At 51.5% G+C, this 57,671-nt stretch carries 47 protein-coding genes, 1 tRNA gene and 2 riboswitches (1 of these 50 running past the window's edge); of the genes, 19 read left to right on the forward strand and 29 right to left on the reverse strand.

What is annotated here, in order from left to right; all coding sequences use genetic code 11:
* Nucleotides 1-1,062 (reverse strand): choice-of-anchor A family protein (locus tag AC3WT9_RS24055; RefSeq protein ID WP_492407983.1); only part of this gene is annotated, 1,062 nt, incomplete at its 3' end.
* Nucleotides 1,063-1,145: 83 nt separating this feature from the next.
* A riboswitch (cyclic di-GMP riboswitch) is annotated at nucleotides 1,146-1,235 on the reverse strand.
* Between the two features lie 623 nt (nucleotides 1,236-1,858).
* On the opposite strand from AC3WT9_RS24055, the gene AC3WT9_RS24060 reads away from it, so the two are divergent.
* Nucleotides 1,859-2,272 carry a YhjD family protein gene (locus AC3WT9_RS24060; RefSeq protein WP_341377148.1) on the forward strand — a complete coding sequence of 138 codons (414 nt, stop codon included), beginning with the start codon at nucleotides 1,859-1,861 and terminating at the stop codon, nucleotides 2,270-2,272.
* 331 nt (nucleotides 2,273-2,603) lie between these two features.
* Here AC3WT9_RS24060 and AC3WT9_RS24065 read toward each other — a convergent pair whose 3' ends face one another.
* Nucleotides 2,604-3,023, reverse strand: coding sequence for an ASCH domain-containing protein (locus AC3WT9_RS24065; RefSeq protein WP_341089492.1), 420 nt, complete (start codon nucleotides 3,021-3,023; stop codon nucleotides 2,604-2,606).
* A 952-nt stretch (nucleotides 3,024-3,975) separates the two neighbouring features.
* Here AC3WT9_RS24065 and AC3WT9_RS24070 point away from each other — a divergent pair.
* The 3 genes from AC3WT9_RS24070 to AC3WT9_RS24080 all read left to right on the forward strand — a co-directional run bounded on the left by AC3WT9_RS24070 (nucleotide 3,976) and on the right by AC3WT9_RS24080 (nucleotide 5,263).
* Nucleotides 3,976-4,263: a phosphatidylinositol kinase gene (locus AC3WT9_RS24070; protein ID WP_341089491.1), complete on the forward strand. Its 288-nt coding sequence runs from the start codon at nucleotides 3,976-3,978 to the stop codon at nucleotides 4,261-4,263.
* Nucleotides 4,264-4,494: 231 nt separating this feature from the next.
* Nucleotides 4,495-4,926, forward strand: a complete 432-nt coding sequence (locus tag AC3WT9_RS24075; protein WP_341089490.1) for a hypothetical protein — start codon at nucleotides 4,495-4,497, stop codon at nucleotides 4,924-4,926.
* 94 nt (nucleotides 4,927-5,020) lie between these two features.
* Nucleotides 5,021-5,263 carry a hypothetical protein gene (locus tag AC3WT9_RS24080; protein ID WP_341377144.1) on the forward strand — a complete coding sequence of 81 codons (243 nt, stop codon included), beginning with the start codon at nucleotides 5,021-5,023 and terminating at the stop codon, nucleotides 5,261-5,263.
* Between the two features lie 313 nt (nucleotides 5,264-5,576).
* Here AC3WT9_RS24080 and AC3WT9_RS24085 read toward each other — a convergent pair whose 3' ends face one another.
* Nucleotides 5,577-5,921 carry a hypothetical protein gene (locus tag AC3WT9_RS24085; RefSeq protein ID WP_341089488.1) on the reverse strand — a complete coding sequence of 115 codons (345 nt, stop codon included), beginning with the start codon at nucleotides 5,919-5,921 and terminating at the stop codon, nucleotides 5,577-5,579.
* A 123-nt stretch (nucleotides 5,922-6,044) separates the two neighbouring features.
* Here AC3WT9_RS24085 and AC3WT9_RS24090 point away from each other — a divergent pair, with 123 nt between their 5' ends.
* Nucleotides 6,045-6,689 carry a hypothetical protein gene (locus tag AC3WT9_RS24090; RefSeq protein WP_492407984.1) on the forward strand — a complete coding sequence of 215 codons (645 nt, stop codon included), beginning with the start codon at nucleotides 6,045-6,047 and terminating at the stop codon, nucleotides 6,687-6,689.
* Between the two features lie 605 nt (nucleotides 6,690-7,294).
* Here AC3WT9_RS24090 and AC3WT9_RS24095 read toward each other — a convergent pair.
* Both AC3WT9_RS24095 and AC3WT9_RS24100 read right to left on the reverse strand, forming a co-directional pair.
* Nucleotides 7,295-7,366: transfer RNA gene (locus AC3WT9_RS24095), tRNA-Thr, on the reverse strand.
* Nucleotides 7,367-7,446: 80 nt separating this feature from the next.
* Nucleotides 7,447-7,755, reverse strand: coding sequence for an MTH1187 family thiamine-binding protein (locus AC3WT9_RS24100; protein WP_341089485.1), 309 nt, complete (start codon nucleotides 7,753-7,755; stop codon nucleotides 7,447-7,449).
* Nucleotides 7,756-8,171: 416 nt separating this feature from the next.
* Nucleotides 8,172-8,402, forward strand: a riboswitch (cobalamin riboswitch).
* Between the two features lie 336 nt (nucleotides 8,403-8,738).
* On the opposite strand from AC3WT9_RS24100, the gene AC3WT9_RS24105 reads away from it, so the two are divergent.
* The 4 genes from AC3WT9_RS24105 (at nucleotide 8,739) to AC3WT9_RS24120 (ending at nucleotide 15,251) form a co-directional block, all read left to right on the forward strand.
* Nucleotides 8,739-10,724, forward strand: a complete 1,986-nt coding sequence (locus AC3WT9_RS24105) for an anaerobic ribonucleoside triphosphate reductase (RefSeq protein WP_341089484.1) — start codon at nucleotides 8,739-8,741, stop codon at nucleotides 10,722-10,724.
* Entirely contained in the window at nucleotides 10,721-11,236 is a 516-nt protein-coding gene (gene nrdG, locus AC3WT9_RS24110; RefSeq protein ID WP_341377142.1) for an anaerobic ribonucleoside-triphosphate reductase activating protein, read from the forward strand. Before AC3WT9_RS24105 ends, nrdG begins: the two co-directional genes overlap by 4 nt.
* Before the next feature lie 206 nt (nucleotides 11,237-11,442).
* The gene (locus tag AC3WT9_RS24115) at nucleotides 11,443-13,776 is read left to right on the forward strand and encodes a ribonucleoside-diphosphate reductase subunit alpha (protein ID WP_341089481.1); all 2,334 of its coding nucleotides are present in this window, start codon (nucleotides 11,443-11,445) and stop codon (nucleotides 13,774-13,776) included.
* Between the two features lie 443 nt (nucleotides 13,777-14,219).
* Nucleotides 14,220-15,251: a ribonucleotide-diphosphate reductase subunit beta gene (locus AC3WT9_RS24120; protein ID WP_038585280.1), complete on the forward strand. Its 1,032-nt coding sequence runs from the start codon at nucleotides 14,220-14,222 to the stop codon at nucleotides 15,249-15,251.
* A gap of 315 nt (nucleotides 15,252-15,566) precedes the next feature.
* Here the strand turns inward: AC3WT9_RS24120 and ssuE are convergent, their stop codons facing one another.
* Nucleotides 15,567-16,121: an NADPH-dependent FMN reductase gene (gene ssuE, locus AC3WT9_RS24125; protein WP_341089480.1), complete on the reverse strand. Its 555-nt coding sequence runs from the start codon at nucleotides 16,119-16,121 to the stop codon at nucleotides 15,567-15,569.
* A 406-nt stretch (nucleotides 16,122-16,527) separates the two neighbouring features.
* On the opposite strand from ssuE, the gene serS reads away from it, so the two are divergent.
* From serS to AC3WT9_RS24145, 4 genes are all read left to right on the forward strand, one after another.
* Nucleotides 16,528-17,820 carry a serine--tRNA ligase gene (gene serS, locus AC3WT9_RS24130; protein ID WP_341377141.1) on the forward strand — a complete coding sequence of 431 codons (1,293 nt, stop codon included), beginning with the start codon at nucleotides 16,528-16,530 and terminating at the stop codon, nucleotides 17,818-17,820.
* Nucleotides 17,821-18,175: 355 nt separating this feature from the next.
* Complete coding sequence (locus AC3WT9_RS24135; RefSeq protein WP_341377140.1) at nucleotides 18,176-25,315, forward strand: 5'-nucleotidase C-terminal domain-containing protein; 7,140 nt, start codon at nucleotides 18,176-18,178, stop codon at nucleotides 25,313-25,315.
* 198 nt (nucleotides 25,316-25,513) lie between these two features.
* Nucleotides 25,514-26,416 (forward strand): ArsR/SmtB family transcription factor, encoded by a 903-nt coding sequence (locus AC3WT9_RS24140; RefSeq protein ID WP_341377139.1) that lies wholly within the window; start codon nucleotides 25,514-25,516, stop codon nucleotides 26,414-26,416.
* Between the two features lie 56 nt (nucleotides 26,417-26,472).
* Nucleotides 26,473-27,747, forward strand: a complete 1,275-nt coding sequence (locus AC3WT9_RS24145; RefSeq protein ID WP_341377138.1) for an MFS transporter — start codon at nucleotides 26,473-26,475, stop codon at nucleotides 27,745-27,747.
* Nucleotides 27,748-27,867: 120 nt separating this feature from the next.
* Here AC3WT9_RS24145 and AC3WT9_RS24150 read toward each other — a convergent pair whose 3' ends face one another.
* The 11 genes from AC3WT9_RS24150 to AC3WT9_RS24200 form a co-directional block, all read right to left on the reverse strand.
* Nucleotides 27,868-28,506, reverse strand: coding sequence for a histidine phosphatase family protein (locus tag AC3WT9_RS24150; RefSeq protein WP_341089473.1), 639 nt, complete (start codon nucleotides 28,504-28,506; stop codon nucleotides 27,868-27,870).
* Nucleotides 28,507-28,562: 56 nt separating this feature from the next.
* Nucleotides 28,563-29,369, reverse strand: coding sequence for an AAC(3) family N-acetyltransferase (locus AC3WT9_RS24155; RefSeq protein WP_492407985.1), 807 nt, complete (start codon nucleotides 29,367-29,369; stop codon nucleotides 28,563-28,565).
* 23 nt (nucleotides 29,370-29,392) lie between these two features.
* Nucleotides 29,393-30,979: a response regulator gene (locus tag AC3WT9_RS24160; protein ID WP_341377136.1), complete on the reverse strand. Its 1,587-nt coding sequence runs from the start codon at nucleotides 30,977-30,979 to the stop codon at nucleotides 29,393-29,395.
* Complete coding sequence (locus AC3WT9_RS24165) at nucleotides 30,976-32,880, reverse strand: cache domain-containing sensor histidine kinase (RefSeq protein WP_341377135.1); 1,905 nt, start codon at nucleotides 32,878-32,880, stop codon at nucleotides 30,976-30,978. The genes AC3WT9_RS24160 and AC3WT9_RS24165 overlap by 4 nt, the downstream gene beginning before the upstream one ends.
* 88 nt (nucleotides 32,881-32,968) lie before the next feature.
* Complete coding sequence (locus AC3WT9_RS24170) at nucleotides 32,969-34,657, reverse strand: type 2 periplasmic-binding domain-containing protein (protein ID WP_341089470.1); 1,689 nt, start codon at nucleotides 34,655-34,657, stop codon at nucleotides 32,969-32,971.
* Nucleotides 34,658-34,771: 114 nt separating this feature from the next.
* Nucleotides 34,772-35,662 carry a carbohydrate ABC transporter permease gene (locus AC3WT9_RS24175; RefSeq protein WP_341089469.1) on the reverse strand — a complete coding sequence of 297 codons (891 nt, stop codon included), beginning with the start codon at nucleotides 35,660-35,662 and terminating at the stop codon, nucleotides 34,772-34,774.
* An 18-nt stretch (nucleotides 35,663-35,680) separates the two neighbouring features.
* Nucleotides 35,681-36,670 (reverse strand): ABC transporter permease, encoded by a 990-nt coding sequence (locus AC3WT9_RS24180; protein WP_341089467.1) that lies wholly within the window; start codon nucleotides 36,668-36,670, stop codon nucleotides 35,681-35,683.
* 198 nt (nucleotides 36,671-36,868) lie between these two features.
* Nucleotides 36,869-40,096, reverse strand: coding sequence for a cellobiose phosphorylase (locus AC3WT9_RS24185; RefSeq protein ID WP_341377133.1), 3,228 nt, complete (start codon nucleotides 40,094-40,096; stop codon nucleotides 36,869-36,871).
* Nucleotides 40,097-40,199: 103 nt separating this feature from the next.
* A complete protein-coding gene (locus AC3WT9_RS24190; RefSeq protein ID WP_341377132.1) occupies nucleotides 40,200-41,537 on the reverse strand; it encodes a glycoside hydrolase family 30 protein in 1,338 nt (445 codons plus the stop codon).
* A gap of 96 nt (nucleotides 41,538-41,633) precedes the next feature.
* Nucleotides 41,634-42,650: a LacI family DNA-binding transcriptional regulator gene (locus tag AC3WT9_RS24195; protein ID WP_341089464.1), complete on the reverse strand. Its 1,017-nt coding sequence runs from the start codon at nucleotides 42,648-42,650 to the stop codon at nucleotides 41,634-41,636.
* A gap of 53 nt (nucleotides 42,651-42,703) precedes the next feature.
* Nucleotides 42,704-43,186 (reverse strand): hypothetical protein, encoded by a 483-nt coding sequence (locus tag AC3WT9_RS24200; RefSeq protein ID WP_341089463.1) that lies wholly within the window; start codon nucleotides 43,184-43,186, stop codon nucleotides 42,704-42,706.
* A gap of 224 nt (nucleotides 43,187-43,410) precedes the next feature.
* Here AC3WT9_RS24200 and AC3WT9_RS24205 point away from each other — a divergent pair, with 224 nt between their 5' ends.
* Nucleotides 43,411-44,253, forward strand: a complete 843-nt coding sequence (locus AC3WT9_RS24205; protein ID WP_341377131.1) for an HNH endonuclease — start codon at nucleotides 43,411-43,413, stop codon at nucleotides 44,251-44,253.
* 221 nt (nucleotides 44,254-44,474) lie between these two features.
* Here the strand turns inward: AC3WT9_RS24205 and AC3WT9_RS24210 are convergent, their stop codons facing one another.
* Entirely contained in the window at nucleotides 44,475-44,669 is a 195-nt protein-coding gene (locus tag AC3WT9_RS24210) for a YwbE family protein (protein WP_038585239.1), read from the reverse strand.
* A 69-nt stretch (nucleotides 44,670-44,738) separates the two neighbouring features.
* Here AC3WT9_RS24210 and AC3WT9_RS24215 point away from each other — a divergent pair, with 69 nt between their 5' ends.
* The gene (locus AC3WT9_RS24215) at nucleotides 44,739-45,041 is read left to right on the forward strand and encodes a hypothetical protein (RefSeq protein WP_341089461.1); all 303 of its coding nucleotides are present in this window, start codon (nucleotides 44,739-44,741) and stop codon (nucleotides 45,039-45,041) included.
* Between the two features lie 25 nt (nucleotides 45,042-45,066).
* On the opposite strand, the gene sdaAA is transcribed toward AC3WT9_RS24215, so the two are convergent.
* From sdaAA to AC3WT9_RS24235, 4 genes are all read right to left on the reverse strand, one after another.
* Nucleotides 45,067-45,945 carry an L-serine ammonia-lyase, iron-sulfur-dependent, subunit alpha gene (gene sdaAA / locus AC3WT9_RS24220; RefSeq protein WP_341089460.1) on the reverse strand — a complete coding sequence of 293 codons (879 nt, stop codon included), beginning with the start codon at nucleotides 45,943-45,945 and terminating at the stop codon, nucleotides 45,067-45,069.
* Nucleotides 45,942-46,652 carry an L-serine ammonia-lyase, iron-sulfur-dependent subunit beta gene (gene sdaAB / locus AC3WT9_RS24225; RefSeq protein ID WP_340895185.1) on the reverse strand — a complete coding sequence of 237 codons (711 nt, stop codon included), beginning with the start codon at nucleotides 46,650-46,652 and terminating at the stop codon, nucleotides 45,942-45,944. Before sdaAB ends, sdaAA begins: the two co-directional genes overlap by 4 nt.
* A 110-nt stretch (nucleotides 46,653-46,762) precedes the next feature.
* Complete coding sequence (locus AC3WT9_RS24230) at nucleotides 46,763-47,212, reverse strand: GNAT family N-acetyltransferase (RefSeq protein ID WP_341089458.1); 450 nt, start codon at nucleotides 47,210-47,212, stop codon at nucleotides 46,763-46,765.
* A gap of 23 nt (nucleotides 47,213-47,235) precedes the next feature.
* Nucleotides 47,236-47,823, reverse strand: a complete 588-nt coding sequence (locus AC3WT9_RS24235; protein WP_341089456.1) for a DUF4269 domain-containing protein — start codon at nucleotides 47,821-47,823, stop codon at nucleotides 47,236-47,238.
* A gap of 171 nt (nucleotides 47,824-47,994) precedes the next feature.
* On the opposite strand from AC3WT9_RS24235, the gene AC3WT9_RS24240 reads away from it, so the two are divergent.
* Together AC3WT9_RS24240 and AC3WT9_RS24245 are read left to right on the forward strand one after the other, a co-directional pair.
* The gene (locus AC3WT9_RS24240; protein ID WP_341377130.1) at nucleotides 47,995-48,894 is read left to right on the forward strand and encodes an SDR family oxidoreductase; all 900 of its coding nucleotides are present in this window, start codon (nucleotides 47,995-47,997) and stop codon (nucleotides 48,892-48,894) included.
* A 66-nt stretch (nucleotides 48,895-48,960) separates the two neighbouring features.
* The gene (locus tag AC3WT9_RS24245) at nucleotides 48,961-49,416 is read left to right on the forward strand and encodes a hypothetical protein (protein ID WP_341377129.1); all 456 of its coding nucleotides are present in this window, start codon (nucleotides 48,961-48,963) and stop codon (nucleotides 49,414-49,416) included.
* 10 nt (nucleotides 49,417-49,426) lie between these two features.
* On the opposite strand, the gene AC3WT9_RS24250 is transcribed toward AC3WT9_RS24245, so the two are convergent.
* From AC3WT9_RS24250 to AC3WT9_RS24260, 3 genes are all read right to left on the reverse strand, one after another.
* On the reverse strand, nucleotides 49,427-51,178 hold the full coding sequence (locus tag AC3WT9_RS24250; RefSeq protein WP_341377128.1) for an NAD(P)H-hydrate dehydratase: 1,752 nt from the start codon (nucleotides 51,176-51,178) through the stop codon (nucleotides 49,427-49,429).
* Between the two features lie 109 nt (nucleotides 51,179-51,287).
* On the reverse strand, nucleotides 51,288-51,920 hold the full coding sequence (locus tag AC3WT9_RS24255) for an NAD(P)-dependent oxidoreductase (protein WP_341089451.1): 633 nt from the start codon (nucleotides 51,918-51,920) through the stop codon (nucleotides 51,288-51,290).
* 154 nt (nucleotides 51,921-52,074) lie between these two features.
* Entirely contained in the window at nucleotides 52,075-52,488 is a 414-nt protein-coding gene (locus tag AC3WT9_RS24260) for a GNAT family N-acetyltransferase (RefSeq protein WP_341089450.1), read from the reverse strand.
* 289 nt (nucleotides 52,489-52,777) lie between these two features.
* Between AC3WT9_RS24260 and AC3WT9_RS24265 the strand changes: the two genes are divergently transcribed.
* Nucleotides 52,778-53,065: a hypothetical protein gene (locus tag AC3WT9_RS24265; RefSeq protein WP_231578364.1), complete on the forward strand. Its 288-nt coding sequence runs from the start codon at nucleotides 52,778-52,780 to the stop codon at nucleotides 53,063-53,065.
* A gap of 158 nt (nucleotides 53,066-53,223) precedes the next feature.
* Here the strand turns inward: AC3WT9_RS24265 and AC3WT9_RS24270 are convergent, their stop codons facing one another.
* From AC3WT9_RS24270 to AC3WT9_RS24285, 4 genes are all read right to left on the reverse strand, one after another.
* A complete protein-coding gene (locus AC3WT9_RS24270; protein ID WP_341089447.1) occupies nucleotides 53,224-53,445 on the reverse strand; it encodes a YezD family protein in 222 nt (73 codons plus the stop codon).
* A gap of 104 nt (nucleotides 53,446-53,549) precedes the next feature.
* Nucleotides 53,550-54,413, reverse strand: a complete 864-nt coding sequence (gene cysW, locus AC3WT9_RS24275; protein WP_341377127.1) for a sulfate ABC transporter permease subunit CysW — start codon at nucleotides 54,411-54,413, stop codon at nucleotides 53,550-53,552.
* Between the two features lie 160 nt (nucleotides 54,414-54,573).
* Nucleotides 54,574-55,413, reverse strand: a complete 840-nt coding sequence (cysT, locus tag AC3WT9_RS24280; protein WP_341089445.1) for a sulfate ABC transporter permease subunit CysT — start codon at nucleotides 55,411-55,413, stop codon at nucleotides 54,574-54,576.
* 144 nt (nucleotides 55,414-55,557) lie between these two features.
* On the reverse strand, nucleotides 55,558-56,673 hold the full coding sequence (locus AC3WT9_RS24285) for a sulfate ABC transporter substrate-binding protein (RefSeq protein ID WP_341377125.1): 1,116 nt from the start codon (nucleotides 56,671-56,673) through the stop codon (nucleotides 55,558-55,560).
* A gap of 416 nt (nucleotides 56,674-57,089) precedes the next feature.
* Between AC3WT9_RS24285 and AC3WT9_RS24290 the strand changes: the two genes are divergently transcribed.
* A protein-coding gene (locus AC3WT9_RS24290; RefSeq protein ID WP_341377124.1) for an alpha/beta hydrolase crosses the window boundary here: on the forward strand, nucleotides 57,090-57,671 show its 5' portion. 1,743 nt of this gene lie beyond the right edge of the window; the window shows 582 of its 2,325 coding nt (coding positions 1-582); its start codon is at nucleotides 57,090-57,092; its stop codon lies off the right edge, out of view.

Genomic DNA, 57,671 nt, shown 5'->3' on the forward strand with positions numbered 1-57,671 from the left:
CGTAGGTGTCGCCGTCGGTGTCGCCGTTGGTGTCGGTGTCGGTGTTGGCGTCGCCGTCGGTGTCGCCGTTGGTGTCGGTGTTGGCGTCGCCGTCGGTGTCGCCGTTGGTGTCGGTGTCGGTGTTGGCGTCGCCGTCGGTGTCGCCGTCGGTGTCGCCGTTGGTGTCGGTGTCGGTGTTGGCGTCGCCGTCGGTGTCGCCGTTGGTGTCGGTGTCGGCCCGACTGGCGGCACCGTTCCCTCAAAGGTATGATGATGCATCTGAATATAACCGCTGAATCCTTTTGCAATAAGAGTACCATGCAGCTCAGCACGGCTGAACGCCACAAAGGCATGAGGCGCTAACATGGAGCCTTCAATGGTCGTGTTGCCATTAGCTACAGAAGAAGCTTCGTAGAAGTTGAACAACACATTATGAGATTTTCCGTTCCACATTTGAAAATCCGGAATGACGACCTTATTCCCGCTTACATTGATAATTACCGTGGCGTTTCCTGCAATATTGAACTGGAGACCGTTGGTAACCGCCAAATCCGCAGCAGTCAAATGAATGACATTAAAGGAATCCGGAGCGTTAATCGTCATTTTCCCTCCATCTCTGACAAAGGGCTGCGTTTGTTTCAGAGCAGCGAGTTCACTCGAACGCTGAATCAAAAATTGCTCCTCAGCTTGAAAATCGATCGGATGATCCTGCCGCTTACCTCCTTTAAGATCGGCTCCTGAACTTTTCATACTGCCTCCATACACAGAGGTGCCATAAACTGTTCCATTTGAAAAGTCGATGTCTTTGCCGGCGATAAGCACATCTCCGCCCACAGCATCCTTGGATACGCCATATCCCTGAAGAGTAATGTTCCCTGCAGCAGCGAGCCGTCCGTGGATCTGGTCATTGCTTTGTGCAAAATCTCCAAAGATAAAGGCGTTGAAATTCCCGGCGACTCCCAGCACCGGTGTTGGGGTGTACGGCATACTTGCCGCCGCTTCTGCATTGATCCCCGGATGAAGCATATTGCCGACGGTTAAAACCCCCGTCAGAATCAAGGCTAATGATTTTTTCCTCAACAATGATATGTACCTCCTATGTAACTATTCTATGAATGCACAGATTAGCCCGTAACAACAAAAAGACCGCCAAGAAGGGTTAGCTTCATGGCGGCCGGACGATCGTGGCACCTTTAGAGTGCTGTAGATTCCTGACTTTGCGTCCCGCTCTTTCGAACGGTTTGCGATTATACATGAGAAGTTGGTAACAGTTGTTTTCTATGTAGTCTATGACTTTTGTTACTTTCGGACTAGAATCAGTCTATCTCTTCACCCCTCCGTTTGTCAATCTATTCCTTATTTTTTTTGCTAGATTCTCTGAAAAAGTCCTCAATTCCGCAACACATAAGGGTTTCGTTGTATTCACCGATCACATAAAACAAATTTTCAATATTAAAAATTAGTATATTCGAACCATTTTTCAACTCATGTCGAAACAGCAAAAAAACTGTCGCCAGCTCTTGGCAGCAGTTTTTAGTCATTGTCAATTTACATAAGTCAGCGGGCAACGGCCGGACTTAGGATTTGTATATTTTATAACAGCTGAACCCAGCCGATCATGGACATCCATAGTGGAACACTTAAAAACAACCCGAACAACAACCCGCGGCGGAGACTTCCCTCATAATTCATCACAATTCTCCTTTTTAATGAGCTTTATTTTTCAATATTTATTATTTCAATTTTAATATAAAATAATTCTTATAATTATTTTGTGAATTATGTCACATTGTTTCAGTTGTTTAGAAATTCCATTGATTAATTTTCGAATAATCGGTTAAAATACGAATATACGTTCTTATTAGAGGTGATTGAATTTATGCATAGAGCGGAGAGTAACGATAATACACTGGTCAAATCCTATATATTGCTTCCGCTGATTTTATCAGCCTTTGAACGGGATTCAGCCATTATGTCGACACAACTGCGGACCCCCGCCCCATACATGGATGTTCTCCGTACTGCTGCGAATGCGGCTACTGCCGATCTGAGGGATGTGCGCGCCGAAATGAGGAAACGCGGAGTTAAAGTCTATGAACAGCAGCGGCTCCAGGTCGGCATCGAGGCCAAATTTATATGCCGGGGATATCATGAACGGATGCTGCTGCTGGATGACGTCATCGCTGCACAGGCCGCTATCCATATGCGCAAATACCTGGGACTCGATATCTCCGGCTACCACAGTTATGAGGAACAGTACAAAATCAAACCCGGTCCTCAAGCAAGCCTATAGACTTTGGAGCGTTGAAGAATAAAAACAGGCCTCGCCATGGGAGTCGGCAAGACCTGAATAAAGTACCTGCTATAAATTACATTAAAACCTTCCAATAGCCCAATGTGCCGAAAATAACTACCAGCGCCACGGGATATAGAATTCTCCGGCTTACCTTATCCTTAAACGTAAGAAATAAACATAACATGCAAAGCCACGCAATAAGAAGACTGCCCATTTCCTATGCATACGCTCCTTCCTGAACAACCTGATTGGCTCCGGCAGAGATAAAGATACACAAAGCCCTATATTTAAAAAGATACCCGGGCGGTATCCCTTTCATACTTGTATTTCACCGGACCGCCGGAACAGGATACTCCCAGAAGCCCAGTCGGCCCTTGGCCGGAATGTTCCCCTCCAGAGGAGTGACCCCCGTCAGTTCCCAGGCAAACCGTCCCTCCCTATAATCTCCAAAGATATATTCGCTGCCGTAGGGCCAGCCTTCTTCAGCCATACCAGCTGTAACTTCATAACAGTTTATCAGCGAACCTGTCGCTATAATCGCTCCGGCAGGCAAATTGTCAGCTGTAAGACCGTGACGGGCGAGCACCGATTGGAAAGGCTCCTGTAGGCATATTGCCTTATCAATCTTCAAACCGGCATGAATGGCGATTTCACCCCGGTAAGCCGTTCTCCAGGAACGGGTCTCGAATGATTTTTCACCAAGCGCAATGAGCGTCGCCCAAGGCTGCCGTATCGTCAGGCATCGCATAACATCCTGCCCCCTCTCTGCAACAAAGGAAAGACGCAGTCCACCGGAAATCCGGAAAACCGCGCCGCATTTAGTTTTTTGAGATGATGGCGAAGGGATCCCCCCCCCCCCCCCCGGCTTAAACATTGTGAGCGTAACCCACACCTATCTATAAGGTTCAATTAGGTTCTGTATGATCTTTGCGGCGCTTCACTACTCATTATAAGGTTCAATCAGGTTTTGTAAAGTTTCTCTCAACGGTAGAAGAAATGCCAGATGGATGGATGGCTATTCCAAGGTTAAGGCTCCGGCTTTGCTTCATGCTGCAACTTTTTCCAAATCAGCAAGTCTAAATAAAAAAAGTAAAGGATGGATTAACTTGAAGAAAACAATATTTTTGTTTTTTACTGTAATGTGTAACTTTTCAATCAGCGGTACAGCGAATGCTGCTAACCCCTAAAACTAAATGTAAACGGGGCGTTACAGGATGAGTTACCTTCTCCTTTCGTCAGGAAGAACGTGAGTTATGTTCCTATTCGCACTGCGCAGTCTTTGGGTTAGGTTTGCCCCGGGTTCAATTTTATTATTCCACTGTGTATCCGGAAGGCCCTATGACTAGTTTTATTTACACTGAAAATGACTATTCTAAGTGGTATTTCCTGCACAGCGATAGCGTTTATTATTACGAGTTGAAGAATGGATACATGAGCCTTGTTTGGGAAGGTCAAATGACGGCTAAGACTCCGGGAAACTCATCTAGTCCCTTGGCCAAATTTTTGGGTACAGGCATAGATACTCTACCCTAAACAATTGAGTGACATTATCGTTAATTTCAAAGAAGAAAATCAATGAGCATTCTCTCCTTAAGAATGTAATACATCAAATAATAATTAATGGGCATTCGCCGTCAACAATATAGGTTATAGTCCATAGACTGTTGTCAGGATGTATTTATCTGAGGAGGTATTATTTTATGGACGCAAATAATTATCAACAGGTCGCTTGGAGTTGCATGAATAAGTACGTTGGTGTAACTACTACGGATGGTCAGTCTCATGATGGGTTTATTGCCCATGTAGACCAGGATTTCGTTACTCTTGCTATTCCTACAAACGAGATGTTTCAGGGTATGCCTGCGCAAAACTCTACCTACAGACAATTCGGTTTCCATCCAGGCTTTTTCCCCAGACGCCGCTTTATCCAGAGACGGATTCCTTTTGGTGCCATCACTGCATTGTTTTTACTCCCGTTTTTTATTTAATGATAGGAGGGAGGCAATTCCCCCTCCCTTCTCCTATGCCATTACCTCAAAATAACGTTGTCGTGTAAGCGATATCCCCCGCGTGCAATCTCTACATATTGTGGTCCCCTCTGGAATCCGTTTACACATTCATCCTGACCGGCTAGCTGTCTCTAAATGATTGCCTCCCTGCGGACGAACTCTTTGAATTAGCTGCATACCATATCTCAAAAACTATGGGAGGCTTGATGTATGACACGTTTACTCGATGCTCGGACTTCTCAAAACGCTAGCATTGCCGGCAGCATGAATGGCGCAGGATTGACAGCAAACCAAAATGTATTAATTGGCCAGATTGGATTAACCACTGCCGGATCTCAGGGCCCTATTAGGGTACAGTTCAATGGCGTCGCAACTTTTTTTGTGTTTTCAGGAGGATTTATCACTTTAAACCTGTTTGTGGTTAGGGGGAGTGCAGCTACTGATCCCATAGTTGCTTCAAACCGGCTTCAGTTAAATCCAGGGGCAACAACACCTACTAACTTGTTCCCGCTTTACTTAATAGGCTCTGACTACAATCCCGCTCCAGCAGCTGAGATCATCTATTCCTTATTTGTGAACAGCACTGTAAACGTTAACCGTGTCGGACCTGAAAGTTTTAATGGGTGTGCTTATTCAGACTAGCGCTTATATAGCAAAAGAGCCTGCATGTTAATGTTTAACTATGTATGACTAGCCATAAAATTATTAAATGATGACAACAACTATCAAGGAGGTTTTGAAACTTTTTTATGACCACGGTTCTGTCTGTACGGATATTGATTGGATTAATTTCAACAAGCATTGGGTTTCTTCAACGCGTTCACCAACCTTTTCGATGAATGACGGCAAAGAGAAATGGTCTTTTGCCCGACTGAGCAAACGGGGCAAACCGGATCGTGTTAAAGCAATCAAGGAGGTCATAAAGTTCAAAAATACGGATCTGCGATCCATGGAGAACTATTTATCTGACAGCGCCTAACAGCAGCTCGTGGAGTGAAAACGGCTATGTAATGCGTTAAAATTAGCAGCGGTCCCGTAAAGCAACTTAAACCTAATCCCCTTTAATCAGCAACTGGGGCTGTCTCAGTTGCTGAACTCTCGTATGTCCAAACCACGCTATGTGAGTAACACAATTTGGGTTAAGATAGGAGTTTACCAAACCGTAACGGTTGCCAGCAGGTCATATTTCCCGTTTTTTCGTAGGCAGAGGGGATGTTTCGGTCAAATAAGCCCCATACAACCATTAAAAAAACCGTTAGTGTAGCAATGTTCCAAGGTGTTTACTTCAAGTCTTACAATTCACTCAAGTTATCTTGAGTAAGTTCTAGCTCCTTACCATTTTGATTAACAATATAAATTTTCTCAGGTGGACTTTCTAGGCTTTTCCCCTTAATTAACAGTTGGTGTCCTCCTTCGATTTTGTACTTTCTTATATATATTCCTGATCCGATATCCTCAAAGGAATACTTGTCAAAATCCCCCCAATTCAATGATACGCCTTTTTCAGCTAAGCTTTTTAATTCATCATACGAAATGTACTCCTTTGGCCCTTCTTCTTTGTTGCTTTGGCATGCTGAACAAATAATTAAAATGAATAATAATGTCATTGAGAACTTAAAGCATTTTGCTAGTGTCATTAGAACTTCTCCTTTTTTACCATTATTTTACTGGTAATATTTAGAAGATAATCATACCATAAAAAGGTAAAACAAGCATCTTTTAATCCCGATCCGGAAAAGTGGTTGGAATGGTTTAACAGCTTGCCTGAAGAAGTGCAATTAGAAGTCAATTATAGACCTGCAGGATTTGATTCCACATTAAATAAAGCAGTTTTACCAAACAATGATATACCAATCAATGAAACGCAATATAGTCAAAATTCATCTGAACCAAAAGAGGATTCCAAAAAGTCCGTAGGATTGCAGTTACTTGAAACAATGGTAACTGGTGGATACGAACATCCTTATGATACTAGTGTTTGGGCACCATTAACAGATAAGGCCAATTGCTATGCTTATATGTTAAACATATCTACTTATTCTGGGCACAAACTTCAACCAGGTGAAAAGGCTGGGAATACTTTCTCAAGCTTAACAACTACAAGCATAATTAATGCTGCACAAGCTGATATGCCTTACCTGAGTAAATCTATTCGTAGTTCTAGTTATAGTGAAGTTCCAGGTTATCGGGAGTACAAAGTAGCATTAGTAATTGCTCCTAATTATGATTATCACTGGTATAGACAAGATGCTGACGGCGGCTGGTCACACAAAAGAGGCTTAACTGCAATTGATTTTAGAGATGCAAGCGGAATTTCAATTCGCAACCCGCAAACAGCTAATCGCAATTATGGTAATGGTCTGAATTATTCTACATTTAGCGGATGGTATATTATTAAATATTAACAAAAATTATAAAAGCCATCATGCACATCCCCTCTCCCTAGGATACCGGGCTTCTAAATTTCCATGTGAAATTTTAGGTGTATTCATTCCAATTGAGCGAAGCTAAATTACACTTGTTTCTAGGTGTAGCGGTTGGTAAATGCCTTCGCCAGTTTGAGTACAGTGGGGTAAAATAATTTTTTCAAGGAGTTTAGTAATGTAGAATTGATATGCCATGAGAAACCGCCCTTTTAATAGAGCGGTTTTTTGTTAATTCGCAAATTTATTTATCACACAGCGATTGTTGGCTTTTTTTATGCCGAGAAGGAGTTTTTTATGAAATTGACTCAAAACAAAACTTTATATCTTTATATTATGTACGCTCCTTGAATTCATTCTGTTATCGGTGCTGCCACCCGTGCCCAAAATCTTCTTATCCTACACAATATGCAGAGTACGTAGTCTACATTTAAGTAATAAACAATTATCTGCCTGGCAATTGAGGTCAGCGCGACTCAGAAACCCCCCTTTACTCGGGTAAAAATAAGAAGAATGGTAGAAAAATCAAAAAAAAGCGCAGCCCCCCCGAAATTCCAAGAAGCCGCGCCGCGTATGTTTTTTTGGGATGCTGGTGAAGGGAATTGAACCCCCGGCCTACGCATTACGAGTGCGTTGCTCTACCCCTGAGCTACACCAGCTTAAAGCATTTTTTCTGTCAAACAAAAAATATTATACAACTTTCAGCCAAAAACGCAACCTTTTTCACAACATCCGGGCTTCAATTCTCCTGCAGCTTGCGTTCAACGGATTGCAGCTTACTGCGGCTTGTAGACGGCTTGTCGCGGCGGTCATCAATCTTCAGCGACGTGGATACCCGCTGTGCCCCGGCAGCGAAAGGCGACTCATGCAGCGCTTCTACGGCAGCGAGAATCCGCGGGATCGGTCCTTCGATAATCGTCCCCATAGATGTAAGCTCATAAGTGATCCCTTCCACTCCCCTGAGCACACGCTGCATATCGGCCACATAACTGCTCAGGCTCGTGCTGCCTGTGCCGATTGGAATTACGGTTACTTCCCCAATTGCCATTCTGAATCCCTCCTTAATATACTGTAAATAAAACCCTTTATTGGAAACTCCCTCGTGCAACCTTATTACGGACTATAAACCTAAAGTTCCTGATATATGTCTACGGCCTGTTCTTATTGTAGCAACTCCGCCGCACACCCACAAACCGCTAACCCCCACCGTTCGTAACCCTTCGTTCCCCCATATTTCTTCATTAGGCATTCCAGTGTCACGCTCACAATATTTATGGACTCTTTGTGGCATCTTTTAAGACAATTTATGACTTTATCCAGACACTTTTTGCACCCAACTTGTGGATTACCTGTGGACTAACTGTGGATCATTTGTGAGTAAAACCGCAGAACCCGCTCCCCGCGCGGAGTTTCAAAAAATGGTTTACAAACACAACATATTGGGTTATTTTTATCTAACGACAACAAAATATAGTGGAAACAGGTGTTTCGCTCTTTCAAGCGAGCTGAAGCTTAATAGGGAAACGCGGTGCAAATCCGCTGTGGTCCCGCCACTGTAACCGGATGCCTGCAGGCTTTCTGAAGCCCGTCAAGCAGCGTCTACCGGCAATAGCCACTGAGGGGCCTCAAAGCTCTCGGGAAGGCGCCGGAGGATTCACCGGAAGCCAGGAGACCTGCCTGTTTCGCCGACACCATCATTCATGCCTGCGAGGACCAGGTGAGGTGTCCGCAATGCGGCCTGCACAAGCAGACATAGCCTTCCCGTGTTTTAAGGAGCCAAGGCTGCCGATACCTGAGGGCTATAAACCATTATCGCCCTCAGGTATCGGCTTCTGCGGAATATATAAGAACAGGACAGAGATTACCCCTGTCCCCTGCTTGTATGTTCATCAAGACAACCGGCAAATATCCTTGTAAGGATATTTCGTACGCATTCGGGCATTTTCCGCCTCTTCGGCGGGAGATGCTTTTTTACTGCTATCAGGAAGTATATACTTCGTTCTTACTATACCGAGGGGAGAGAGCTAGACAATGACGCTGCTGGAGAAACGGTACAACGGTGGACAAGCTGCACAGGAAGTTCTTTTGGAGGAAGTTATTCATTTGGGACGGGATATTATCGACAGCCGGGATTTGGATCTGCTGCGCGAGAATGCCAATTTGAACGGAGAAAGCTTCTCCGGCAAAATGAGCAAATTCGGCAGTGAATATTCCAAGTGGTATGCCCGCAACTTCACGATGCCGCCACAGCTCGTGCAGGCCATTCAGGATAATGTCGTGTACGTCCACGATCTGGATCAATACGCCATCGGAACGACCAACTGCATCTTTATCCCGTTTGAGCGCCTTCTCCGCGAAGGCTTCAATACCGGCAACGGCAGTGTCCGTCCTCCGAACTCGATTATGACCGCAATGTCGCTGGTGGCGATTATTTTCCAGTCCCAGCAAAATGCCCAATACGGCGGCGTATCCGCCAATAAACTGGATTATGATCTTGCCCCGTATGTGACCAAATCCTTCGCCAAGCTGTTCCGCAAGGGACTGGAGTACTTTGAAGAAGGACAAGCCGGTGATCACCTCGGCGAAATCTCGATGAGCCGCAGCGATCTGGCGGAGCAGTATCCGCGCGCCTTCCGCTTTGCGCAGAAAGAGACCGAAAGCGAAACACTGCAGGCAGCAGAGAGTATGATACATAATCTCAATACGATGTCCAGCCGTTCCGGCGGACAGATTCCTTTTACCAGCATCAACTATGGCACCTGTATCTCCCCCGAAGGCCAGCTTGTGATCAGCTCCCTGCTGACCGCCACCATGAACGGCCTCGGCAGCGGAGAAACACCGGTGTTTCCGATCCAAATCTTCAAATGCAAGCAGGGCGTCAACCAGCAGCAGGGCGATCCGAACTATGAGCTGTTCCTCAAAGCAGCCGAATGTTCCGCACGCAGACTGTATCCGAACTTTGCCAATCTGGATGCTCCGCTCAACATGCAGTACTATGATCCGGCTGACCCGGACACTGAATTTGCTACGATGGGCTGCCGCACCCGGGTACTGGGCGACCGTTTCGGACGTAATCACTGCTCCGGCAAAGGCAATCTGTCCTTCAACACCCTGAATCTGGTCCGTCTGGGCCTCGCTCACGGCACTGTAACAGGCCGCCGTCTTGCTCCCGACGAGGAAGGCTTCTACGACGACCTGAATCATTATATGGATATTGCACTGGAAGGCCTGCTGCACCGTTTCCGGATTCAAGCGGCCCAGAAAGCCAAAGCCTCCGATTTCATGATGCGCGAAGGTGTCTGGGAAGGCGGCGAACAGCTTGCTCCCGAGGACAGCGTAGGCGAGCTGCTGAAGCACGGCAGTCTGTCGCTCGGCTTCATCGGTATGGCGGAGTGCATGAAGGCCATGTACGGCAAACATCATGGCGAGGACATGGAAGTCCATGCCAAAGCGCTCGCCGTTGTCCGCCATATGCGCGAGTACTGCGACCGCAAGAGCGAAGAGCTCAATCTTAACATCACGCTGTTTGCAACACCTGCCGAAGGCTTGTCCGGCAAATTCACCAAGGTGGACCACAAGGTGCTTGGCTCTATTCCCGGCGTAACCGACCGCGAATATTATACGAACTCCTTCCACATTCCAGTGTATTACGAGCTCAGTGCGGCCAAGAAGATTAGCCTTGAGGCCCCTTTCCATGAGTACTGCAACGCCGGAGCCATTTCCTATGTGGAACTGAACGGCAATGCCCGCAGCAACCCGGCGGCTTTTGTCAAAATCATCCGCTACGCGCTGGAGCAGGAAATCAGTTATTTCAGCATTAACCACCCGATTGACCGCTGCTCCGGCTGCGGCTATGAAGGGGTTATCGGCACGAACTGCCCTTCCTGCGGCGCGCATGAGCATGACACCCATATCCGCCGCCTGCGCCGGGTAACCGGATATTTGACCGGCGATTACCAGACCCGCTTCAACGCCGCCAAGCAGGCCGAAGTAAGAGACCGCCTCAAGCATCTATGAATATTTGCGGCTACTACCCGGAATCAATTAATGAGGGAGAGGGCATGCGGGCCGTCCTCTTCCTCAGCGGTTGCCGCCACCGCTGCCCGGGCTGCTTCAATCCGAAAACGTGGAATTTCAATTTTGGTGAAGTGTTCACCCTGGAGCGGCAGCGTGAGATTATTGCCGAAATTGCCGCTAATCCGCTGCTGGACGGCCTGACGCTGGCCGGCGGGGACCCTTTTTTCTCGGCAGAAGAGGCTGCGGGCTTCATTCATGAGCTTCGCGCTGTGCTGCCGGATTTCTCAATTTGGATTTATACCGGTTATACGTATGAAGAGCTGACGGCTTCTCCGGGCTCGCCGGAATGGAATCTGCTGGCCTTGTGCCATGTAGTGATTGACGGACGATTTGTAGAAGAGCTTAAAGATACTACCCTTCCCTACCGGGGAAGCAACAACCAGCGGATTATCGACATTCCGGCCAGCCTTGCCGGCAAGGAAGTCATCCATTGGCAGCCTGCTGTACTTTAGCTTTTTGGAAATATAAATTTCATGGTATACTTTAAGCTTCTGTTTTCCGCAGACCCGGATTCCAGCACGCGATACGATCTATCGCCTGCTTCGAAGGCAGCTTTGAAATGTCGGCTTAGCCGCCATTTCCTGGCCGCTTTCTGCGCTATAATATATCAATTTTTAATATTGAAAATTAAACCCAAATACGAAAGGATGAATCCCCTATGCCAGAACTCGTAGTGAAACCCGACAACCGCCAATTGGCTTTTGATGAAATCCGCCTCTCCGTTTACGCCGACCGTATCCTGAACGGCCTTGAGCAATTAAGCAAAGAAACCTTGCTGCGCGGGGTGCAGTCCAAGCTTCGCCGGAGCGAGGTCAGCGGAGAGGAAATCAGCAGCGCCTTCACCATGAGCGCCCTTGAGCTCGTAACCAAAGAAGAACCGGATTGGAAGTTTGCTGCTGCCCGCTCGCTTTTGACGACCCTATACAAAAAAGCCGCGGTTAACCGCCGCTATAAAGCCTACCCGGATGAGCCATACGGCGAGCTGTACCCGCTGATTTCCGATCTGGTGAAGAAAGGCATCTACCGTGAAGAGCTTCTGACCCACTACACCAAAGAACAGATTGCCGAGCTTGGCGGCTGCATTGATCATACACGCGACCTGCTGTTCGATTACATCGGCTTGCTTACATTGTCAGACCGTTACCTGGCCCATGACTTTGACGGGCGTGTGATGGAGCTTCCGCAGGAGCGTTATATGATTATCGCCATGTTCCTCATGCACACAGAGCCGGAAGAGAAACGTCTGGATCTGGTTAAAGAAGCCTACTGGGCGATGAGCAACATTTACATGACGGCTGCAACGCCAACGATGTCCAACGCTGGTAAAAAGGTTGCCGGACAGCTCTCCAGCTGCTTCATCGACACCGTAGACGACTCGCTCGAAGGTATCTTCGACTCCAACACCGACGTAGCCCGGCTGAGCAAAATGGGCGGCGGCATCGGCGTCTACCTCGGCAAGGTACGGGCCCGCGGCTCCGATATCCGCGGCCACAAGAATACCAGCTCCGGCGTTATCCCGTGGATCCGCCAGCTGAACAATACCGCCGTCAGCGTCGACCAGCTCGGCACACGCAAAGGTGCGGTTGCCGTTTATCTCGACGTCTTCCATAAAGATATTCTCGCCTTCCTCGACCTGAAGCTTAACAACGGCGACGAGCGGATGCGCGCGCATGATGTGTTCCACGGCGTCTGCCTGCCGGATCTGTTCATGGAGGCCGTAGAAGCGCGCGGCCACTGGAACCTTTTCTGCCCGCATGAGGTGAAGAAGGTAATGGGCTGGAAGGATGAGAACGGCCGCGCACTTGGCCTTGAGGATTTCTATGACGAAAAGCTTGGCCAAGGCGCATTCCGTGACAAATATGCCGAAGCTACCGCCAATCTGGAGCTGTCCCGTATTACGGTTCCGGCCATCGACATTATGAAGCGGATTATGAAATCACAGCTGGAAACCGGCACACCTTATATGTTCTACCGCGATACGGTGAACCGCTCCAACCCGAACCGGCACCAGGGGATGGTCTTCTCCTCCAACCTGTGCACAGAAATTATGCAGAACCAGTCGCCAACGGTCATTGAGAGTGAAGAGCTGGTTACCAAAGACGGCCAGACCCGGATCGTCATCTCAAAGGTTCCCGGCGACTTCGTAGTCTGCAACCTGAACTCCATCCACCTGGCACGGGCCATCCCGGCCGGAGTACTGGAGCGGCTGGTGCCGATTCAGGTACGCATGCTAGACAACGTCATCGACATTAACAATATCGAAGTGCTGCAGGCGCAGTACACAAACAGCCAATACCGTGCAGTCGGCCTCGGCACCTTCGGCCTGCATCACCTGCTGGCGCTGGAGGGCATCCGCTGGGAGTCCGACGAAGCCGTGGAATACAACAATCACCTGTATGAGCACATCAACTATCTGCTGGTACGCTCCAGCATGGAGCTGGCCCGCGAGAAGGGCCGCTATCCGAAGTTTGCCGGCTCCGACTGGGATACCGGAGCCTACTTCGACTCGCGCGGTTATACAAGCGGCGAGCAGGAAGGCAAATATGTGACAACGGAGCAGTGGCGTGAGCTGCAGCAGGAAGTAGCCAAAGACGGCGTACGCAATGCCTGGATGTTCGCGATTGCTCCAAACGGCTCAACCTCGATCATCGCCGGCTCCACAGCCAGCATTGATCCTCTGTACGAGTTGCTCTCCTACGAGGAGAAAACAACTTACAAGATCGCCAACCCGGCACCGGATCTGTCCGAGAAGACGATTTGGTACTACAAAACGGCGTTCCTGATTGACCAGAACTGGTCGATCCGTATGGCCTCAGCCCGCCAGCGCCACGTCGATCAGGGCCAGAGCTTCAATCTGTACGTGACGCCGGACATCAAGGCCACCGATTTCCTGAACCTGCATCTGAACGCCTGGAAGGGCGGACTCAAGTCGACGTATTATGTGCGGAGCCGTGCATTAACCATAGAAGAGTGTGAATCTTGCGCGAGCTAATTGTCTTCATGCCTTGAATAGAAACACGGTGATGTATTCGTAACTACGAGGAATGTTTGGGCTTTCGGCCGCTGTTGTCATCAGATGTTTCGATTGTCCAAACTTCCTCTACCGTCATTTTTCTGCCCATCTTTAATCAATAAAGGGAATTACCACCGCTATCTGTGCCCTGGATTGAAAATCGCACAAGGAACGGGAATTCTGCCCGCTAAGTTTTCATAAAAGGGCTCTATTTGATAAACAGTCCCTAATAGCGACATGAATTCCCTCTATAAGAATAAATAGAACCATTTATATAAAATTACCGGGCGACTTTCCCGTTACCCCCTTTTAGCAGTCAGGAAGCTTGCTCCCCTTCTCCTTTTGGAAGCCCGCTTCCGGCGAGAGGCCATGGCGGCGGAAACCTACCACAGTTTGAGCGCAAAATATAGGAGGGAATATAAATGCAACTGCAAAAGATTTTTAATACAGAAGCGCCGAATATGTCTACCCGCATCATTGACGGGGAATGCTCGGGCATTCTGAACTGGAACGATATCCGCATGCCGCATATGTATAAGCTGTACAAGGTGCTGCTGCTCAACCACTGGATCGCCGATGAAATCCCCATGTCCAAGGACGCCCAGCAGTTCCCGATGCTGGAGGCTGAAGAACAGCGTGTGTTCAAGATCAACATCTCCCTGCTCGCAGTGCTGGACTCCATGCAGACCATGTTTGTGGGCGACGTAAAGCGGTATTTTACCGATTCTTCCCTGGAGGCGATCTCCGCGATCATCGGACAGCAGGAGGTTGTGCACAACCAATCCTACTCCTATGTCCTCTCTTCCATCGTTTCGGACAGCGAGCAGAAGGAAATCTTCGAATACTGGAAACATGATCCTGTCCTGCTGGAGCGCAACCAGTTCATCTCCGATATTTATCAGGAGTTCCGCGACGAGCCGTCGAAAGAAACCTTTTTCCGCGCGCTGGTAGCCGATCTCATTCTGGAAGGGATTTTCTTCTACAGCACGTTTGCTTTCTTCTACAATCTGGCCCGTGACCAGAAGATGATGGCAACCAGCCAGATGATCTCCTACATCCAGCGCGACGAGAACCAGCATTGCTACTTCTTCGCAGAAGTGTTCAAGCAGCTGCTCGTGGATTTCCCAGAGCTCAACACTCCGGAGAATATGGATTACGTGTACCGCACCATCGACCGCGCCGTAGAGCTGGAAACCAACTGGGGTCACTACACACTTACCAACGTGCGCGGCATTGACATGAATGAGCTGAGTGATTATATCAAATACACAGCTAACAAACGCCTGACCCTGATGGGCATGGAAAAAGCCTATAAAGGCGTGGACGTCAACTGCATGCCATGGATTAAGCCTTTCTCCGACGAAGCGCTGAACGCCACCAAAACCGATTTCTTCGAAGCCAAGTCACGTAATTACGGCAAAGTCGGCGACGACAACGGGTTCGACGATTTGTAAATGCGGCGAAGTAACGGATTACGCTAATCTATGCAGAATGTGCACTAGATTAACCTGATCTCAGCCCAAAAAGACCATCTGCTGTATTTCATGCAGTTGATTGCCTGAAAAAAGCCTTTTCGAGCCGGGTGAGCCTTATTCTGCTGTACAAAACGCAGTCAAGTCTGATTAGCGTCTGAAACGCGGCAATTCTGCTGCAAAAAGTGCAATCAGCCTATGTGCCTGCCCTTTCCATATACAAAAGAGCTCCTTCTATCCACCGGATAAAAGGAGCTCTTTATATTATTGTACGACAGGCATGGCTAGCGCAGCCGGTTACTCTCCGGCCTTCCGGGCCGCTTTATGTGCAGTCTCTTCCGCCAGTTCCGCCAGTACGCTGTTCAGCCGCAGCTTGAGTTCCTCGGCCAGTTCAACTATACCCTGATCGCCCCTCACAGCCTGTGAGTCCACTGCATATACGCCGCCCAGAATATGCCGTGCGCCCAGCACGGACAATACCGGCTTCAGTGCGTAGTCTATGGTGAGCAAATGTGCGAGGCTGCCGCCCATAAAGAGCGGGAGCACGATTTTGCCGGCCAGCCCTTTTTGCGGGATCAAATCGAGGAAGGTCTTGAGCACTCCCGTATAGGAGGCTTTATACACCGGACTAACCACGATTACTGCGTCTGCTTCGGCTACAAGACCATTGGCTTTGACGATCGCTTCACTTTCAAACTTGGTATGGATCAAATCCTCCGCCGGCAGCTCAGCTACATTAATGCGTTCCACCTCAAACCCTCGCCCGCGTAAATCGTCCTCCGCATATTCAATAACCGCGTTGATCCGCGATACCAGAGACGGCGTTCCGTTGATCACAACTATTTTGCCCATTTCTCCACCTCTTCCGTTCATTTCACAATATATGCAAGATGCACCTGATCTCAAGCCTGAATACTTTAAATTAGTAATAATCCTATCAAAGAGCAAAGATTAATGTCAAACAGGAATTACCCTTGCACCCCGCAAAATCATGGGATATAATAAGCGGCAATACTATATCCCGACCAGGCCAATGAACGGCATCCAACCGCGAGGCGTCTGCGACCGGAGCATTTACTTGTTCCCTAAGTTTACCGGGTTTCGCCCGTTACCGCGAAGACCAAAGAGGATCGGATTCCGCTAATGAAGCAGCTTTACAAGGATTCGGTCAACCTGGGTGGCACCGCGAGCTGACGCTCCTCGTCCCATGGATGAGGGCGTTTTTTGCATTTTTTTAAACCAAAAGGAGCGAAGCGGTATGCTGGACATGAACTGGATCAGGGAGAATGAGGAACTCGTAAGAAACACGGCAGTGTGGAAAAAGGTGGATTTCCCGCTGGATGAATTGCTGGAATGGGACGATAAGCGGCGGGTTTTGCGCCGGGACACGGAGCAGCACCGGGCACAGCGCAACACGCTGACCAAAGAAGTGGAACAGCTGCTGCGGCAAGGCGACACCCAAGGCGGAGAAGCTGCCAAGGAGCAGGTGCGAAAGATCAACGCCCTGCTCGGCAAGCTTGAAGCTGATCTGGCGGAGGCGGACCGCCGCTGCGCAGAGCTGCAGCTGCTCGCCCCGAACCCGGTATCGGGTGATACGCCTATCGGCGACGATGATGACCAGAATGTGGAGCTGCGGCGGACCGGTGCGCTGCCGGATTTCGGCTTTATACCACGCGATCATGTCGAGCTTGGCGAACTGCATGATATCATCGATATACCGCGTGGCGTCAAGGCTGGCGGACCGCGCAGCTATGTGCTGAAAGGCGCAGGTCTGAACCTGCATCTCGCTGTGCAGAGGCTGGCCCTGGATGTGCTGGCAGCACGCGGCTTCACGACAATGGATGTGCCGGTCATCGTCCGGCCGGAGGCACTGGAGCGGACGGGATTTTTCCCCGCAGGCATGGATCAGACCTATGAGCTGACCGGTGAAAAACGCTGGCTGGCCGGAACCTCGGAAGTGTCGCTTGTTTCATTATATAGCGATGAGATTGTCGATCTTGCGGAGCCTATGCGGTTAGCCGGGATGTCCACCTGCTTCCGCCGCGAAGTCGGCTCAGCGGGACGCGATGTGCGCGGCCTGTACCGCGTGCATCAGTTCTCGAAGATCGAACAGGTTGTGTTATGCAGAGGTGATAACAAGGTCTCGGAGCAAATGCTGCAGGAAATTCTGGCGAATGCCGAGCATATTTTGCAGTTGCTCGAGCTGCCTTACCGGGTCGTGGCCGTCTGCAGCGGTGACATGGCGCTGAAAACGCATAAGCAGTACGACATCGAGACCTGGATGCCCAGCAGAGGCGCTTATGGGGAGACCCATTCAGCTTCGAACCTGCTCGATTTCCAGGCCCGCCGTTCGGGCATCCGTTACCGGGATGAGGACGGACAGCTGCAGTACTGTCACACCTTGAACAACACCGCAGTGGCTACGCCGCGGATTCTGATTCCGCTGCTTGAGAACCATCAGCAGGAGGACGGAACGATTTATATTCCGAAGGCACTCCAGCCTTATATGGGGGGCAGGGAGTATCTCCCTGCTCCGGCACAGACAGAGTAATAGCAGAATACAATCCTGCAAATCTTTTTATCGTTTCACAAATGCCCTTGGCCTTACCGTGGCCGGGGGCATTTTTACGTTCTCTTCACATAAACATAACATACAGATAACACTAACTAATTCACAAAAGATAGTCTCAAACCTATCATTTCATAAATTCAACACAACTGTTTGGATTGAACGAGAAAAATATCATCGTCTTTTGTGCTCTGAACCAAAATTTCCAATTTTTCTATGTTATTCAACCCATGTTTAATATATATTTAATGGTAGACAACCTATCATTTAATGAACAAATGATAGAGTTAGGTTAGGTTGAGTGATTATCGTAAACGAGAGGAGAAGATTCGAACAAATGAAAATCTCATCAAGGCAAAGAAAATGGTGGTCTGCGGCACTCTCAATGCTGCTCGTTACCGGTATTGCCCTGCCCGCACCACAGACCGCTTCTGCGGCCGGGGATAACAGCTCACCCGTAATCTCCCAGGTATATGGCGGCGGAGGAAACTCCGGAGCCAAGTACAAAAATGACTTCATTGAGCTTTATAATCCGACCGATACAGCTGTCGATCTGACTGGCTGGAAGGTTAGATATGCAGCAGCTGGCGCATCATCAAATTTTGAAGATAAAGAAAAAATGTTCACCCCATTAAGCGGGAGTATCCCTCCTGGCGGATTCTTTTTGATACAAGAGGCGGCTGGCTCTGGAGGTACTGATGCCTTGCCGGCACCTAATTTGGTTTCCGAAGGTACCGCTGTCATTTCTATGGCAGGTGCAAGTGGCAAGGTTGAACTATTGGATGCTTCGGGCACCCGGGTAGACCTTGTGGGGTATGGTTCTGCAAGTATTTTTGAGGGTTCAGGCCCTACTGGTTCCTTAACTAACACAACTGCGGCCGTGCGCAAGTCATCTAACGCTTTACCATCCGGAAATCGCGGACAAGATACCAATGATAATGCCGCAGACTTTATTACTACACAAGCACCAGATCCGCGCAGTTCCGGTTCCGGGGTAGTCGACCCCAAATCTCCGGCCGTTGCCGCATCCATCGCTTCCGGCCTGCTCGTGGGCAAGGGAACTGAACTCGCCCTTACTACAAGCAGTGTAACCGCAAGCGTATACTACAGTGTATACGCAAATGGCAGCACTGACGCCTTAGCAGATTACGCATGGTATAATGCCCCGATTGTTCTGCAGGATGACAGTATCCTGATCAAAGCTTTCTCTAAAGAAGAAGGCAAACCCGACAGCGATATTTCACAGTTTAACTATACGACCAAGGATGCCGTGAGCGGACTGACGATTCCCCAGATCCAGGGCACCGTCCAATCCTCTACGTACACAGGTCAATTGGTGAAGGGCGTGCCGGGCATTGTGACTTACACAAGCGGCAGCACCTTCTATATCCAGAACGCTGCGCCGGACAGCGATGTCCGGACCTCCGAGGCAATCATGGTCTACCTCCCCGGGAACAAGGTGAAGGTTGGCGATTCCGTGCTCGTGGACGGATCGGTCAAGGAGTATAAGGAAGGCGGATATAATGATGCCGTAGATCTGCTGACTACGGAAATTGCCGCAGCTCAGGCAAAAGTCATATCTTCCGGAAACGCTCTTCCCGCTGCTACCGTTCTTGGCACCGGTGGCCGCGCTATTCCCGCTGCTGTCATTTCTGGCGGTTTGAGCAAAGAGCTTGAACCTGCCAAATATGCGCTCGACTTCTACGAGAGCCTTGAGGGCATGCGCGTTCAGCTCAATACCCCAAAGATTATCGGACCTTACGATCATGAAATTCCGGTTACCGTAAACAACGGTACCAGCACAACAGAAGTCAGCTCCCCGGCGGGCGGTCTGGTCCTTACAGGAGCGGACTATAATCCCCAGCGGATTCTGATTGCCAAGAAACCAGGCAGCCCGGTCAAAACAGGGCAGGTTTTTGCCGGCAACATCACCGGTATTCTCGGCTATGATTACGGAAACTTCAAAGTGCGTCCAGATGCCGAGCTGCCTGCGGTAAACCCGGGAACCTCCAAGGACCGGGAAACTACCGCTTTGACAGCCGAAGCGGACAAATTGACGGTTGCTTCATTTAATGTGGAGAATTTCTCCAAGATCATAGATCCCAAGAACCCCAATAAAATCAGTAATGTAGCCAAAGCCATTGTAAGCAATTTGAAAACACCGGATATCGTCGGCCTGCTGGAAATCCAGGACAACGACGGTGCCACGGACAGCGGCAATGTCGATGCAGCTGAGAGCTACAAGGCGCTGATCGACGCCATCACAGCACAGGGTGGTCCAGTCTATTCATATACTGACATCTCCCCTGCAAACAACATGGATGGCGGTGCACCAGGCGCTAACATCCGGGCCGGATTTATTTACAACACTGCACGCGTTAAACTGGCTGGATCAGCCAGCAAAGGCGACGCAGCAACAGCAGTTGCTTACACTAAAGACGGCGGACTCAGCCTGAATCCGGGCCGGATTGATCCTACCCACTCCGCATTCAACAGTTCCCGCAAGCCGCTTGCGGCCGAATTTATGTTTAACAATGAAAAAGTTATGGTTATCGCTAATCACTTCAATTCCAAAACAGGTGATACTGGCCTTTATGGCGGCACACAGCCTCCGGTTAAGGCAAGTGAAATTCAACGGGCGGAAATCGCCAAAGTGGTAAATGGCTTCGTGGCAGATGTCCTGACCAAGAATCCGGATGCCAATGTCGTCGTTCTTGGCGATCTGAATGACTTCCAGTTCTCGAATACACTAAAGGTCCTGAAAGGCAGCGCATTGACCAATCTGATCGACACCCTGCCTCTGGGAGAGCGCTACTCCTATATTTATGAGGGCAATTCCCAAACGCTGGATCACATGCTGGTCAACAATAAGCTGGCCTCCAGATCCACACTCGACATCGTGCACATCAATGCCGACTTCCAGGAAGAAGAAGGACGGGTAAGCGACCATGACCCGCTGCTGACTCAAATTGACTTCGGTACCGACACTTTCAACCTGCGTGTGCTGCACACAAATGATACGCACAGCCACCTGGAGAATGTGACCAGACGCACGTCGGCGATCAGCAGCGAACGCACAGGCAACACGGTGCTGCTGGATGCAGGGGATGTGTTCTCCGGAACCTTGTATTTTACCCAGTTCAAGGGGCAGGCAGATATCAAGTTCATGAACAACATCGGCTATGACGCGATGACATTCGGCAACCATGAGTTCGATCTGAATAAGGATCAGCCGGAAGTGCTGAAGGACTTCGTGACGGCAGCCAAATTCCCGTTCGCCAGCTCCAACATCGATTTCACTACGAAGAAAAGTGAACTCGCGGAGCTCTATCACAATACGATCGGAACGCTGGAAACCGAGGAGTCCCTGAGCACGGCCAAGGATGGCAACATTTATCCTGCGGTCATCAAGGATATTTACGGTGAGAAAATCGGTATCTTTGGCCTAACAACCGAGGACACCGTTGGACTGGCATCGCCAGGTGATAAAATCAGCTTCAAGGACCATGTGGAAAGCGCCAAAAACACAGTTAAAATGCTGGAAGACCAGGGAATTAACAAGATCATCGCCGTTACCCATCTGGGTTACACTGTTGATCAGGAACTGGCGAAGGCTGTTCCCGGAATTGACATTATCGTTGGCGGACATTCGCATACGAAGGTCGATAATCCTCCGACGCCAATTGTTAATGCCGGAACCGGCAAGAATGTACTGATCGTGCAGACCGGTGAATACAGCCAATTCCTCGGCGAATTGGACGTAACCTTTGATAAAGACGGTGAAATTCTCACCTACAACGGCAAACTGCTGGATGTTAATCTATTCGGCGAGGATGCTGCAGCCAAAGCTTTGCTTGCTCCTTACGACGCTGAATTGGCAGCTGTCCGCAGCGAAGTCGTAGGCTCGACTGACGTCGACCTCTACACCAACCGCACCATCGACGGTAAGTCTGTACGTGTTGTGCGTCAGGAAGAAACACCGATTGGCAACATGATTGCCGACAGTATCGCGGAAAAAGTCAAAGAGCTTATGCCGAATTTTGTGCCGGAAAGCGACCTTGCTTCCATTAAGGGCGTTGTGGCCATCCAGAATGGCGGCGGCATCCGTGCAGCCATCGACAAAGGCGACATCACGATGGGTGAAGTGCTGACTACACTGCCTTTCGCCAACAGCCTTGCTGCGCTCAAAGTAACGGGCTCGGAAATTATCTCCTCTCTGGAGAACTCGGTCAGCGGCCTGAGCTCCGACCAAGGACGTTTTGCTCAGGTTTCCGGTATGAAATACACGTATGATTCCACGAAAACACCTGAAATTGTGGATTCCATAACAGGCAAAGTAACACAAACCGGGGAACGTATCGTATCCGTCGATATCCTGCAGGCTGACGGCTCCTACGCACCGGTTGACCCGAACGCTTACTATCTTCTGTCCACGAATTCCTTCATGGCAGGCGGCGGAGACTTCTACCGTGCCCTGGCTGCTGCCAAGGCAGACGGACGTTATTATGAGCTTGGTCTTCCCGATTTCGAGGTTCTCTTGTCCTATTTGAACAAGCATAAACCGGTCAATGTCGAAGTCGAGGGCCGTATCACGGACCTGAAGGGAACCCCTTCACCGGACGAAGATTTCTCTTTACGCATTCTGCACACCAACGATACGCACAGCCATCTGGAAACTGTAGTTAAACGGATGACGGCGATCAAGCAAGAACGAACCGGCAACTCCATCCTACTTGATGCAGGGGATGTATTCTCCGGCACACTATATTTTACGAAATTCGAAGGACTGGCCGATCTTGAATTCATGAACTATATCGGTTATGACGCTATGACCTTCGGAAATCATGAGTTTGATAAAGGACTGCCTGCATTAAGAACGTTTATTAATGAGGCCAAGTTCCCGTTCATCAGCTCAAATATCGACTTCACGAGCAAGGATAACGAACTTAAGGATATTTTTGTAAATCAAACCGGCGGCACCACTGCCACACCAGCACTGGACGGCCACATTTATCCTTCGGTCATTAAGGATGTGTATGGTGAAAAAATCGGCATATTCGGACTTACCACTGAGGACACCGTAGGCTTGTCTTCACCGGGTGATAAGATTGCCTTTAAAGATTTCAAAACAAGCGCAGAGAACACAGTGAAAGCACTGAAGGAACAAGGCATCAACAAAATCATTGCTGTCTCCCATCTGGGGTATAACATGGATCAGCAATTGGCTGTTCAGGTGCCGGGCATCGACGTAATTGTCGGCGGGCACACCCATACCAAGCTTGACGCTCCTGTAATCTTCAATAAGGACGGCGAGCCGACACTGGTTGTACAGACCGGGGAGTATGGCCAGAACCTCGGCGAACTGGATGTTGAATTCGACGACAACGGCGTTATTACCAACTATACGGGCAAGCTGCTGGACGTAAGCAAATTTGCCGATGATCCGGCCGCCAAGGAAATGCTGGTCAAATATGACGCGCAGCTTGCGGAAATCCGCCAGACCCTCGTCGGCAAAACCAATGTACCTCTGGTCTATGAACGGCTTGTCGACGGAAAAACAACCCGTGTTGTACGCAAGGAAGAAACCAATCTGGGCAATCTCATTGCCGACGGCATTAACGCTAAGGCCAAGGAATTGGTAAGCAAGCTGATTGCTGCCGAAGATCTTTCCACGATTAAAGGCTTTGTCGCTATTCAGAATGGCGGCGGCATCCGTGCCGGCATTGATCAGGGAGACATTACACTCGGTGAAGTGCTGACTGTAATGCCGTTCTCCAATAGTCTGGTGGCTCTCAAGGTTACCGGACAGGAGATTATTGATTCTCTGGAGAACAGTGTCAGCGGACTTGAGACCGACCAAGGACGGTTCGCACAGGTTTCGGGTATGCGCTATACCTACGACTCCACCAAACCGGCAGAAAAAATCAATGCAACTACAAACGTTCTGGAGCAGGAAGGAGCGCGCATAATCTCGGTTGATATTAAACAAGCCGATGGCAGCTACGTAGCCATTGACCCTGCAGCTTACTATATCCTGTCCACGAACTCCTTCATGGCAGGCGGCGGAGATTTCTACCGCTCACTGGCTACAGCTAAGGCAGACGGCCGGTTCTATGAGCTGTACCTGCCCGATTATGAAGTCTTTACCGACTATCTGAAAAAATCCGGCACTGTAAACCCTGCTATGGAAGGCCGCATTACCGATCTGAAAGGATCGGCGCCAACAACACCACCTTCCACAGGTGGCGGATCGCTGCCAACGCCAACACCGGCACCTAGTGCAACACCGGCATCATCAGCAGCACCGCAGGTGACTACAATTACAGCAGCCGATCTGACTGGAAAATTGGCATCACTGCCTAGCGGCAGCAATGAGCTCGTCATTCCGGTTACCGCCACAGCAGGCGGAGTACAGGTTGTACTGCCGGGCAGCGTGCTGGTCAAGCAGGCCGCAACCAACCCTGCGACAGTTCTTACGTTCACTTCACAGGGAGCTTCCTACTCGCTTCCGTTAAGTGTCTTGAACGGAACAGCACTGGCTGCGCAGCTTGGGACCACGGACTTTACGATTACAGTTTCCATGCTGCTGGCAAGTCCGGCAACACTCAGCAGCGTGAATCAGGCGCTGGCTTCCCAAGCCGGTTCCGTCACTCTGGCGGCTCCGGTCATTGAATTCAGTATTACCGCACAAGCGGGAACTAACAGCGTGCCGCTCAACAGCTTCGGAAGCACTTATGTGAAGCGGAGTATCACTGCTCCAGGGAAACTGAACTCCGAGAGTGCAACAGCGGTATCCTTTGATCCGGCAACGGGCAAAATTTCCTTCGTGCCTTCTCTCTTTACAACAAAGGCTGACGGAACTACCGATGTCACCATTAAGCGGAACAGCAACAGCTATTACACGGTTGTGAAATCAGCCAAAACATTCGGAGACACCACGGGGCACTGGGCCAAGTCGGCCATTGATCTCTTGGCCTCCAAGCTGATCATTACCGGAACCAGCGATACGGTGTTCTCCCCTGCCCAGAAGGTGACACGGGGGGAATTCGCAGCACTGATCACACGCTCCCTTGGACTTACGGCAACAAGCAGCGGAGCTGCCTTCAGTGATGTCAATGCAAGCGCATGGTATGCCGAGGCCATTCACACGGCAGCCGCAGCGGGCCTGATCACGGGCTACACAGACAGCAGCTTCAAGCCGAACAGTCCAATCACCCGTCAGGAGATGGCCTCCATTCTGTCGAAGGCGATGAAGTACACCGGGGCAACCCTAACTGCCGATCCGGCCCGGCTTGCGAAATTCAGCGATGCCGCCGACATTGCCGCATGGTCGCAAAGTGCGGTAGAGGAAATTGCTGCAGCGGGCATCATCCAGGGCAGAGCAGACGGCTCATTCGCTCCACAGATGTTTGCTACCCGCGCGGAAGCAGTTACCATGCTGGAGAAGACTCTGAAGTCCCTTCAGTTCATCAACTAAGCTAAGACAACTTTTACAGCAGCATAAAAAGGCGGTTCCAAAGGCGCAAATGGCGTCCTGCGGAACCGTCTTTTTTATTTTTCCTTTATATTGAAATTATTATTTAGTTCGTATATAATAAAACAAACAAATAGTTCTATATTTATAGAACAAAAATCCTGCACACACATTTACAGAAGGAAATGAGGAACCCCAACAATGTACAAAGTAGAAGTCGACTTTGCGCCCATGTATGAATGTATCGCCAGCCTGAACGCTTTTCTCTGGAAGCAGAATCATAATGCCATGGATGGAGGAAAGCTCTGGGTCCGTGAGGTCCAGGCCAGATTTGCACCGGTGCAGCTCCAGAGAATGCGGGAGATTATTACCCTTGTCGAGGATTTCAGTTTGGCACCATATATTTGGAGTTGTCCGGGGGACCGTTCGGTCAGCGGCTTTTTGCGCTGGTTCGAGGATCTGTCTGCGGGTGAGCTGTTTGAGATTGCCGGACGCTTCGGACAATCCGTCCCGTCCAACCTTGCTGCGCTGCGGGACTCCACCTCTGAGATTCTGCGTGCCTGGGATGCAGGTTACTTCAGTGGAATCAATCCCGAAATCCTTGAAGGGTTAAGCCGGGAGGCTGAAGCCAGACGGGCGATGCTGAACGGTGAGAATGACATGGAGGTCTTCGAACAAGCAACCGAGGGCATGCGGCTGTATCCTGCCGGGCAGCTGAAGCAGGTGATTATTATTCCGCAATATCATCCCCGGCCTCTGATTACTTCCGCTATGTACGATGAATTTGTATTTACCAGCTACTCCTGTGATGTTCTTCCTCCGGAAGCAGGACGTCCGGCTCCCGCACTGCTCCGGCTTACCCGGGCGCTGTCTGATGAGACACGGCTGTACATTCTCCGTCTGCTTGCAGGCAAACAGCTGAACTTCACCGAGATCGTCAAGCAGGTCGGCCTGTCCAAAAGCACGATTCATTATCATCTTATCGCTCTGCGCGCAGCAGGTCTCGTCATTGTCCACTCCAGCGGAAAAAGCGTATCGTACAGTCTGCGCCTTGAAGCACTGGACAATCTGCCTCATCAGATCGGGGCCTACCTGGAGAGCTGAAGCAGCGATTGGAACTGATCTTTAGTAAGGTTTGCCTTGAAAGGGGAGTACATCCTGTGAAAAAACGCAGCTATTATGGTTTGCTGTCCACCATATCTTTGAGCGCCTTCGGGGATGCTTTTGGCCTGCTGGCCATGGAATGGCTGGTCTACGAGCTGACCGGCTCCAAGCTGGCTATGGGGGCACTGGCCCTCAGCTCCGGCATTCCGGAGCTGCTTCTGCGCCTGCTGGGCTCGCCGCTGTCCGACCGGCTGCACCGCGTGCGCTTCATGGCCTGCCTGGCGGCTATCCGCCTGCTGGCGATTGCGCTGCCGCTGGGCATGGGCCTGGCCGGGAAGCTGGAGCTCTGGCATCTCTTCGCCGCCGCCAGCCTCAGCGGGGCCTGCGCCGCGCTGTTCATGCCGACGGCCATGGCGGTGATTCCCGGCGTCACCGACAGCCGGAAGCTGGTGCGCGCCTTCGCCATTATCGACGGCTGCAAGGGGGCGGCTGCCTTGCTGGGCCCGGCGCTGGCCGGTGTATTGACTGCCGCCAGCGGTGCCCTGCCGGCGCTTGGCATCAACGCGGTTTGTTATACCGCTGCCATAGCCACTCTGCTGTGCCTGCCGAAGATGCCGAAGCCATCGCCGCGCTCCGGCACCTTCTCCATACCGGCTTATATACGGGAGATTGCCGAAGGCTTCACCTTCTACAAGCAGTTTCCGGCGATGTTGACCATTATGATGATGGCCTCCATCAGCAACTTAAGCTCCGTTGCCGTCTGGACCATGATGGTTCCCTATGTACGCGAGGTACTCCACCGTGACGCGGCGGCTATGGGTACACTAACAACAGCTTCCGCACTTGGAACCTTAACCGGACTCGGCATAATATCCCTGCTGGGTGAAATCAAACGAAGACGTTTCGTGATGCTGGGCAGCCTGGGAGCCATTGGGCTCTCCACTGCGCTCTGGGGCCTGATTCCGAGCTTTCCGTTTGCGCTCGCTGCCGTGTTCGCCGCCGGAATCCTCGGCCCCTTCTTCGGCTCGTTAAGCTCCTCCCTGCATGGCCGGCTGGTTCCCGGCAACCTGCAGGGCCGGGTCAACTCGATCCGCTTCCTGATCGGCGGCAGCCTGCAGCCCTTTGGCGCTTTTGCAGGCGGAGCCGTCGCCGAGCTTTACGGCGTGCCTGCACTGTTCCTGGCTGCCGGGCTGCTTCCTCTCCTTTGCGCCGGACTGGCGCTGCTGCTCCCGGGCCTGAAGGCGCTGGACGGCGACCTGTCTGCACTTGAGGCTAAGACCCGGCAGAGCGGCGGGACCTTTGTAGCGCAAAGCGCAATCGCCGAACAGTGACGGAACAAATAAATGCTCAGATCAGCCCACCGGAAACAGGCGATGCCAGATTCCCGGGTCATCGCCTGTTGGCCGCTTCTATTCAATTAATAATCTACCGGAACACAAATCACGAATCAGCTAGGATTCCATTCCGGCTTCGCTTGTTTCATAATGGCTCGTATCTCCATGCAGCACAATTTCCGGCACACCGTCCGTAATATCAATTCTGCACAGGCAGGTCGGATAAATATATGGCAGATCCCATAGCTGCTTCATTGCCCTGCCTTCAAAATAGGCCATCAGCACCTTAATCACTACAGTATGCGTAACAATGAGTACGGTCTGCCCTTCATGCTTGTCCACAATCTCCAGAAGCTTCCGCAGTGCCCGTTCCTGCACTTCCCGGAATGTCTCGCTGCCTTCTACAGAGAATTTCTCCGGGTCTTTCCAGAAATAATGATGCTGCTCCGGATGAGCAAGCTCAATGTCCGCAGACTCGCAGCCTTCCCACAAGCCCATTCGGATCTCCTTGAATTCATCGCAAGCGATTACCGGGAGCGTCCGTTCTCCGCAGACAATCTCTGCCGTCCGCAGGGTCCGCTCACTGGAGCTTGCGTAGACGGCATCAATCTGTACCTTGTTTAATCCACGGTTCAACCATTCCGCCTGCTGCACGCCAAGCGGCGTAAGCGGCGAATCCTGATGTCCCTGCATCCGCTGCTGGACATTCCACTCCGTCTGTCCATGCCGCGTGAGATATATTGTTGTCGTCCCCATGTTCGCTTCTCCTTTTCCTGGCTCAGATTGTTCGTAATTCATTCATTCCGGCGGATTCAGAGATTCCGCTTCTTCTCCAGCCACTTCACCGCATAATCAACAATCTCCTGCTGCGGAATCAGCTGTGCTGCAGAGGCGGCAACCATACCATATGTAATCCGCCCCGTATCTTGGCCAAATTCCTCGCCAAGCGCTGCGAAGTCATCCGAATCCCAGTTGAAATCTCTGAATTCAACCCATTGTCTGGCTCCGTCCACCAGCATTGGCGCTCCGGCGGTGACCTCCTGCTTCCCGGCATAGCTGGCCCGGTGCTCGGCCAGATGAAGGGAGGTATTGTTAACATGATCCACCCCAAGCAGCAGCACGCTTCCCTTCAGATCATAGATCCGGGCGAGGGGAGAATGCTCCCCCAAGCCAAATTCCAGCGCATGGCCGTCAATAATCACATCCCGGTGTTTCCCCCATGCGGCGAGAGAATGGATCGGATGGCTGCTGCGCCTAACCCCCTTCTGCTTGCGGAAGCAGTCGGGGATGATCCCCATTCCCCTCAGCAGCGTCATGTCCGGATCATAGGCCGGCATCTGCTCCCGGATACTCTGCCACCATTCCTTGGGCACCGGAGGATTGCTCCAGCCGGCAGGATCGGTCAGATCGGAGGAATGGGTAGGCATCACGAGCGTCCCTTCCTCTCCCAGCACCTGCTCCAGGGCGAGTATAACACTCACCGGTCCACCGGCTACCCACTGGCCCAGCGATTTAAAGGACGAATGCAGCAGCAAAGTCATGCCTTCGGTTACTCCCAGCTTCCGGAAATCTGATGCAAGCGTCTCAACCGTATTCAAATCCCCTTGTATTTCTTCCATTTTACACTCTCCAAACAGCTAGGCTAATAGAATTCCTTGTTATCTGCACGGGAAGGCAGCCTCTCCAGCTGCTTCATCCGGTATTCACCCGGGGAGATGCCCTCCAGCTCTTTAAATACGCGGGCAAACTGCTTGCTGTTCTCGAACCCGACAGCCTCAGACACCTCCGCCAGCTTGACACGGTTTTCGGACAATAGTTTCTTTGCATGGCGGATACGGACCTTTTTCAAGTATACGACAAAGCTCTCGCCGGTATAAGCCTTAAAGGCTTCACTGAAATAGGAGTAGCTAAGCGAAACGTAATTGCTGACCATCGCCATATTCAGCGGGCGGGAATAATGCTCCTCGATGTAAGCCAGTGCCTCTTCCATATCGGCATGCTCACTATGAGCAGTCCTAATGCCTATAATATAATCGTTTATACTGATGAGCAAATGCTCCAGTGCACGGTAATAGTCATGGAAATGGCGGTAATTGTACAAATCACCGACCGTACGGTAAAGCTTCAGCACCTCTACGGAGGCCTCTCCGTGTACCCGGAACACCTCATCCAGCACACGTTCATTCATACTCCGGCCTACACTCTCCAGGTAAGCCAAATCCAATTGCGGCAAATGCTCGATCTGAAAAATAACGCCCAAAAGACTCCTGATCTCCTTCTCACGGTCTGTGCCCAGCATGTTGAGCAGCTTGCGCAGCTCCTCGTCCGGTGACGGAAAGTTAAGCCGGTTGGCCTGGATATCGGCATAATCCATGAAGCTTGCCTGCGGGGACAGGAAGGTATACTGCAGCGCGCGGCAAGCCTCTTTGTAGCAGGTCTGGAATTCCTCCGGACTGCGGCCTGTGCTGCCTATACCGATGAGCAGCCCCTTCGGCTCCCTGGCCCCGGCTTGCCGGGACAGCTCCAGAAAACCTTCCCTGCCGCTGCCGACCAGCACCAGCTTCCCCTCCCAATCCTTCAGAATCTCGATAAATTTCTGTTCCAGCGGACCGACCAGCCGTTCGGCCATCCCCTGCACTTCCTCCGGCTTCATTCGCGCACCGTCACTGTAATAATAATTCAGTACACCAACTGTAAAAGGCAGCTCCAACCGGCCCAGTTCCTCTTGCTGTTCGGGCGATGGCTGCACCCTCTGCGGCATCAGCAGTCCCTTCAAACGGGCCGAACGCAGCTCCCTGCGGAAACCCTCCGTTTCCAGCTCCAGTCTGTGGACGCCGGACTCACGCTCCTTCTTCTCCTGAACGATTTGCTCCAGAATACTGAACAGCTCATCCCGGCGGATAGGCTTTAGCAAGTAATCTTTGGCACGGTAGCGGATAGCACTTTTGGCATATTCAAAATCATCATAGCCGCTCAGGATGATAACAGCCGGGTCTTCACCCGGCGCTGCCTCCGCAGACAAGTGCTCCAGCAGTGCAATGCCATCCATGACCGGCATGCGGATATCCGTAATAATAATGTCTCTGTGTTCCTGCCTGAACAGCTCCAGCGCCTCCGTACCATTACCTGCCAGCACAATACTATACTGCGACGGATATTCCCTTTCGATCATCGCTTGCAGGCCCTGGCGGATCATTCTTTCATCATCTACAATCAGCAGTTTCATCATGGTTGTTTATCCCCCGTCAAAAGAACTTTAGGCAGCGTCATGAAGACCGTAGTCCATTTCCCTGGCTCACTCTGCACTTCCAGCCCGTAAGCGCCGCCATAAAACAGCTGCAGCCGCTGGTGCACATTCCTTAGCCCGATTCCGCTTGCTCTAGGATTACTGGCTCCCGTACCGCTAAAGCTTGCGGCCGGCTGCTCTTCTTTGACAGCGTACACGCTCTCGTTCAAAGTGGCCTGCCGCTCCGCTGTAAGCCCGATCCCATTATCATGGACAGCTATAAAGATATCACCTTCGGATTCCGAGATATCAATACAGATGATTCTCTCCTTCATTTCCTCTTTATCTCCGGTCCAGGCATGCTTAACACTGTTCTCAACTATAGGCTGCAAAGACATCTTCAGCACCTCCAGCTCTAAATAGTGAGCTTCAATGCGAAGCTTCAAAACAATAGGATACTCGAAGCGGATATTCATCACTTCAATGTAATTTTCGATATGGCGGACTTCATCACGCAGCTTCACATACTCGCCAGACCATTTGAAATTATAACGCATCATACCGCCGAGTGAGGTCAGTGCATCGGAGATCGTACGCTGATTCTCCATTTCAGCCAGCATTTTGATATTTTCGAGTGTATTATACAGAAAATGGGCATCGATCTGGTTGTGTAATGTACGAAGCTCAGCCTCCTTGGATAGAGCTTGCTTTTGTACGGCCTGAGCAACTAAAGTATTGATCGTATTCATCAGCTTTGAGAAATGATGCGCGAGTTCGCCCACTTCCCCGCCGCCCCGGATCGTAATCCCCGTGTATGCCTCACCTCTGCGCACTTTTTTCATCGTTTCAGTCAAGCGGCGCAAGTTCTTAAGAATAAATGCATTAAGTACGTAAGCAATAACGGTCACTAATATAATAAAACCGATGTTAACGCCGATAATTAAATTCCGTGTATGTGAAATCTCCTTCATGACGCCTTCCATAGAGACTACATTGAGCAGGTGCGCATTAATCCGGTCCAGCGGAGTGTTTATAAGCAGAAAAGACTTCCCGTTCTCCGTATAGTGCATATCCCAATCCCCTGTCTTATTATACGATTGCAGACGATCCGTAATTGCTGCAGCCATCTTCCCGTTCTCTTTCAGAAAAGAGTGATCCGGCCGCGTAAACAGCTGCATTTCCCCATCGACCAGAAACATTTGAGATTGGCTATCCTGTATAGTTGTATAAGTCTTAGGTGTAAACCGCTCCAGCAGCATATCAACTTGCACCATTCCGATATGGTTATCCTCTGGGATGCTCATTTCACGCAGTAGCGATACTTTTGGCACAAGCTTTGGTTTTTGTCCGTAAAAACGCTCCAGCAGATCCCGGTCACTATTTAGAAAAGACCAAGAAAACTGCCCCTTCAGCTTTTCTGCTTTCTGGTACCAAGGCTCAGAGGCTACACGGCTTTCACGGAAGATAATGGGCCACATCTCATGAACATTACTATTTGAATACAAGCGCAAGTGTTCGATGTTCGGATTGTTATATTGGACACGTGTAATATTCCTAAAGACATTGGTGTTAAAGTCTACCAGCTCTACCAGATCCGGTTCTTCTGTATTTGCCAGATAATCCTTTACCTCCTTATCCTCATAGGCCATTTGAACCGCACGTTCCATCACTTCGATCTGATTATTGATATGCAGCTTCTCCATCTGCAGCAGATAGCTGTTCTTGTCGACTGCATCCTTGACGTAAGTATTATTGATGGCCTTATATGAATAAAAGGACACCATTAAACAGGGGCCCAAAATAATAAAAATATATGCGGCGATTAAGCGGCTTTGCAGTGAACGCCGCCCCCACCAATAAAAAAAAGATTCCCATATAGCTCCAGTACGCTTGCCCAGTCTCACGCTGTAACGTTCACCTCACCGTTAGTACGACTACTTATTTTAAACGCCCAAAAGCCCGCGGTCAGCGGGCGTTTTGGACTATTCTTTTTTACATACCGAGTTTTTTCTTGTTCTCTTCATATTTCGTTTGTTGGAAGGCCTGCACCTTTTCAAGGCCCAGATCCTTTTGTTTGTCGATGTACTCTGTCCAAATTTTGTCGAATTCCCCGTCCGAAGAAGCCATTAGCAGCTTCGGCAGTGTTTTGCTGCGCAGCTCTTTAACTTTGGCTAATATAATCCCTTCTGGAGAGTTGGCCAATGGATCAATCTGGTCAAACTCGGAGATACTGTGTGTTTTTCCCCGGGTCCAGTCTTCAAGCTGTTTGAAAGGCTCTACCGATTTAGGTGCCCATTGATCTGCGATATTGTTATTCATCAGCATCCAGAAGGTAAAGGAGGAGCCGTATTTCTTGTCGAATGCCGAACGGTCTTTATTCATCAGTTCAAATACTTCGGGTTTGAATTGATCTTTGCCATCAATGGTATCATAGCTCACACCTTTTTCCCCTAAGTAAAGATCTTTATTGCCTTCTTCACTGTTCAGGTAGCTGAGGAACTTAATGGCACGGGCTTTATCCTTCACATCTTTGGAGATAAGGGTTACTGTCCAGCCGGAAATAGCAGGCCCGTTCAGCGTAGGCGCATCCAGGTTCGTGTTAGCCGGTCCGTCTACAGCGATATAGATTTTATTCGGATCTTGCTGATACAGGGTGCCAAGCTGTGTTGCAAAGTCGGTACGTTGATACAGCATTGCGAAATAACGGCCTTGAGCAATTTTTTCTTCCATTTGCGGACGTTTGTCGATAAAGATATCCTTGGCCAGCAGTCCGTCCTGATTAGCTTGGCGAAGTGTCTTCATCCATCTGATATATTCTGGATCTGTCTCGCGGTTGTACAGCTTGCCGTCTTTTTCTCTTGGGATCGCCAGGAAGTTCTGAATGTATTGCTCCAACGAATCGTTACCGGTTGCGGTAAACTCATGCAGACCCAGCGGAATCATCGGTTGTCCATTGATATCAGGGAATTTCTCTTTTGCAGCCTTCAGTGCGTTCAGGAATCCTTCCGGTGTGCGCATGTCCGGGCTGCCGATAGCTTCATACATATCCTTGCGGACAACGAAGGTTTGGTTGGATACATATTTATCGCCATATTTCTCGTAGTCGGCTGGAGAAGAGGAAGCATTAGGATAGCCGTAAACATTACCATCCGCTTGCGTATACCAGCCTAACTTGTCTGGATCGGATACTTTGTAGAAATAAGGGTCATATTCATCAGCCAGCTTATTAAGCGGAAGCACAAGCTCGCCTTCGATCATTTTCTTAACAGCATCTTCGTACCAGCCCAGCGTGATGAAGTCGGGCAGCTTACCGGAAGCCATAAGGGTATTCAGTTTTTCATTTTCATTACCTGCAGGAACGATGAAGTTAATATCTACACCGGTTTTTTTGGTAATATATTGGGAGGTTGGGTCTACACCCCATTTATTAGGGAACCAGGCGAAATTTAGATACCAGTCAAAGGTAATCGGAGAAGTATCGGACTTCCATCCGGGTTCATCCGCAGATACGGGTGCTTTGGTCGCCTCTGCTGTTGCTGACGCATTCGCCGCTTTTCCGTTATTAGCCTTACCCTCGTTATTCTTGTCACCATTGCCGCTGGAACAGGCTGCTGTTGAAAGTGACATAATTAATGTCAACAGCAGAAGCACCATTTTCTTTGGCTTACGTTTGATTCCCATGCTTTATTACCCCTTTTCTGAGAATGTGTAATTATAAGCTATAACCCCAGAACCGTTGCGAAACGACTGGAGGAGTTACCTTGGTGTGCCGAAGCTTTGTTTTACAGGTCACTTTTAGCCCTTGATCGAGCCAATCATCATTCCCTTGACAAAATAACGCTGCAGGAACGGGTATACAAACACAATTGGAAGTGTAGTGACCACCATGGTAGCTAATTTAATCGACTGTGACGTTACCGTTTTGGTAAGGGCGCTGCCCTGAACGGCAACCATCATCTGGTTTGAACTGGACTGGGCCACCACACGGTACAAATAGGTCTGAATGGGCTGCATATTTTCATTGTTGATATAGATCATCCCTGTAAAATAGTCATTCCATTGATACACACCATGGAATAGTGCAATCGTAGCAAGAACGGGCATCGACACCGGCAGTACAATCCGCAGGAAGATCGACCAGTCATTGGCCCCGTCAATCCGGGCCGCCTCTTCTAATCCGTCTGGAATTTCCCTGAAGAAGGTCATCAGGATGATTAGATCATAGAAGCTGAACAACACTGGAATAATATAAACCCAGAAGTTCTCTAGCAGATGCAGATCCCGCATGAGCAGATAGCTTGGAATGAGCCCCCCCGCAAAGAAGAGAGTTACTGTACCCATCAGAATATAAATTTTGCCTCCGATCAGATCCTTGCGGGAAAGCGCGTATGCTACCATGGCTGTAAAGAATACATGGGCGACAACACCGATTACGGTCTTAGCAACGGTAATCCACATGGCCCGCATGATGCCGGGGCTTGCGAATACCGCCTCGAAGTTCTTAAAGGTGAACATGCGCGGCCACCAGTAAATATTGCCCAGCATGGCGTCTTTGCCATCGTTAAAGGCGTTGATCAGCACGTACCAGATAGGATATAGGGTAATGAAACATATACATAACATGAAGACATTGTTGGCTAGATCGAAGATGACTTCGCCCTTTGTTTTGCGTTTCAGTGCAAACATGTGCAGGTCCTCCTTGGCCTAAAACAACGATGTGTCGTTGATTTTTTTGGTTACTCGATTGGCAATCAGCAGTAGAATGAGAGCGATAACTGATTTGAACAGCCCGATGGCAGCAGAATAAGAGAAACGCGCCGAAAGCAGGCCGGTCTGGTAAACATAATAATCAATTACATTACTTCTGCTGTCATTAAGCGAATTGCGCAGGACCAGGATCTGGTCAAAGTTGGAGTTCATCACACCGCCGACCGCAAGAATAAACAGGATGCTGATCGTCGATTTGATCGATGGCAAAGTAACATACCACATCTTCTGGAACCTTCCGGCTCCGTCAATCGTTGCTGCTTCATACATCTCGGGAGATACACCGGCGATCGCTGCCAGATAGATGATAGCTGACCAGCCAAGCTCTTTCCAAATATCGGAAGAGATAATGACGGTCCAGAAATACTTGGGCTCAGCCAAGAAAGTAATGGGCTGGTCGATTAAGTGAAGCCCCATCAAGATATGATTGATGATCCCGACATCCGCCAGCCATGTGGCGAGAATCCCGCCGAGCACTACCCAGGAAAGAAAATGCGGCAGGTAGGAAATCGTCTGAATGGTTTTCTTATACCGGATCGAACGGACTTCATTCAGAAAAAGCGCGAATATGATCGGCAAAGGAAAACCGACAAACAGCTTGATTAAACTGATCCCCAGGGTGTTTTTCATGACATTCCCAAAATTATCATCCGCCAGAAACTCCCTAAAGTGGGTAAGACCTACCCAGGGGGCCTCGGAAATCGACTTGACGATATTAAACTCCTTGAAAGCGATGATGATGCTGTACATTGGAATATAGTTGAAAATGATCATCCAGACCACGCCGAGCAATGCCATTGTCTGCAGATGGCGCTGGGCCAGAAATCTCCTCCAGAGTGGCCTTCTGTTACCAAAACCGGTTTCGATTGCCGCAGGAATCAGCGGCCGTTTCGCCGGATTTATTCCGTCGCCTCTTTTGTTCTCCATGATATGGACCTCCAAAACCAATCTATCTATATTTAAAGCGCTTACAGCTCTATGTATTTATTGTAATTGTATTCCGCGTTCCCCGAAAGGCCGCAATTTTCATATTTAGGGGCTCATTTTTCGGATAAGGACGGAATTTAAGATATTTCACACAAAAAGAGAAAGGCCTTTTCAGCCTTCCTCATTTGCTCAGTCTCTTTAACCCATAACTGCACGGATCGCCACAATCTCTCCCCGGCGCAGGGCTTCAGCTTCCGCACCGCGCAGCAGCGCTCCCGAAATCGGGGTAACGGTCCCGTCACGGTAGACCAGCGTAAGGTTCTGGATCACCGCCCGCTCTGCTCCAAAGGTATCGGCCCGTTTAGGGTTGTAATAGGTGACCTCCGTGCCCCCCAGGAAGGTGAACGACAGATTGCCCTGTTCATCGAACAGCCAGCCCGGCAGTGCCGGTGCAAGCGCCAGCGTCAACTCACCATCCTCTACTGTGAACACACGGCTTCCGGCCATCATCGTTCTCCACATGCTCAGGAACTCTGCGGTGGAACCGCTGAGTCTGGCTACAAATCCCCGGCCGTGAGTGCCCGGGTCCGGATTCCCGCCCGTAGCAATGAACGAGGAATTCTCCAGGGTGCTGCGCCCGTATACAGCCGGATCGAGGAACGGAATCAGCGAAGTCTTCATTTCACTGAAGAACTCCTCGTACAGCCCCGATTTCAGCAGCTCCAGCAAATATTTATAGGACATATGCAGGAAATTAGACTCCCGCTCCTGCCAGCCCGGAGTAAACGCCCGTATCCGCCCGATATCGTTCGACTCCTGCTCCAGCGAGACCGACGTCCGGTACATCGAAGTGACTGGATCGTATAGACCGGTATTTTTCACTCTGGTATAGATGTCCTTGGCCTGCTCCGGGCTTTCCAGCGTTTTGAGCCAGCGGGTTGGCCCCTCCAGGAAATACGGCAGGACATAGGCTTCGAACTCTTCCACCACAGCCTTCGGCAGGCCGTAGCCGCTGATTACCGGTTTACCCGCCTCATCCGTCACCGGCTGAAAGCGCACGGCCTCGAACCGGAAATAAGTTGGAGCAAGCCCGCCGCCCATTTCTACGGCTCTATCAATGCCTTCATTAATTTTGAGCAAGAATTTGCCAAGCACCTCACGGATGACGGTAAGTGGGACCTCGGCCAATTCACCGGCAATTCCGAACCGGATGCTCTCCCGGTAAGCTTCACGCGCCGAAGCCACAGTATCCCAGTAGCCAAATTGGCTGGTCCCGCCGGCAAGCATAACCGTCACGGCTTGATGCACCCGCTCCAGCAGCCGCGCCATCTCCACCGGAAGCGCTACAGCTTCGGTGCCGTCCCCCCCGTTCTCCAGCGCCTCCAGTAAGAAGAGGATCATCCGTTTCAGCTCGAACGTCTCACTCATCCCTGAACCAAATAATCCGGGCAGCCCGTTCATAGCATCATTCCAGCCTGGTTTGTTGCCCTCCATTTCCACACCCATACCATACGGATCAAGGGTCGCAAATTTGTTCAAGGCAAGCGAGATCATCTTCACGAACAGATTTGTGCGGTAAATCTCCCCGAACCCGCCTTCCGTGCGCAGCCACTGGGTATCTCCGGCTTTGCGCTGCAGTCTGTGCAGCTTCTCCTCGTCCTCCAGCAGTGAACCGTACTGCCGGACCTTCCCGCCGCTCAGCACATATTTCTCGCTGCGCGGAAGCACATAGGCCGGACTGTCATAGAACGTGTAGGATTCATCCCCGAACAGAAGCTCCTGCTGTTGATCCGGGAATACATCCAGATAACCTTCGACCAGATCAAGATTGTACGTCCAATGGTCGGACCAGAAGCCTTCGCCAAAGGCAGCCTCTATATTCTGCTGCGCCAGGGCAAGCACACCGCTGAGAAATTGCTGTTCGTCTACCTTCAGCGTAACGTTGTGGTCGGCGATGTAATTGATCAGGCGGCCCGGTGTGAAGCGGCCTGCGCACAGCTTCACGAGTTCCTCCCGGTGATCGGCTGCAGCTTCGGCAATCCAGCCGTTCAGCTTCTCCGCATTCTCCGGCAGCACTTCAAAGCTGGTTCCCTGCACACTGAGCGGGTTATAGCCGTCCGCCTGAATCAGGCTGTAGAACATCTTGATGTTGAAGCTGCCGACCTGCGGATGGAAAAATACATCGTTGCGCCGGTTCTGGTTCATATCGCGGAAATTCCCGTTGCCCTGGGAATAATATTCCGGTGCCAGAGAGAAGAAGTTATAATCCCGCTCCATATCGCCGTGCTTGCGCGAGTATAGATGTACGACAAAGCCGTCTTCCCCGTTGTCAAAGATAAACGGATAGCCGCCGCGCAGAAAGTTGTCAAGATAGGACTGCCGGCAGTAGGCATCGAACACTGCTGAGGAGGTACGGGTGGCGATATCCGCCGTCAGCTCCTCGGTCAGGCTGGCCGCCTCCTGCGCCTTGGCTGTAATATACTCCTCGCGGCAGATCTCCGCCGATTTCTGATTGATCTTCCCGATCTCGTTGACATGCCCGATGATCGTATTCAGCGTCAGCTTGCCGCCGGGAGCAAGCGTACGTGCTGTACCGCTGAAGCCGCAAGGCACCTTGTTCACCGGATATTGCGGCTGTTCCAGCAGCACTGCAAGCGGCTGTCCGGCGAAGCCGTCCGGGTAGGCAAGCGAGGTGTTTCCGCCAAACACAAGCTCGAAATCTACAATCGGTGCCAGCATTTCCCCCTCAGCTGTGAAGGAAAGATAGAAATGGCCGTTATTGATTTCACTGATTTCCGCATCATCATTCGTGCTGGAGCGCAGCTTGTAGAATGGAATGCCATTCTCCAGGTTGTATACATCCATCCAACTGCGCAGCAGGTTGCCCATTTCCTTGTAGCCGCTGTTCTCCACACCGTAAGGCAGAACCTCCGGCAACCCGTCCAGCAGCTCAAACTCCAGCTTCTCAGTGCCTGTATTTTCGATTTCCACCCGCCGGATAAGCGCGGCGTAATCATCATTTGGCAGGTTAAAGTAGTGTACGGTCGTCTTCAATCCATGCCCGGCATGAGCTTCCTCAATGGTTAGCCCGTTCGGCAGGATGGTCATGGTCCGTTTGGCTGCTGGATCAGGACGTGCCGACTGGAACGGCTCATAGATTTCCGGCGTATTGCCCAGCTTGATGAAGGTGCGGAAGCCGGAAGACGCTACATTTTTATAAGAAATATTCGCCGGAGAAAATTCCATGATCGGCGAGTTTTTATCCCGTACCCCGAAGCTGCAGACCCCTTGGCCCCGGTTGACATAGAAGGTCCACATCGGAATTCCCTTGAGCCCGGCGAGCCCGGGCAAAAAGCTGGCAAACGGCTTACTCTCGTGAAATTGCTCCATAATAAATTTGCCTGCATCAAAATAAGATTTGCTCATGACAAGCCCTCCTAAAAGTTTTGTGAGCTTATGCTTCCTGAATTGACTTCGTACAAAACTCACTTCGGAAGCATTTGCTTAAGTTTTGTGAGCTTATGCTGACCTACGAGAGGACATGCGTAACAATGGAGTGCGGCGCCAGGCAGCATTCAGCCAGCTCTGCACCCAGACCCAGGGTCAGGGAACGCTCTTCCCCGCTCTCATTCATCAGCACCACGGCAATGCTGCCGTCCGGATTGCGGAAAGCTGTGGAAAGCACACCTTCTGCAGTGGACTCCAGCCCGATCCGCACAGCACCCGGAGCGATAAATTTACTGAAATGCCCGATGTAATAATAAGAGCTGTTATAGTGCACCTCGTCTGTCGTCGTATCGGCAATGATCGGAGCATCACAGAAATTGCCTACATGGTTCGGTCCTCCGGTCTCATCCAGCACCAGATTCCAGTCCAAATACCCTTCGGTCCAGGCGTTAAGATCACCGATCATATTCCGCCCGTAACGTTCTCCTGTGAACCACTCTCCAAGCCGTACTCCGCCCTCCTGGCAGCCTTCCGTGAACAGCAGATGCTTATCCGGGAAAAGCTCATGCACCTTGGCCACCTTGTCGAATTCCTCACCGCCATACCAGTGAAGACCGCTGCCCCATACATATTGCGCCGCTTCGGGATCGGACAGGATAGGTGTTACACGTTCGACCATAATATCGCGGTTGTGGTCCCAAATCACGATATTCACATCCGCCAGTCCCGCTTTGTGCATGACCGGTCCGAGGTGATTTTTAACAAAATCCCGTTCCTCTTCCGCGCTGTAGACACAAGAATCCCAGGTCTGAACAGCTGCCGGCTCATTCTGAACCGAGACCGCCCATACCGGAATGCCCTCTTTGCGGTAGGCTTCAATGAACTTTGTATAATAACGCGCCCAGGCATCCCCGTATTCCGGTTTCAGCGAACCGCCGTTATTCATCTCCCCGTTCGTCTTCATCCATGCCGGAGGGGTCCAGGGAGAAGCCAGCATTGTGAAAGGTCCGCCTTTTACCTCCATGGCATCCTTGATCAGCGGCAGCACCCACTTATGGTCATGGGAGATGTCAAAGGTAGCCAGCTCTGTATCATGTTCCTGCACATAGGTGTAATTGCCGAGTGCGAAGTCACAGCTATGAATATGCACGCGGCCCATACTGTAATTCAATCCCTCAACAGGGTGAAAATAGCGGTGTATAACCTCTGCACGTTTGCCCGGACTCATACGTGATAAAGTATAGGCCGCCGCTTCAGTGAAAGCGCCGCCAAAACCTATCATCTTTTGAAATTCCACCTCGGGCTGCAGCTGCACATCGGCCTGCTGTCCGGCAGTACGGGCTTTAAACTGGATTGCCTCCTTGGGGCTTAAGCGTTCTCCTGTTTCTTTGGCGGTTACTACTGTGCTTACCTTTGTCATTTTGTCTGTCTCCTTTTGGATAAATTATGAATGCTATGATAATCGAAACCGGTTTCGATTATTTCGAAAAAAAAGCGCACCGAGGCGAACTTCCTTTTATTCATTGCCTGGCGGTGCGCAGGAATCCCGCACGACCACTTCGACGGGAAGCACAAGCGCCTCCATTTCTTGCTGATTGCCGTCGATCGAAGCCAGAAGGATCTCAGCCGCACGGGTTCCGAGATTAGCCGTATCCTGCCTAATAGTCGTCAGAGCTGGAGTAACATACCGGGCAAGCTCAATATCATCGTAACCCATAACGGAAATATCCGCCGGTACCGCCAGCCCTTTGTCTTTGGCTGCCATAACCGCGCCTAACGCCAGCAAGTCACCCGAAGCAAAGACGGCTGTCGGGCGTTCCGGCAGTTCAAGAAGACTCTGCATCGCGGCATAGCCGCTCTCCAGGGAATAAAAAGCCCCCACCGAAACATACCCCTCCTGTACCTCAAGCCCGTGCTGCTTCATTGCAGCCTTATATCCATTCTCCCGCTGTTTGCCCGGAAATGTATTCTCCCCCCCGGATATATGGGCAATTCTCCGGTGTCCCAAAGAAGTCAGGTATTCCACCGCCTGCAGCGCACCGGCAATATTGTCCGAGCAGACCGTATGTGACTGCGTTGTCTCATAATCCAGTATAACCGTGGGAATATTGCTCTCCAGCAGCTCCTGAAAATAAGGATCTTCATAATCAGAGAGAAACACCACGACTCCGTCCACGCCATGAATCCGGCAATTTTCCAAATACCCGCTTTGCTTGCCGCCGACATCCTTGGAGATAAACATCAGGGCATACCCTTTGGCCACAGCAACCTGCTTGAAGCTCTCAATCACCGCGCCGAAAAACGGATGACGGATACCGACACCTGTGCCCTCTACGAACAGCACGCCAAGAGTCCATGATTTCTTCGTAGTCAGCGTGCGCGCATGTGCATTGGGTAAGTAGCCCATCTCGCGGGCAGTCCGCAGAATCTCCTGTCGCGTCTTCTCCCGCACATCGGAGTAGTTATTAAATGCCTTTGATACCGTAGTTGGAGAGTAACCGGTTCTTTTGGCAATATCATATATAGTTGTCATTCCGGTGCACTCCCCCGGCTCAAATGAAAGCCCTTTATTTGTTCACTGCCATTCTAACGTCTTTCCGCACGTCCGTCCAGCATAAAATACCCCTGTACCGCAGGCAGCAGTGTAACAGCCTGAATCAGCAGGCCCAGGCTGGTATAGATCACATGGACAACGGATACGGCGTCCATCATGTAGGTCTGCACCATGATCCAGATAATTTGCCCGAAGCCGATATAGAGGGAAAGTGCCCACGCACTATGCAGTGTCCTGAACGGATTCAGCGGGGCCGCCCACTTCCAATCCGGCTTCTTGACTAGGCCATACAGCACCAGCAGCGGCAGAAGTCCAAAGATCACCAGCAGCAGAACGCCGGGGATTGCAAAATCCTCAAAGGGCGATCTCTCCAGCACGGAAGACGGCATCCCGATCATTTCACCACTGGGGTCGGCCAGCAGCATCAGTCCTCCCCCTACCGCTCCGACTCCCAGAAAAGCCTGAAGAATATACAGTAAAATTACAGCACCCGGTCTTTTCCTGCCTTGTATCATTGCTAATCCCCTCGCATTCATCGTCCCAAAATATCGATCTTAACTTGCTTTGAGTAGATTTTACAGGTTCTTCCTCTATCCTGCTAAGACAGATGTCACAAATTTGGGGATCGGCGAATTTTTATGCTTGCGGTGTGAACAGGCGCACTTTACGTTATACTAAAGTTATTATCTGTTGAACAGGAAGTCTTTACTAATCCATAAAAAAATGAGGGGACTGGGTGATGCTGGCAAAGCATCATCCACACATGCCTATGACCGATACGAACCAGCCTTTATCCAAACAATGCGCCTATTGCCATAAACTAAAACCACTTGCCGAATTCCGCCGGCGGACCGGAAAACGCTCCAAGGGCCAGTCCCGCCGCGGGGCCTGCCGGGAATGCCGCAAGGCCCGCGAAGCGGGATCCGCTCCTGCACTGCTCCGCAGTATAGGGGCTGTGTCTGTGTCCGCTGTTTCAGCTCAGACTTCCGAACCCGGACCTGCGGCTGCATCCCGCCGTTCACCGGCCCCATCGGCACCGGCTTCTGCAGCTTCCAAAGCGCCTGCACCCAAAACCCATCTGCACTCCTTGCCGGAGCGCTCCAAGGAGGGCAAGGCCGCAACCCTTACCTCCGGAGTCAAGGGAAAGACGCGTCCGCGCGGAGCCGAGCAGCGGCGGAAATCGCCGCAGCCGTTCGGACCGAAGCCCGATCCGCAGGACGCCTCCGCCCTGATCCCTTCATTTAAGGGGATGATTCTGATGCGCGGACATAGCGACAAGGGGCGCCGCTGGCACCAGGAAATTGATCTGGAGCTGGCTGTGACCCTTGTCAGAGAGCATGCCGCAGTAGTTGTGAACCGCCGCACGATTCGCCGCCTGTACAGCAATAAGGATTTTCGGACGTTAATTCTAAACAGGGACAACTATACTTGTCATTTCTGCGGCTTGTACGGAGACACTATTGATCACTTGCTGCCGCGCGCCAAAGGCGGCCACACCACTCCCGACAACTGCGTCTGTGCCTGCAATCAATGCAACCAGACAAAAGCGGACCAATATGTAGAAGAATTTATGGGCCGTTAAGAGCGGCGGGGCAGCTTTAGGAATCCACCTGCTGATCTAGCTTGATCTATTATATTGTCCAATTCAAGCAGAATTTTCTCTACTCTCCAATGATCAACACCAATTGCCTAAACAACAATAAACGCTCCTTCCGCCGGTGGCTGCTGTGCTGTTAGGCAGCAGTAGCCAGGCGAAAGGAGCGCTATTGAAAGTTAAAAATAGGGATGCAACGGCTTGTTCATTCAGCTGGTAATATTCTTAACCCGGCCGACTTGTCCGTCCGTCAGCCGCACCTTGATGCCGTGCGGATGGCGGGGCGAATTGGTCAAAATATCTTTGACCGTGCCATGCGTAAGTTTGCCTGTTGGCTGGTCTTGCTTGAGTACAATATCCACTTCAAGTCCGGGGCGGATGTCTGCTCTGGATTGCCCACTCATGATCTTCTCCCCTTTCATAGGTTATAATGGAGTCAACAATTACTGAAAAGAATAGGGATGAGGACAGCTATGGCCTTCGGAATTAACAGAGAAGAATTAACCCGGTGGAAACAGGCAGTCTCGGCAGGAGAGATCGCTTTTCTGACACATTATTGGATTGACCCGCGTTTTCCGGGAATTACTACAGTGACTAAAGTAGGCTGCAGTGACCTGCCCCGTCTAAAACGCTGGTGTACGGAGAATGGTCTTCCGCCGCAGTATATCCACAACCGCAAACCCTTCCCCCATTTCGATCTTATGGGTCCAAAACAGCCGGAAATACTCCGGCAGGAGGGATTATGGGAGCAGTTGGAGCGGTTCCGCATGATTTGATATATACCGTATTTGCGTGACCCGATTATTTCTTGTTCCGCAGATCCTTCATAATCTGGCGCCCGGTAGGGGTCTGAGCCAATCCTCCCCCTGCCGTTTCACGGTGCTTCTCAGGCATAGCGGAACCGACTTCCAGCATTACCTTAATCACTTCGTCAGAAGGGATTACGCTGCGCACGCCGGCCAGTGCCATATCCGCTGCGGCAAGTGCCGTAACGGCACCAAAGCCGTTGCGCACAATGCAGGGTATTTCCACAAGGCCGCCCACAGGATCACAGATTAGGCCGAGTGTATTTTTGAGTGCCAGACCGACAGCATGCACGGCCTGCGCCGGGGTTCCGCCGCGCAGCTCGGTCAGCGCTCCCGCAGCCATCCCGATCGCCGAACCAACCTCTGCCTGGCATCCGCCTTCCGCACCGGATACAAAGGAGTTATTGGCGATCACATAACCAATGGCACCGGCGGCGAACAAGCCCGACACCATATAATCATCGTCCCAGCCAAACCGCTCCTGGCAGCTGAGAAATACACCGGGAATGATTCCGCAGGAGCCTGCGGTCGGTGTGGCAATAATGCGGCCCATGGACGCATTCACTTCAGATACAGCCAGCGCATAGGCCATCGCGGTACCGGCAGATCCGCCAAGACACGGTTCATCCGCCTCATTGTAGGCAGCAACCCGCTGCGCATCAAGGCCGGTCAGACCGCTGCGCGAGGTGGTATCTTCGTGCATACCGCGGTGCACCGCCTCTTTCATCACTCCGTAGTACTGGCTCATCGTGGCGAACTCCTGCTCTGTGGAACGTCCAGACTCTGCGCTTTGCTCCTCAAGCATAAGCTGGCCGATACCCAAACCCCGTTCCTCGCATAGTACCGCCAACTGGCTTAATGTTTGAAAATTCATGATGAGCTATCCTTCCCTTTCTTTACTTGCGTTGGTTCGTTTAAATCAACAACCTTCACCGACTTCACGGCCGGCAGGCCTGCCAGATCCTTGAGCAGCTCTGCTGTGGCTGGCTCATCCAGCTCCAGCACTGTCAAAGCTGCACCGCTGCGGTTCTTGCGGTCCAGGGACATATGCCCGATATTAAACTGGCCTTTGCGCATTACATCGGTAACACTCGCGAGTACTCCCAAATAGTCCATATGGTTAATCAGCACTGTCGGATACATTCCCGTAAGCTTAACCCCGAAGCCGTCGATATCTACAATTTCAATATTGCCGCCGCCAATCGAGATCCCCGTAAGCGTCATTTCTGTTCCGGTCTCCCGGCCGACAAGACGTAAGCGAACCGTATTGGGGTGGGGGAACAGCCCCGTTCCCTGCCGGAAGGAAATCTCCATCCCGTCCTCTTGTGCAAGCTCGATAGAATCGGGCAGACGGTGGTCATCCGTAGCGAAATCCAGCAGCCCGCCGGCAATTGCCCGGTCTGTGCCATGCCCCTGATAGGTTGCGGCAAAGGAACCGAAGAAAATGACCTCAGCCTCGCCCGGCACTTCACCAAGCACCTGACGGGCTGCTCTGCCAATCCGGGCCGCTCCCGCAGTATGCGAACTGGAAGGCCCGACCATCGCCGGGCCGATAATTGAGAATACATCTTTAAAGCGCATAGTTCAGATCGCCACCTATCAAAATTCGACAATATACTCACATATATTATACTGCACGAATGCAGAAGCTACACTATTACATTGGTATGTCACCTTACGATAGATCATTATCAGGGCCGATGCTCTGAAATCTCTCCGCCTGATTCAGTATCCTGTGAGAAAAGAACAATCCCGTCCCGTTCCTGCCAGCCGATGCCCGACCAGAACCTGCGGCCCAGCTCATTCCCCTCAATAACCATCAAGTGGCATTTCACAATACCGGCTTCCCGCAATTTGCCTAGACAACGGGAGACCAGTTCACGGCCGACTCCTGCTCCGCGGCATTCTCCGCTGACAGCTACATGATACATATACCCTCTCCGCCCGTCATGTCCGCACATTGCAGTCCCGGCAATTTTACCCGCTTCATTCTCGCAGACTAGACTCAGTCCGGGGTTGCGCTCCAGATAACGAACAATTTCTTCCCGGGAGTCAGCCTGGCTGAGGTTCATACCTGTAGTATTCCCCCATAAAAAATAAGCTTCCTCATAATCATCTGCAACCATTGCTCTGTACTTCAATATTCCTCCCCCGTTTCCATTGTTCATTGTATGTAGGGATAAGCCTTCTTGCATATGTATTCCAGCTCCTCTTGACGAAGCCCGCCAAGGTCCAGCAGCGCCTCATAAGGATCGCCTTCCAGCTTCAGCAGTCTCGCAAAAGCCGGTTCCGTCTTCATTCCGCCTGACTTCAGCAAAATAATTTCTTTGCGGAAGCTTTCTCCCAGCAAATCCAATATCTGCCCCTCTACCAGCATATGCAGCCAAGCGTTCTGCTGCCGCGCTGGCTTGGCTTGCCCGAACAATTCAATCGGCCAGCCTCCGGCATGAAAATTAATCTTGGTGCGTGTTATTCCCCCAACCAACCGGGTTACGGCGGAATACCCAGTGCACTGCCCGAAATTAATGTGAACCTCGGCGGTAAAGCGCACGGGGTCATGTACCTCGCAGATCAGATCGAGATCGCTGCCCTCCACTTGAATTCCCAGAGGTATCGTACCTGCAAGCAGCGGATCATAGTCCGCAAGAAGCTCCATAATCCGCAGTTCCTGAAGCAGATTGTATACCTCTCTTTGAAGTACCGTGCCCTGCTGCAAATAGGCAATATTGAACCAGTTCACACGATCCGCCATACGTTCCTCCCAGGTAATATATCATTTTCTTTTTTCATAGAATGCAAGAAGATTTGTCGCCCTGATCATTGCCTGTTACAAATGCCGGATTCACACTGCGGGAGCGCACGCTTTTCTGGGCGCATGCATAAAAATATACGAATGACAGCATCCAAGGAGGAAACCTGCGATATGAATCCCACTTATCCCTATTATGGGGAACAGACGGTATGCCGCAAGCAGCCCATTGCCTTTCCACCTCAGCACCAGAACCGCCAGCCGGGACTTGAAAGTCTGATGAACCCCCGTCCGATCAGTGAAAATCCTGAGAGCCTCGGCAGCCGAAAGCTCGAAGGCAAGGTGGCGCTGATTACCGGAGGAGACAGCGGCATCGGCAAGGCGGCGGCGATCGCATTTGCCAGAGAAGGGGCGGATGTAGCCATTGCCTATCTGTACGAAGCCTCGGATGCCGAAGTCACACAGCGGCGCATTGAACAATTGGGCCGCCGCTGCCTGCGGATCGAAACTGATTTGCGGCACAAGCAAAACTGCTTCCAGGCCGTAGAGCAGACGGTACGGACCTTTGGCAAGCTGGATATCCTCGTCAATAACCATGCCGTGCAGTATCCGCAGAAGAGCATTCTCGATATTTCAGAAGAACAGCTGCTCCAGACCTTTCATACCAACATTATTCCGTTCTTTTACCTGACACAGGCCGCACTGCCGCATTTAAAAAAAGGCAGTTCCATCATTAACACCGCCTCAATTACCGCTTACCAGGGCCACAAAGAGCTCATCGACTATTCAACCACCAAAGGTGCCATCGTCACCTTTACACGCTCTCTTGCCCTTTCGCTCGCCGATACCGGAATCCGTGTCAACAGTGTCGCCCCCGGGCCGGTCTGGACACCGCTCATTCCCTCCAGCTTCTCCGCTGCCGAGGTTAGCGTCTTCGGAACGGATACTCCGCTCCGGCGTGCCGCTCAGCCTTATGAATTGGCCGGAGCTTATGTCTATCTGGCCAGTTCCGATTCTTCTTATGTCACAGGCACATGTATTCATGTTAATGGAGGGGACATGGTCACAAGCTGAGCCGCCGTCGTTTAGAGACCCTGAGTCCCCCGTGGCGTTAATCCCACCCTGAAAGGAAGTTTTAGGATGAATAAAATCAAGGATTACGATCTTCCGTCCGTCCGCCTATCCGCAGGCATGTACGCACTGACGAAACTCTCTGCAGCCGGTCTGACCTTTATGCTCGTCTCCCTGCTGATGCTGTTCTTTCCGCACGAAGGCGGAGTGCCCGAAGGCTGGCCGATATCGGTACCCTATGCCATTTACGCTTATGGACTGCCGGCGACACTGCTGGCAGATCTGCTGCTGCGCATGTTCCGTTCGTCTTCTCTTGGACCGTCACTGGTCCTGTATGCGGCTGCCGGCTTTGGCGCAGGTCTGTGGCTGGCCTCAGAGCAGGGCGGAGAAGCCATGACCTGCGGCATCTACGGTATAGCTGTACTCCTGGTATTCCGGCTCGCTCAGGTAGCCGGCGAGCGGCAGCCGCTGCTGCTTCCCGTATTCGCGCTATTCATCCCGCTGCTCTGCCTGCTGCTGCTCTAGCCTGCAGGCATCAGAGTGCTTCAATGATATCCCCGGCAATTAATGCCGCCGGATGATGCCGCAAGCGGGCTGCCCGTTCCCCGGCCAGTCCGTGCAGATACACGCCAAAAGCCGCAGCCTGTGCGGCATTCAGCCCTTGAGCCAGCAGTCCGGAAATGATGCCTGTCAGCACATCGCCCGCTCCGCCGGTTCCCATACCCGGATGGCCTGTGACATTTACATAGGCTTGTCCTTCAGGCGTTGCAATAACTGTATGCGCCCCTTTCAGCACAAGCACCACGCCATGCTCCCGGGCATAGTCCAATGCCAGACCGATCCGGTCGCGCTGCACTTCTGCCGTGGCAAGACCTGCCAGCCGGGCCATTTCTCCCGGATGCGGCGTCAAGATCACAGGCCCCCGGCGGGTCCAGGAGCTGTAATTGGCATCAGCCAGGATGTTCAAAGCATCGGCATCGATGACCAGGGGCATTTCCGTCCCCTCCCAAATCGTGCGGAGCCAATCCGTATCGCCCTCGAACCGGCCAAGACCAGGACCAACGGCGATAACCTCTTTTCCGGCACCCAGCCGCAGCACCTCGGCGGCCGTGTCTGCTTTCCAGGTGCCATCCTCTGCGCTGCCGGCTGCAGCCAGCATAATTTCAGGGGCGGCACCGATCACATAGGGCAGCAGCCCGCCGGGCAGTGCCCAGGTAACCAAGCCGCAACCCGCCCGTAGCGCAGCCCGGGCGGAGAGCAGGCCTGCACCGCTCAGCCCTAAGCTTCCGCCGGCCAGCAGGACATGCCCGTAAGTGCCCTTGTGGCCTTCGGGCGAGCGGCGGCGCGACACGTCGATCTGAAGACGTGTCCGCAGCACCTCCGGCGTCAGCAGGCAAGCCTGCACGCCGTGTTCCCGGGCCAAGGCAGCCGGAATGCCGATGGAGCGGACCACCACATGCCCGGCTGCTCCCGCGCCGGGATATTGCACCAGCCCGCGTTTGAGAAACGCGAGGCAGACTGTCACTGCTGCATGAATGCACGGCTCATGCAGCTCGCCCGTGTCCGCGTTCAGCCCGCTCGGGATGTCCGCGGACACCACCGGTTTGCCGCTGCCGTTCGCGGCGGCAATCAGCTCCGCATAGGCACCGCGCGGGGCTCCCGCGCTGCCGGTGCCGAGCAGCGCATCCACGATGCCGCTGCATGCGGCAAAGTCCAGCCGGTCCACGCCGTAGACGACGGCGGGCAGGCCCATGGCTGCAGCGGCATCCCGCTGCAGGGCGGCTTCGCCGGCCAGCGACTCCGGCGCGGCCGCGTACACCAGCGTGACGGCGATACCCGCCTCACGCAGATGCCTGGCGGCGGCGAGGCCGTCGCCGCCGTTATTGCCTTTGCCGATGAGAATCAGCCAGTGCTCGGCTTCGGCAGAGTCCAGGGTCAGCGCGGCATCGCCGCTGACCCTGAATCCCGGCGGCTGAATCCCCGGGCCGCCGCTTCCACGCCCCACATTCGCTCCCTCGTCCCTGCCGTTCTCTGCACCCGGTCCCGCGTTTATATAGCCGCCGCGCCCCGTTATATCTGCATCAGCCCGGCCGCCTCCCCCTCCGGCCCGTCCACCGTTCCGGTCTTCTCCGCCTGCGCCTCCGCCGTGCCTGCTATGGCACAGCGCGATAACCTCCTCGGCGATGGCCCGGCCTGCATTCTCCATCAGCGCAACCGCCGGAATGCTTAAACCCTCAATCGTTTTGCGGTCCAATTGCCGCATCTGCTCAGCAGTTACCAGATCCATGACTCGCACCCCTTTGCGCATAGCCGGAATCCACTGTCCCGGCACTGTATCTGTCCTGTTGTTCAGTTCAAGGCAGCCTTACAACTGCTTCTGTTCTGTACCGGCTCGACTAATAAGCTACCGTAAATCTCTCCCGGCTGAAATTGCCTTCCTCCAGTTCATCAATGACAGCCACGGCGAAATCCTCCACGCTGATGCTGCTCTCGCCATTTTCATCCACGATAAGCCGGTCCAGTCCGATGCGGAACATGCCTGTCCGCCGGCCCGGCACGATGACCGCAGGCGGGCTGATATACGTATAATCAAGTGCCGAACCTCTATAGATTTCATAGGCGTTGGCATGTGCGGCAGCCAGCGGCCGCAGCTCCTCCGGGAATTCAGCCGTGTCCATCAGCCACTCTCCCGATTCCGTCTTCAGACTGCCTGCTCCGCCGACGATCATCAGCCGTTCCGCCCCGGCTATGCGCATCCCCTCCAGCAGCGAATCCGCTGCGCCAAGCAGATCATTTTCCCGCCCGGAATCCGGTCCGAACGCGCTGATGACTTCCCCGTGCCCGCCAACTACGGCAGCTACCGAGGAAGGATTCAGGATATCAACGGTGGCAATCTGCAGCCGCTCATGCTCGATTTGCAGCGAATCCGGATGGCGGACGGCTGCGGTTACTTCGTGTTTTCTTCTTAGTGCTTCCTGTACAATTGCTTTTCCCAGCGTCCCCGACGCACCTAGCACAACAACATCCATCTCTAATTTCCCTCGCTTTCTCAAGCCCTAATTCTAATTTATCCCATAGTGGCGTTCTGAAACCCTTCGGGTAGAAGAAGCATTCAAATACCCCCGCTAGGTGGGGGGCGGCCAGCCTCAATATCATAAGGTTACAATCTGCCATTCCGGCCCGCTACCGCCGCAGGAACATCCCTTGCGAATAAGGCATTACCGGAACAAAACCATACTGATCATACAGCTTCGAAGCATTTCCGTCAGCAATGAGGCTAATATACGACGGATTGGGCACCGTATCCAGGAATGCCCTGATCTCACCCATAATGACTTTTCCGAAGCCACGCCCTTGACGGGAAGGCTTGACGGCAATATCCGTCACCTGAAAGAAACAGCCTCCGTCCCCGATGACACGCCCCATCCCTACCAGCATGTCCTCTTCATAGAGGGATACTGCATAACAAGAACGCGGAAGCCCAGTCATAGCCCCTTCTACACTCATCGGACTAAGTCCTGCCTCAACCCGCAGCGCCAGATATTGCTCCACCGAGGGAGATTCATGTCTAATTTCTACTTTTTCTGCTGCATCCATACGGTCCTTCCCTTCTCGTTCCTACAAACGGTCTCAGATCTGCAATGCTGTTACCAATATATACTTAAGCATTGATTTCAAGCAAGGCCGGGTAACCTGACGGAATGGGTACATGCGGAGATTTGAAACGTTGAAGGAATTCTGACGTAACAGAACTAATAAATTGTTTAGAAAAGAAATAATACTATTCTCAGCCTGCATCCCGGGGTAACCTAGAGATAAAGCCAAATATTCACAATATCATAAAGAAAGGATTGGTGAAGCACTCATGTCTTCTCTGGGGAAATTATTGAAATGGGGGACTTTCACTTATGAAGCGTTCCTGGCCCTGCCGATTATTGGAGGGGTGTTCGTTGTAGCCAATGCATGGGTCCCGCTCGGCATCGCCTTTTTGCTGCACGCAGTGGCTGTTATAATCATGCTTAAGGAACGGGGGCCTTTTATCGGCAACGTCATTGGTATCATTACCTCGATAGTCGCTCTAATTCCGATCGTTGGCTGGATCATGCATGTGATCACGGCGATAGTCTTGCTGCTTGAAGGCCTCTCCTCTTCCCGTCGGGGACCGCGTTATTAAGGCAATACTTATGCAATAGCCTGGAATTTATGTGCTCTGTCCAGGTTCCGGCAGAGCTGAAGCATATCACTGACAAATTATCTTTTGACGAATGGTAAGCTTCGTTAAATCAAAAAAAAGAAAGACCTTCAACTGATGGAGGTCTTTCTTTATACCTTCTATCCTCGTCCCGCAGAACGGGTATCGGTGCGCCGGCTTCCGGTCTCTCCACTATATCGTGCATTTGCAGTGCTGTTCTCGAAACGTTTGCGTTCCGTACGCTCCATCTGTACTATTTGACCTTCATGCACCACGATGTGCAATGAGCCAAACTCCATGTCATCCAGAAGTCCTGCAATCCGCGTCAGCCATACCTCATCCACTTTCAGTGGCTTAGCCATTCTCCAGCCTCCCTTTCCCCGGACAGGGGATGTTCTCCGCCTCGAATCCCGTTATTACCAACTTGTTTACTAAGATTTAACTTAGCATGGAATCAAAAGAGCTGTCAATGAGCATTTTTTCGTAACAGCCAGCTTTTGATGATCATCGTTACCAAGGCGAGCAGCAGCAGCAATGAAGCCACCGCAAACGATGCCGAAAATTGATATTCATTATACAAAATCTCGACATGCAGCGGCAGCGTATTCGTTTCTCCCCGGATATGCCCGGAAACTACGGATACCGCACCGAACTCGCCCATAGCACGGGCATTACAGAGAATAATCCCGTACAGCAAACCCCATTTAATATTGGGCAGTGTCACACGCCAGAAAATCTGCCAGCCGTGCGCCCCCAGTGTAATCGCCGCTTCTTCCTCCTGTGTACCTTGATCTTCCATCAGCGGAATCAGCTCACGGGCCACAAAAGGAAAAGTCACAAACAGCGTAGCCAGAACAATGCCCGGGAGCGCAAATACGATCTTGATATCATGGTCGCTGAGCCAGGACCCGAACCAGCCATGTGCACCGAACACCAGAATAAAGATCAGCCCGCCGATAACCGGTGACACGGCGAAGGGCAGATCGATTAAGGTAATAAGGAAGCCTTTGCCGCGAAAACGGAATTTGGTCACTGCCCAGGCGGCCGCCACGCCAAAGATTGTATTCAGCGGGACGGTAATCGCGGCCACCAGCAGCGTCAGCCTAAGCGCCGAAGCGGCGTCGGGATCACTTAGCGCGGCCCAGTAGACATCCCAGCCCCTCTTCAGCGCTTCTGTCAGCACGACAATCAGCGGCAGGGCGATCAGCCAGAACAGCACCAGCCCGGCGGCGGCAATCAGCCCCCACTTCACCGCAGGAGATTCGTTCGTCGCAGGCGAGGATACGCTGGTCTTCCGCCCTGGAGCGAGCAGCGGCACAGTACCGGCCATAATTATTCCTCCTAAAAGTTTTGTTAGGATAGCAGCTTTGATTAATCATCGTACAAAACTGGCCTCGGAAGCATACGCTTAATTTTTGTGAGCGTTACCTCACTGAATGGGCTTCGACAAAAATCGCCTCGAAAGCATACTCTTAAGTTTCACTCTTCTCCTACCGTGAGCTTTTGCGGGCCCAGCGCTGCAGCAGGTTAATCACGAACAGCATCAGGAAGGAGATCAGCAGGAGAAGAAGCGCCACCGCTGTGGCTCCGGCATAATCGAATTGCTCCAGCTTGGTCATAATGAGCAGCGGGGCAATCTCTGTTCTCATCGGCATGTTGCCGGAGATGAATACCACCGACCCGTATTCTCCGATCCCCCGGGCAAAAGCAAGTGCAAAGCCGGTGAGCAGCGCAGGGAACAGCTCCGGCAGCACAATCCGCAGAAAGGTCCGCCAGCGGCCTGCCCCCAGCGTCGCGGCGGCCTCTTCCATATCCCTGTTCAGATCCTCCAGCACGGGCTGTACGGTCCGGACAACAAACGGAATGCCGATAAACATCAGCGCAAGCGTGATGCCCAGCGGTGTGAAGGCAACCTTCAGGCCGAGCGGCTCCAGAAGGGAGCCGATCCAGCCATTCTGCGAATATAGTGCTGTCAACGAGACACCTGCTACGGCTGTCGGCAGTGCAAACGGGAGATCGATCAGAGCGTCGAATACTCTTTTTCCCGGAAACTCATAGCGTACCAGCACCCATGCCAGCAGCAGTCCCAGAAAAGCATTCGCCAAAGCTGCCGCTGCCGCAGTGCTCAGGCTGACCCGGTAAGAAGCCAGGACGCGCGGATCTGTGGCTACATCCCAGAATTTAGCCCAGCTAAGCCCGGTGGAGTTGAAGAGCAGCGCCGAAAGCGGCAGCAGGACAACGAGACTCAAATACAGTACACTGTAGCCCATCGTAAGCCCGAAGCCGGGCAGCACCTTGCGCCGCACTGCAGCCGTAGTAGTGACATTCATTTACGTATTCATCCTTTCCTGCCTTCAGCTTATGGGCTGATCAGCACCCTTCACGGGACGAACTTTCCAAAGCCTATCTTTACAGACCCTGCGGCAATATCACCAGCATCGAGATCTAAATGACCGCACTTAAAGGAAGAGTTATTAGCTGCCCGGGACATAAATCTTGTCGAAAATGCCTCCGTCATTGAAATGTTTCTCCTGCGTTTCTTTCCAGGTGCCGAATTTATCAGCCAGCGTAAACAGCTTGATGTCCGGGAATTGGTCCTTGAACTGCTCCTTCACATTTTCCAGTGTGGGGCGGTAGTAGTTCTCTGCAGCTATTTTTTGACCTTCTTCGGTGTAGAGATATTTCAGATAAGCCTCGGATACCTCACGTGTTCCTCTTTTATCGACAACCTTGTCGACTACAGCAACCGGAGGTTCAGCCAGAATGCTCTCGGAAGGATTCACAATTTCAAATTTGTCCGGCCCCAGCTCTTTGATGGACAGATAGGCTTCATTCTCCCAGGCAATCAGCACATCACCGATTCCGCGTTCCACAAAGGTTGTCGTAGAACCACGCGCCCCGGTATCCAGTACCGGCACATGCTTGAACAGCTCCTGCACAAATTCCTGTGCTTTGGCTTCGTCATTATTGTTGTGATCGAGTGCATAACCCCAAGCCGCCAGATAGTTCCAGCGTGCACCACCGGAGGTTTTCGGATTCGGTGTAATCACCTCTACACCTTCCTTAAGCAAATCCGGCCAGTCCTTTATGCCCTTCGGATTGTCTTTGCGCACGAGGAAAACAATAGTCGACGTGTAGGGCGAGCTGTTAAGCTCAAATTTATTTTGCCAGCCTTCATTGATGAGTCCTGTTTCCTGCAAAGCGTCAATGTCATATCCTAGCGCCAGCGTGACTACATCCGCTTCCAGACCGTCAATAACGGCACGGCTTTGTTTACCTGACCCGCCATGGGACTGCTTGATCGTTACTTTCTGGCCAGTTTCCTGCTCCCAATAAGCCGAAAAAGCCTTGTTGTAGCTCTCATAAAGCTCACGTGTAGGATCATAGGATACATTCAGCAGCTCTACCGGATCTTTAGACGGTGCTTTGGTCGCTTCTGCCGTTGCCGCCGCATTGTTGCTCTCCGACGTACCGGTTGCTGCACCTGCGCTGTTGTTCGTATTGTCAGTATTACTTCCGCAAGCAGTAAGCCCTGCCGTCAACAACAGTGTAAATCCGGCGAGCAGCCCCTTCTTGATCCCTTTCTTCATCACAATCACTCCCCCATGTTTTCTCTTAAATAGATGATTGCTGAACTCTCTATGCGCTAATTTTTGCAAAAAAAGGACGGAGGAAGGCCCACGTAAGGCAGGTCAAACCGGTCCTGAAAGACACGTATCTGCGAGCCTGAAGCGGGCGTTCCTCCGTCTGTACGGTAAGAACTATTGTTCAATTATTCCTACCTATTTAGTAGGTTATAAAGACATAATACTGAAAGCTTCTTACCCTGTCAAACCTTTTTTTAGAAAAAGACGGCAATCAGACATTCTCCGGCTTAGCGGCAGCAAGTGGCGGCCGTTCCTGCAAGATCCACTTGTCATTAAAGCTCTAAAGTAATAAGATTGCTACATCTAATAGGGGAAAAAGAGAGAGTGGAAATCACCGCAAACTGTCGGGGGAGACAATCATGGGAATGGATTTGGAGTATGCTCCGGCGCCGGGGAGACCGCGGCTGCTCCGGAGGATACGCAGCAGTCTTGCAAAGCGAATTAGGGAAACTTACCGTTATGATACAGCACTATGGAGGATGGCACTTACCGGTCCTTGGATAATATGTGTTCTCATATTTACGGCGGCTATTCTGGGCATCCCCACCGGCCTGGGTGCCCCGGCGGATATTATATTGGCGGCCGGAACCGGGACCATCTTCCTCGCTCTGGCAGCCAACATACTGGCTCTGGTGCTGGCATTGACCGGACTGCCTGTCCCGCGGTTATTTACAGGCTCTATATTGAGTGCGGCGGGCGCCGTTCTGCTAATCCTCTATTATGCTGAATTGGAGATTGAAGCAGCGGCTGCCGTTGCTGTTCTTGCCGCTTTATTCGGCGGGTTCGGAGGACTCGTATTGGGCCTGCTGCGCAGCAGGCGGATCGTTTCGGGACTGCTGCTCGCAGTTGCTGTCGCCTTATCTTCGATAGCTCTGCCCATCAAGAGCCACGGCGGAGCGGTGCCCGTGTTGGCAGCGTCCACGATGATGGAAGATGATATC

The organism is Paenibacillus sp. EB106-06-01-XG199, assembly GCF_058791575.1.

What these genes read in the sequence shown, in the direction of transcription:
- cysW (WP_341377127.1), bottom strand. Translation starts at nt 54,413, where the DNA reads ATGGCCGGTACTGTGCCGCTGCTCGCTCCAGGGCGGAAGACCAGCGTA.
- AC3WT9_RS24070 (WP_341089491.1), top strand. Translation starts at nt 3,976, where the DNA reads ATGGACGCAAATAATTATCAACAGGTCGCTTGGAGTTGCATGAATAAG.
- AC3WT9_RS24155 (WP_492407985.1), bottom strand. Translation starts at nt 29,369, where the DNA reads ATGGAAGAAATACAAGGGGATTTGAATACGGTTGAGACGCTTGCATCA.
- AC3WT9_RS24190 (WP_341377132.1), bottom strand. Translation starts at nt 41,537, where the DNA reads ATGACAAAGGTAAGCACAGTAGTAACCGCCAAAGAAACAGGAGAACGC.
- AC3WT9_RS24120 (WP_038585280.1), top strand. Translation starts at nt 14,220, where the DNA reads ATGCAACTGCAAAAGATTTTTAATACAGAAGCGCCGAATATGTCTACC.
- AC3WT9_RS24100 (WP_341089485.1), bottom strand. Translation starts at nt 7,755, where the DNA reads ATGGCAATTGGGGAAGTAACCGTAATTCCAATCGGCACAGGCAGCACG.
- AC3WT9_RS24175 (WP_341089469.1), bottom strand. Translation starts at nt 35,662, where the DNA reads ATGTTTGCACTGAAACGCAAAACAAAGGGCGAAGTCATCTTCGATCTA.
- nrdG (WP_341377142.1), top strand. Translation starts at nt 10,721, where the DNA reads ATGAATATTTGCGGCTACTACCCGGAATCAATTAATGAGGGAGAGGGC.
- AC3WT9_RS24250 (WP_341377128.1), bottom strand. Translation starts at nt 51,178, where the DNA reads ATGGATCTGGTAACTGCTGAGCAGATGCGGCAATTGGACCGCAAAACG.
- AC3WT9_RS24185 (WP_341377133.1), bottom strand. Translation starts at nt 40,096, where the DNA reads ATGAGCAAATCTTATTTTGATGCAGGCAAATTTATTATGGAGCAATTT.
- serS (WP_341377141.1), top strand. Translation starts at nt 16,528, where the DNA reads ATGCTGGACATGAACTGGATCAGGGAGAATGAGGAACTCGTAAGAAAC.
- AC3WT9_RS24235 (WP_341089456.1), bottom strand. Translation starts at nt 47,823, where the DNA reads ATGGCGGATCGTGTGAACTGGTTCAATATTGCCTATTTGCAGCAGGGC.
- AC3WT9_RS24255 (WP_341089451.1), bottom strand. Translation starts at nt 51,920, where the DNA reads ATGGATGTTGTTGTGCTAGGTGCGTCGGGGACGCTGGGAAAAGCAATT.
- AC3WT9_RS24075 (WP_341089490.1), top strand. Translation starts at nt 4,495, where the DNA reads ATGACACGTTTACTCGATGCTCGGACTTCTCAAAACGCTAGCATTGCC.
- AC3WT9_RS24085 (WP_341089488.1), bottom strand. Translation starts at nt 5,921, where the DNA reads ATGACACTAGCAAAATGCTTTAAGTTCTCAATGACATTATTATTCATT.
- ssuE (WP_341089480.1), bottom strand. Translation starts at nt 16,121, where the DNA reads ATGGGCAAAATAGTTGTGATCAACGGAACGCCGTCTCTGGTATCGCGG.
- AC3WT9_RS24245 (WP_341377129.1), top strand. Translation starts at nt 48,961, where the DNA reads ATGAATAAAATCAAGGATTACGATCTTCCGTCCGTCCGCCTATCCGCA.
- sdaAA (WP_341089460.1), bottom strand. Translation starts at nt 45,945, where the DNA reads ATGAATTTTCAAACATTAAGCCAGTTGGCGGTACTATGCGAGGAACGG.
- AC3WT9_RS24065 (WP_341089492.1), bottom strand. Translation starts at nt 3,023, where the DNA reads ATGCGATGCCTGACGATACGGCAGCCTTGGGCGACGCTCATTGCGCTT.
- AC3WT9_RS24135 (WP_341377140.1), top strand. Translation starts at nt 18,176, where the DNA reads ATGAAAATCTCATCAAGGCAAAGAAAATGGTGGTCTGCGGCACTCTCA.
- AC3WT9_RS24215 (WP_341089461.1), top strand. Translation starts at nt 44,739, where the DNA reads ATGGCCTTCGGAATTAACAGAGAAGAATTAACCCGGTGGAAACAGGCA.
- AC3WT9_RS24200 (WP_341089463.1), bottom strand. Translation starts at nt 43,186, where the DNA reads ATGATACAAGGCAGGAAAAGACCGGGTGCTGTAATTTTACTGTATATT.
- AC3WT9_RS24140 (WP_341377139.1), top strand. Translation starts at nt 25,514, where the DNA reads ATGTACAAAGTAGAAGTCGACTTTGCGCCCATGTATGAATGTATCGCC.
- AC3WT9_RS24060 (WP_341377148.1), top strand. Translation starts at nt 1,859, where the DNA reads ATGCATAGAGCGGAGAGTAACGATAATACACTGGTCAAATCCTATATA.
- AC3WT9_RS24150 (WP_341089473.1), bottom strand. Translation starts at nt 28,506, where the DNA reads ATGGGGACGACAACAATATATCTCACGCGGCATGGACAGACGGAGTGG.
- AC3WT9_RS24260 (WP_341089450.1), bottom strand. Translation starts at nt 52,488, where the DNA reads ATGGATGCAGCAGAAAAAGTAGAAATTAGACATGAATCTCCCTCGGTG.
- AC3WT9_RS24205 (WP_341377131.1), top strand. Translation starts at nt 43,411, where the DNA reads ATGCTGGCAAAGCATCATCCACACATGCCTATGACCGATACGAACCAG.
- AC3WT9_RS24240 (WP_341377130.1), top strand. Translation starts at nt 47,995, where the DNA reads ATGAATCCCACTTATCCCTATTATGGGGAACAGACGGTATGCCGCAAG.
- sdaAB (WP_340895185.1), bottom strand. Translation starts at nt 46,652, where the DNA reads ATGCGCTTTAAAGATGTATTCTCAATTATCGGCCCGGCGATGGTCGGG.
- AC3WT9_RS24270 (WP_341089447.1), bottom strand. Translation starts at nt 53,445, where the DNA reads ATGGCTAAGCCACTGAAAGTGGATGAGGTATGGCTGACGCGGATTGCA.
- AC3WT9_RS24115 (WP_341089481.1), top strand. Translation starts at nt 11,443, where the DNA reads ATGCCAGAACTCGTAGTGAAACCCGACAACCGCCAATTGGCTTTTGAT.
- AC3WT9_RS24160 (WP_341377136.1), bottom strand. Translation starts at nt 30,979, where the DNA reads ATGATGAAACTGCTGATTGTAGATGATGAAAGAATGATCCGCCAGGGC.
- AC3WT9_RS24285 (WP_341377125.1), bottom strand. Translation starts at nt 56,673, where the DNA reads ATGAAGAAAGGGATCAAGAAGGGGCTGCTCGCCGGATTTACACTGTTG.
- AC3WT9_RS24180 (WP_341089467.1), bottom strand. Translation starts at nt 36,670, where the DNA reads ATGGAGAACAAAAGAGGCGACGGAATAAATCCGGCGAAACGGCCGCTG.
- AC3WT9_RS24195 (WP_341089464.1), bottom strand. Translation starts at nt 42,650, where the DNA reads ATGACAACTATATATGATATTGCCAAAAGAACCGGTTACTCTCCAACT.
- cysT (WP_341089445.1), bottom strand. Translation starts at nt 55,413, where the DNA reads ATGAATGTCACTACTACGGCTGCAGTGCGGCGCAAGGTGCTGCCCGGC.
- AC3WT9_RS24170 (WP_341089470.1), bottom strand. Translation starts at nt 34,657, where the DNA reads ATGGGAATCAAACGTAAGCCAAAGAAAATGGTGCTTCTGCTGTTGACA.
- AC3WT9_RS24105 (WP_341089484.1), top strand. Translation starts at nt 8,739, where the DNA reads ATGACGCTGCTGGAGAAACGGTACAACGGTGGACAAGCTGCACAGGAA.
- AC3WT9_RS24210 (WP_038585239.1), bottom strand. Translation starts at nt 44,669, where the DNA reads ATGAGTGGGCAATCCAGAGCAGACATCCGCCCCGGACTTGAAGTGGAT.